The sequence below is a fragment of the Bradyrhizobium sp. CCH5-F6 genome (genome assembly GCF_001556045.1).
GTDB lineage: Bacteria > Pseudomonadota > Alphaproteobacteria > Rhizobiales > Xanthobacteraceae > Bradyrhizobium.
This window is the reverse complement of sequence record NZ_LSIC01000075.1, coordinates 1-44244: the sequence shown is the minus strand read 5'-3', so window position 1 is coordinate 44244 and position 44244 is coordinate 1. Positions and strand designations below refer to the sequence as shown.

Genomic DNA, 44244 nt, shown 5'->3' with positions numbered 1-44244 from the left:
GGATAGAACCCCTCATCCGGCGCTTCGCGCCACCTTCTCCCACAAGGGGAGAAGGGGACACCTACTTCTGCTGCTGCGGCAGGAAGGTCGGCCCGACCGAGCGGATCGGCTTGTTCTCGGAGCTCGCAGCGGGGCTCGGGTCCGTGGGCGGCGTTGCAGCCGGTGCATTCGCCGTCATCGGCGCGGGAGTTGCGCCCTTCTTGGCATTCGCAGGCGTGCCCCTGTTGAGCCGCTGCTGCTGCATCTTCTTGGCGCTCTCCTCGGTGACGATGATGTCGCCCTGCTGCTCGGCCGATGCCTTGTCGTCGGCCGATTTCAGCGCGTCCGCCCAGGTCTGGCCGGCTGCCTTGCAGGAGCAGGACGGGTTGAACTCGCTGCGGAATTTGAACGCGGTCGGCAAGGCCGTATAGGGCTGACCGCCGATGGAGACCGCGGAGTTCATGTCTTCGCCGGGATTACGATGGGTGTAGAGCACGGCCTCGGCAGCCGGACACAGATTCTTGCAGGTCTTCTCGTCGTCGGGGAAGCGCGCCGGCACCGTCGCGAACGAGATCGGGAAATAGGCGCCGTCGCAGGTACGCACGCAAACGGTGCGGAAAGTGCCGGATTGCGGGCCGAGATCGGCGGGCGGCATGGCTTGCGGATTGCCTGCGTTGTTGCCGCCGAACAGGTTGCTGAGGAAGTTGCCGCCGCCTTGCTGCTGCACGGCGTTGGCATATTGCGGGCCGCAATTGTTCTGGGCGAGCGCCAAAAGCACCGAGCGTCGCTGATTGTCGCGCTCAGGGCTGGCGCCGGAGCCGCCGCGCAGCCGCTCGAGATTGACGGTGATCTGGTCCAGATTGGCGCGCATCTGCTGGATCTGGGTGTTGACCGGGCCGCACTGCGCCGACTGTCCGTTGAACAGCGAGAAGAAGCCGGAGGAATCGCAGCCCATGCGCTTGGCCTGCATGGTGACGCGGTCGAGCTCGGCCTGCTGCTTGGCCTGGGAGTCCTGATAGCGGCGGATCTGCTCTTCGCGCGCGGGGTCGCCGCCGCCACGATCGAGCGCGGCGAGCTGGCCTTCCAGCCGCACGCACATCGGGTTCGGTCCAAGCCCGTTCTGGCCGGGCGGGGGCGGCGGCCCGGGCGGTCCGGCCTGCGCGAAGGCGCCGGTGACGAGCACGACCGTGCTCAAAAGCACGGTGCAGGCAAGGAGAATGCAAGCGCGGGAGGAAGACAGGAATTCAGGCATATCCGCCATTCTAGCGAGGTCACGGCCCAATGTGACTTGGGCGGCCGAAGCGCGCCCTCCCAATAGCCGCTTCCTGCGGCATCGTCACGTCGTTTCGGGGGCCAAATGACCGGCCTAAGCTGCGCCAGCTCCGAGTGAATTCAGCGCTGGCAGGTGATTGCGACATATTCGTCGCAATGGCCATGGGAGCAATTTGTGCCGGATTTGGGGACAGAGCCGGTAATTTCGTCGGGATCGACCCGGCGATAGGCCGACGCCTGGGCAAAATCTCGTGACTGACAATAGGTGCGTGCGACGGAGGCGCCGCATTTGTCGCCCTTGGCCAGGCAGTGGTCGACCCCCTGGTTGGCGATGATGAAGACGCGGGTCTCGGCGAACGCGCTGGATGCCGCAATGATGAGGGCGCCGGAAATGAGCGTGGGCAAGAATCGCATGAAAAAGCACCGGGGGCGAAAAGGGGAACTGCCGGTTCCAGAATGGGCTCAAATGGTTAAGGATGATGAACCATCAAGGCGAAACGCCGCGCTTTGTGGAGGTAAAATGGCCTTTTCGCGGCTCTCTTGACGCGGGGATGCCTCATAGCCCATATGTGGCGGGATGAACGGTCTCCTCGCCATTTGCGCCATTTGCCGCGAGATTACGAGCTAGCGATTCGCTGGCTGGAGCCGTCTTTTCTCAAAAAACATTGAGAGCACTGGACGCCCGGCCGCAAGGGATGGGTTGTCATGGAATTGCGTCTTTACGATACGCTGAGCCGCGAAAAGCGGACCTTTGTGCCGCTCGATGCGAACAACGTCCGCATGTATGTCTGCGGACCGACCGTCTATGACTTCGCCCATATCGGCAATGCCCGGCCGGTGATCGTGTTCGATGTGCTGTTTCGGCTGCTTCGCCATCTCTATGGCGAGGCGCACGTCAAATATGTCCGCAACATCACCGACGTCGACGACAAGATCAACGACCGCGCCGCGCGCGATTTTCCGGGACTGCCGCTGAACGAGGCGATCCGCAAGGTCACGGAGGAGACGGGGCGGCAGTTTCATGCCGACGTCGACGCGCTGGGCTGCTTGCGGCCGACTGTCGAGCCGCGCGCGACCGAGCATATCGGCGAGATGCGCGAGATCATCGAGAAGCTGGTTGCCGGCGGTTTTGCCTATGTCGCCAAGGACCACGTGCTGTTCTCGCCGCAGGCGATGAACGCGGCCGTTTCCGGCCTGCCGCGCTATGGCGCGCTGTCCAACCGCTCGCTGGACGAGATGATCGCCGGCGCCCGCGTCGATGTGGCGCCCTACAAGAAGGACAACACCGACTTCGTGCTCTGGAAGCCGTCCAAGCCCGGCGAGCCATCATGGCCGTCACCGGCCGGCATCGCCGCGCAGGGCCGCCCCGGCTGGCACATCGAGTGCTCGGCGATGGCCTGGAAGCATCTCGGCGAGCATTTCGACATTCATGGCGGCGGCATCGATCTCGTATTCCCGCATCACGAGAACGAGGTCGCGCAGACCTGCTGCGCCTTCCACCGGGAGCGCATGGCGAACTATTGGATGCACAACGGCTTCCTGCAGGTCGAGAGCGAGAAGATGTCGAAGAGCCTCGGCAACTTCATCACCATCCATGAGCTTCTGGCCGACTGGCCGGGCGAGGTGCTGCGCCTGAACATGCTGAAGACGCATTATCGCTCGCCGATCGACTGGACCATGAAGTCGCTGGAGGAGAGCGCTAGGACACTCGACGACTGGTATCGCGTCGCGGCCGATGTCGAGCCCGGCAAGCCCGCCGCGTCCGTGGTCGAGCCGCTGCTCGACGACCTCAACACGCCGCTGGCGATCGCGGCGCTGCATGGTCTGCGCGGCAACGACGTGGGCGCCCGGGCGGGCTCGTTGCGGCTGCTCGGATTCCTGTCCGAGAGCGCCGCGCAATGGGAAGGGCGCAAGCAGCAGGCGAGTGGCGTCGATGCGAAGGAGGTCGAGCGCCTCATCGCCGAACGGACGGCCGCCCGTAGCCGCAAGGACTTTGCAGAGTCCGATCGTATCCGCGATCTGCTCGCTGCGATGGGCGTTGCCATCAAGGACTCCAAGCAAGGCACGACCTGGGAGATCGCGCGATGAAACGGCCGGACACGCCTTTCCCGCGGCACTGGTTCTATTACATCGCGCTGAAGATCGCGCTGCTCGCCGGCGCCGTGGCGCTGGTGCTCAAGCTCTATGGGATGTGGTGAAGACGATGGGACAGAGTTTGCCAAAGCCCGGCTTGCGGCCTTTCCTGCCCGCAGACGTGCCGGTGCTCGCCGCGATCTTCACCGCCAGCATCGAGGAGCTGACCGGCGAGGACTACAGCGAGGCGCAGCAGGAAGCCTGGATGGCGGCGGCGGAAAGCGACGAGTTCGGCAAGCGGCTTGCGTCCGACCTGACGCTGATCGCGACGCTGGAGGGCTCACCCGTCGGCTTCGCCTCGCTGCGCGGCAACGATCACATCCACATGCTCTATGTCCATCCGGCAGTGGCCGGGCAGGGCATCGCGACCATGCTGGTCGACGCGCTTGAGAAGCTTGCGGGCGGCCGCGGTGCGGCGAGCCTGTCGGTCGATGCCAGCGACAACGCGCAAGGCTTCTTCGCCAAGCGCGGCTACACCGCCCAGCAGCGCAACAGCGTCACCATCAACGACGAATGGCTCGCCAACACGACCATGAAGAAGACGCTCGGAGCGCCGCAATGAGCAAGGAGCGCCTCTATCTCTTCGACACCACGCTGCGCGACGGTGCGCAGACCAATGGCGTCGACTTCACGCTGACGGACAAGCAGGTCATCGCGGCGATGCTCGATGATCTCGGCATCGACTATGTCGAGGGGGGCTATCCCGGCGCCAATCCGCTCGATAGCGAATTCTTCGCGGCCAAGCCGAAGCTCGCCCATGCCCGCTTCACCGCGTTTGGCATGACGCGCCGGGCGGGGCGCTCGGTCTCCAACGATCCTGGCGTCGCCGGGCTGCTGGAGGCGAAGGCGGACGCGATCTGCTTCGTAGCCAAATCGTCGGCCTATCAGGTGCGCGTCGCGCTGGAGACGACGAAGGAGGAGAACCTCGCCTCGATCCGTGACAGCGTCGCAGCCGCGAAGGCCGCCGGCCGCGAGGTCATGCTCGACTGCGAGCATTTCTTCGACGGCTACAAGGAAGACCCGAGCTTCGCGCTCGCCTGCGCCAAGGCCGCCTATGAGGCGGGTGCGCGCTGGGTGGTGCTGTGCGACACCAATGGCGGCACCATGCCCGATGAAATCGAGGCCATCGTCACCGAGGTGACGAAGCACATCCCCGGCGATCACGTCGGCATCCACGCCCATAACGACACCGAGCAGGCGGTCGCCAATTCGCTCGCTGCGGTGCGCGCCGGCGCCCGGCAGATTCAGGGCACGCTGAACGGTCTCGGCGAGCGCTGCGGCAACGCCAATCTCTGCTCGCTGATCCCGACGCTGAAACTGAAGAAAGGGTTTTCGGACGCTTTCGAGATCGGGGTCACCACGGAGAAGCTGGCGACTCTCGTCAAAGTCTCGCGCACGCTGGACGACATGCTCAACCGCGTGCCGAACCGGCATGCGGCTTACGTTGGCGAGAGCGCCTTCGTCACCAAGACCGGGATTCATGCCTCGGCCGTGCTGAAGGATCCGCACACCTATGAGCACGTGTCGCCGGAACTCGTCGGCAACCACCGCAAGGTGCTGGTGTCCGACCAGGCCGGCCGCTCCAACGTGATCGCCGAGCTCGACCGGGCCGGCATCCCGTATGAGAAAAGCGATCCGAAGCTGACGCGCCTCGTCGAGGAATTGAAGGAGCGCGAGGCGCAGGGCTACGCCTATGAGTCCGCCAACGCCTCGTTCGAGCTGCTGGCGCGCCGGACGCTCGGCAAGGTGCCGCATTATTTCGAGGTCGAGCAGTTCGACGTCAATGTCGAGCAGCGCTACAACGCTCTAGGGGAGCGGGTCACCGTGGCGCTCGCGGTGGTCAAGGTCGACGTCGCCGGCGAGCATCTGATCTCGGCGGCCGAAGGCAACGGTCCCGTCAACGCGCTCGACGTTGCCCTGCGCAAGGATCTCGGCAAGTACCAGAAGTACATCGAGGGGTTGACCCTGATCGACTATCGCGTCCGTATCCTCAATGGCGGTACCGGCGCCGTCACGCGCGTGCTGATCGAGAGCGAGGACGAGAATGGCGAGCGCTGGACCACGGTCGGCGTCTCCCCGAACATCATCGACGCCTCCTTCCAGGCGCTGATGGATTCGGTGATCTACAAGCTCGTGAGATCGGGCGCGCCGGCGTGAGAAAGATGTAGCCCGGATGAGCGAAGCGATATCCGGGATGGTATATGCCGCACCGATAGACTTTCCCGGATGTCGCTTCGCTCATCCGGGCTACGAGCGATAGGGGACGGGCGGGGCCATGATCGACCACATCTCCGTCGGCGTGAGCGATCTCGATCGCTCCGCTCGCTTCTACGAGGCGACGCTCTCGGCGCTCGGTCTCGCGCGTCTCGTCACCCGGCCGCGGACGGTGGGCTTCGGCAAGGCCTATCCGGAGTTCTGGATCAATTTGCGCGAAGCCATGCCGCCCGTAGCCCCCGAAAGCGGCGCGCATATCTGCCTGCGGGCAAAGACGACAAGCGAGGTCGATGCGTTTTACGCCGCAGCGCTGTCCGCCGGCGGCGCCTCGGACGGTGCGCCCGGCATCCGTCCGCACGATCGTGTGCGTTACTACGCGGCGTTCGTCACCGACCCCGACGGCAACCGCATCGAGGCGGTGACTTTTCCGGCAGAGTAGGGCGCTACAGCTTACGTGCCACTTCGGGCGCGAGATCCCGCTGGCTGTCCGAAATCTGCGCAGCCGCAGCGCGCAGCCGCGGGATGATCTCCTCGACCTTGTCCGCCTTCAGGATATCGACGGAAAGACCGGCGCGGATGAACTGGGTTTGGCGCATATGGGCCACCAGAGAGAACAGCGGCTCCCAGAAGCCGTCGACATTGGCGAGCAGCACGGGCTTGGCGTGACGGCCGAGTTGCTGCCAGGTCAGCTGCTCGACCAGCTCCTCGAGCGTGCCGAGCCCGCCGGGCAAGGCGACGAAGGCGTCGGAGCGCTCGAACATCAGTCGCTTGCGTTCGTGCATGTCGGGGGTGACGACCATCTCCTGTACGCGCGTCAGTGCGTTCTCGCGCATCCGGAGGAAGTCCGGGATGATGCCGGTGACGGTGCCGCCGTGATCCAGCACGGAGGTTGCGACCGCCCCCATCAGGCCGAGCGAGCCGCCGCCATAAACGAGGCGGATATTGCTTTCCGCCAGCGCTTTGCCGAGCGCCTTCGCCGCTTCGATGAAGTTGGGATTGGTTCCGGGGCCGGAGCCGCAATAGACACAGACGGTTTTGATCGTGCTCATTGGTGCCATGATGCATTGCAGCGAAGAGGCGTCAAGCCCAATCGGTGATTCGATACTCCCGCAAATCTACCGGTAAATGACGATAAACAATCGAAGATTCGCCATTTGGCGGGGTGCGTTGGCATCGGGAAGGCTCTATATGACGGACGAAAATCGTTAATTGCAGTTGCGCCCGCATCCGGCGGGCTTTCAGGCTTCTTGATGGACCAACCTCAATCGTTCGACGGCGCCGACGTTCCCGATCCTCCCGCCGGAGGACCGCCGGCCGGGGCCACGCTGATGGGCACGCTGGCCCATTTGTGGCCCTATATCTGGCCGGGCGATCGCGTCGATCTGAAGATGCGGGTGGTCTGGTCGCTGGTGTTGCTGCTCGCCGCCAAGCTGATCACGCTCACAGTGCCGTTCAGCTTCAAATGGGCGACCGATGCGCTGACGGGCGCCAACACCGCGCCGGTGCAAGCCGACAATTGGCATCTCTGGGTGATCGCCTCGCCGTTGCTGCTGACCGCGAGCTACGGCGTGATGCGCATCCTGATGGCGGTGCTGACGCAATGGCGCGACGGGATCTTCGCCCGTGTCGCCATGCATGCGGTGCGCAAGCTCGCGACCCTCACCTTCGTCCACATGCACGAGCTGTCGCTGCGCTTCCATCTCGAGCGCAAGACTGGCGGCCTGACGCGCGTGCTCGAGCGCGGACGCGAGGGCATCGAGGTCATCGTGCGCATGGTGATCCTGCAGCTGATCCCGACCATCGTCGAGGTCTCGCTGCTGCTGGCGGTGCTGCTCTGGCAGTTCGACTGGCGTTACGTGGTCGCCACCCTGATCACGGTCACGCTCTACATGTACTACACCTACATCGCGACCGAGTGGCGCATCGGCATCCGCCGCAAGATGAACGATTCCGACACCGAGGCGAACACCAAGGCGATCGACTCGCTGCTCAATTACGAGACCGTCAAATATTTCAGTGCCGAGGCGCGCGAGGCGCAGCGCTATGACAAGTCGGTGGAGCGCTACGAGGAGGCGAGCGTCCGCACCTATACCTCGCTCGCGGTGCTCAACACCGGCCAGGCCGTGATCTTCACGCTGGGCCTGACCGCGACCATGCTGATGTGCGCGATCGGCGTGCGCAACGGCACCAATACGGTCGGCGATTTCGTGCTGGTCAACGCCATGATGATACAGCTCTACCAGCCGCTGAACTTCATGGGCATGGTCTATCGCGAGATCAAGCAGGCGATCATCGACATTGAGAAGATGTTCGGCGTGCTCGGCCGCGAGGCCGAAATCAAGGATGCACCCGATGCGAAGCCGCTGGTCGTCTCCGCCGGCACCGTGCGCTTCGAGGACGTTCGCTTTGCCTATGAGCCCACGCGGCCAATCCTCAAGGGCATCAGCTTCGAGGTGCCGGCCGGCAAGACGGTCGCGATCGTCGGCCCGTCCGGTGCGGGCAAGTCGACGATCTCCCGCCTGTTGTTCCGCCTCTACGATGTTTCCGGCGGCAGGATCCTGATCGACGGCCAGGACATCCGCGAGGTCACGCAGGCCAGCTTGCGCGCCTCCATCGGCATGGTCCCGCAGGACACCGTGCTGTTCAACGACACCATCCGCTACAACATCCGCTACGGCCGCTGGGACGCCAGCGATGCCGAAGTCGAGGAGGCGGCGAGGCTGGCCCAGATCGATCATTTCATCCGGCTGGCGCCGAAGGGTTATGAGACCCAGGTCGGCGAGCGCGGCCTGAAGCTGTCCGGGGGCGAGAAGCAGCGCGTCGCGATCGCCCGCACCGTCCTGAAGGCGCCGCCGATCCTGGTGCTCGACGAGGCGACGTCGGCGCTCGACACCCACACCGAGCACGAGATCCAGGGCGCGCTCGAACGCGTGGCGAAGAACCGCACCTCGCTCGTGATCGCGCACCGGCTCTCGACCATCGTCGGGGCCGACGAGATCATCGTGCTGGACCAGGGCCGGATCGCCGAGCGCGGCACCCACGCCAGACTGCTCGCGCAGGGCGGCCTCTATGCCAGCATGTGGAACAGGCAGCGCGAGGCCGAGGCGGCGCGCGAGAAACTGGCCAGGATGGCCGACACCAGCGCGGCGCCCAACCGGGAGCCGCCGCCGGTCGATGACGTCCTGACGACGCCTGCCGCGGTGGACTGACCTTGTCTCCGGTCCCAACTCTGGCCTAAACAAGCGCGCGCGACGACCCGTGCCATTAACCCCGAGCGGCAGATAGCGATGTCCATTCTCGATTCGATCCAGCGCCAGATCCCGCCGATCCACAAGGAGGGCTATCCCTTCATCGGCGGCTTCGCGCTGGCAAGCCTGATCCTGTTCTGGCTGTGGTCGCCGCTGGGCTGGATCGGCACGATCCTCACGGTGTGGTGCGCGCTGTTCTTCCGCGATCCCGTCCGCGTGACTCCGGTGCGCGAGGGCCTCGTGGTGTCGCCGGCCGACGGCCGCGTCTCGATGATTACCATGGCGCTGCCGCCGGCCGAGCTCGGCCTCGGCGACCGACCGCTGCCGCGCATCTCGGTGTTCATGAGCGTGTTCAATTGCCACGTGAACCGCAGCCCGGTGGCGGGCAGGGTGGACCGCATCGCCTACCGCCCGGGTCTCTTCATCAATGCCGAACTCGACAAGGCGAGCGAGGACAATGAACGCAACTCGCTGGTGATCACGACGCCTGAGGCCCGGATCGGCGTGGTCCAGATCGCCGGCCTCGTCGCCAAGCGCATCGTCTGCTTCGTCAAGGAAGGGCAGGCGATCGGCGCCGGCGAGCGCTTCGGCCTGATCCGCTTCGGCTCGCGCCTCGACGTCTATCTGCCGGTCGGCACCAAGGCGCTGGTGTCGGAAGGGCAGACCGCGATCGCCGGAGAGACGATCCTGGCCGACCTTGCCGGCGACGACCCGAGCCGCGCCTACCGCGCCAATTAACCAATAGTCGGCCCTTCCGGGCGGTCCGCCACAATGGCGGAGGGGGATGCGGCTTGCTATATCTCGCCGTGAGGTGAGGACGAGCCATGACGCCCTATGATTTCAAGGACCCCGATACGCGCCGCCGGCGGTTCCGGCCGATTCCGGTGCGGATGCTGGTGCCCAACGTCATCACGCTGCTGGCGATCTGCGCCGGTCTGACCTCGATCCGGCTGTCGATCGAGGGGCGGATGACGCTCGCCGTCTACGCCATCGTGTTCGCGGCCGCGCTCGACGGCATCGACGGTCGCATCGCGCGCATGATCAAGGGCCAGTCCAAGTTCGGCGCCGAGCTCGACAGCCTCGCCGACTTCGTCAATTTCGGGGTGGCGCCGGGCCTGATGCTGTACTTCTGGCAGCTGCACGAACTCGGCAATGCCGGCTGGATCGCCGCGATGGTGTTCGCGATCTCCGGCGGCCTGCGGCTTGCGCGCTTCAACGCCACCATGGATGATCCGAACAAGCCGGCCTTCGCGGCCAATTTCTTCACCGGCGTGCCCGCGCCCGCCGGCGCCATCACGGTGCTGCTGCCGATCTACATCGCGTTCCTCGATCTCGGCCGCACCCCTGTGGCGGTGACGGCGGCCTATACGCTTCTGATCGCCTTTCTGATGGTATCGCGCCTGCCGGTGTTCTCCGGCAAGACCAAGCGCATGCGCGTGCCGCCGGAGCTGGTGCTGCCGGCTTTCGTCGCCGTGATCGTCTTCATCGCGCTCTTGATCGCCTATCCCTGGCACGTGCTCTCGATCGGCACGGTGCTCTATCTGCTCTGCCTGCCGCTCGGCTACAAATCCTATCGCGACCAGGCGCGCGCGATGGAAGCCAACGCACCGGCGGAAGGCGAGCTCTCCTCGCCGCCCTCGGCGCCGACTGTGGCGAATTTGTCGGAGCCGCCGCACGATGAGGACCGGACCGGACGGCTGCACTGAGCGGTCGGGCGCGGATATCTGCCATGAGACCTGTCTGAGTTGGGTCGAGGCCCGATCTCGGCTATATCGCCCTTGAGCCGGCGGCATCGCGCAATCAAGCCGCCGCTAATCTGGGAGAGAACGCCGTGACCAATTCCGCGACCGGGCCGCTGCCCGCTTCCGTCCTCGAGGCGCTGGGCCGCTACGATACGCCGACGATTTGCAACGCCATGGAGATCGTGGCGCCCGAGCGGCGGCTGATCGGCTACACCACCAAGCAGCTGGTCTGCCCGTTCCCCGACCTGCCGCCGATCGTCGGCTATGCCCGCACGGTGACGATCCGCTCGGTGCTGAAATCATCCCTCCCGGCTGAAGAGCAGTCCAGGCGCCGTATCGAATATTACGAGTATGTCGGCACCGGCCACGGTCCTCGCATCTCGGTGATCCAGGACATCGACGGCCCCGATGTCGGCTACGGCGCGTTCTGGGGCGAAGTGCAGAGCAACGTGCACAAGGCGCTCGGCTGTCTCGGCGTGATCACCGACGGCTCGATCCGCGACATCCCGCAATGGGCCCCAGGCTTCCAGGCGCTGGCCGGCTCGATCGGCCCGTCGCATGCCTGGGTGCATGCGGAAAGCTTTGGCGGGGAAGTGCGCGTCGCCGGCATGACCGTGAAGTCCGATGATCTCATCCACGCCGACCGGCACGGTGCCATCGTGATCCCGCTCGACGTCGCCGCAAAGCTGCCGGAGGCCGCTGAACTCTGCGGCCGCCGCGAAACGCCGATCCTGGAGATCGCCCGCAGCCCCGATTTCTCGCTGGAGAAGCTGAAGGCCGCGCTGAAGCGCTCGGCCGAAATCCACTAACGCGACCGACTTACGGAGGTGACGCCGGACGTGGGCCGCCTTGCTCTGCAAGAAACAGGGCGGCCTGATCCGGCTCGCCGAACATTGCGGCGGCACATCCGATCAGGGTGAAGCCGCCTGCGAGATCCCACAGGGTGATGCCGTTCGCATCATCGGGCACGTGAATCAAGCGCGCTGCGATTACGGCGAAGGCCGCCTCGATAAAGAGCAGAATACTGAACGCCGGCAGCACCAGCTCCGGCTCGAGCAGATGGAGCGCCAGTACGGCGGGCAACGCGGTGAGCAGACCGAACAGCGTCAACATGGCAATGCTCCGGGCCATGAGGATGCCCCACCCCCAGAAGATACCAAATGATCCTATTCCTCGATGCGGCGCAGGGACGCAGCACGAGTGTCGTTCCGGCGGCGCCGGTATGGTTAGCGAATGATTGAGTTTCCTGTCGCTGGACGGCAATCGCACCTCGCAGCCGCGGCCCGGGCGTTCTGTCCAGACTTAACCTTTACGCGGCTTTAAGATTCGATCCCAATTCGACATTGAAACCATTTGGCTTTTCGCTGCGTTAGGCAGTCTTGCCGTTTCTGTTAGGCAGTTTGTCCATGGCCTGGCGGGCCATTTTCTTCTGATTGGCAGCCTTCGTGTAGCGCTCGACTTCCTTCAACGTCTTGTGGCCGGAGACCGAGGCTATCTGGTTCGTTGTGCTGTCAGCCTCAGCAAGTCGTCTCATAGAGGCCTTGCGCAGGCCGTGAGATACGCAGCGGGATGAGAGGCCGGCCGACCTGATTGCCGATCGCATCAGGGCACTTAAGGCAGGGCGTTTTAGCGGTCGCCCATTGGCATCGCCCACCAGAGTTAGGCCCTTGGCAGGATATGCCTTCATTGCTCGCTGTAGTTCCGGATGGATAGGCACCCATAGGTCGGCTCCTGTCTTCTGCTGTACGACGTGGATCAGGCCGTCAGCGACGTCCGCCCGGCTCATCTTTGCCACATCACCGACGCGCTGGCTCGTGTAGAGCAACAGCGCATAGGCGAGCCTCTGGCGCGTTCCTAGGCGCCATTTGTCCTCGAACTGCTTCAGCTCGGCGTCGGTCCATGTGTGGTGCTCGCCGACCTTGAACGGATCAATCCCCACCATGGGGTTATCCTTGCGGCGCTTGGTCTTGATTGCGAACTGGAACAGCCGGCGCAGCACGGCGCGGGTCAGGTTCGCCATCCCCGGCTTTTCGGCGCCGATCTGGTTGATGATCTTCTCGGCTGCCTCAGTCGGCATGGTGCTCGCGGAACGGTGCCCGTGCGCCTTGGCGATCGGCTCCAGCGCGTATTTGTAGAGCTGTCGGCTCGACGGCTTCAGATCCGTATAGAAGCGGCTGCCGTAGAAATCGATGATCAGCTTGCCGAGCGAGTCCGCATGCTGGGTGACCTTGGCCGCCGCCGGCTTCTCCGCCAGATACGCGGCATAGGCCGCCATGAACTCTTCTGAGCCGGGCTCTCCGGTCAGCGGGCCGATCCGCTTCCCGCCCTTCCGGAAATACCGACGTAGCTTGCCCGTTCGGTCGATATACTCATCGACGTATCGCAGCTTGATCTTTGCCACCCGCGCCCCCATCAGACGTCATCCCATGACGCTGCGAGTGCTTTGGCCTGGTTGTCAACGGGAACCACTGACGCGTCTCCGCCGTCCACCACAATCGAACCATCCCGGCCGATCATCACCCGACGCACACGCAGGCCGGCGCTCTCCGCGGCTTGAACCGCTCGGCGTACTTGGGCTTTGGTGAAGCTGGGGTTGCGGCTCATATGCGTATTCTACGCTCGCTTTCGGGTTTCTGGAACGACTGACTTACTTGAAAAATGGTGACTGACTGGCGCGAGCAAATTCAATCGGTTGTCGCGTTTGGTTGGTGTGCCGGAGGCACAGGGCCAGCCTTCCCGCAGAAGCCGAGCAAGCCGCCATCTAGTGTGCGCTGATCAGTCCACCGCCAAGCCATGCACTGGCCCGCGATGCAGAACATCGGAGATGTGGCTTGCGCAAAGCAACTGCCGGCCATTACCATCATGCTAGCGCCACCGCTGTTCATAACCGGGGCGGACGCAAATCCTTCTTGGCAACGTTTAGTCGCGGCCTCTTTCGCCGTGATCAGCATGGCTCTTTCCCTCCTCCCACAGGATGGCGACTGCCCGGCCTGGATCGCCGCAACGACTTCAGCTTGCGCTCGCTCCAGACCTTTCGCGGGTTTCCGTTCCAGGAGACCAGGGCGCTTCGTGTCTCCTGGTCTACCTCGTAAACAACGACGCGCCACGAGCCCATCTGCGACATTCTGGTGTTGCCCATTTTCTGACGATGGCAATCCCAAAGCACGTCACCAGGCTTGATGGTCGAAAAAGCCACCATCTCACGCTCCTTTGACACGACTGAGTACGGCCCGGATGCGATCGGCCATGCCACGGCGATCCGTGAAGTTCGGGTGCCCATAGTCGGCAAGGCATTCGCGCAGCAGTGCCTCCATTTCGGAGCCTAACGAGCCTTCGGGCAGCGGCTCCGGAAACTCGCGCAAATGATGAACGGTTACGCCCTCGACACCCTTCTGGTATGCGATGGCGTCTTCGTAGGTCCATCGGCCAGCGTCGCGCACGTCGGCGCAATAGCCTTGCGCTTCCGGTCGGTAGAAGTATCCACGTTTGCGGATGACGTAGTCGCGCGACATCTCAGCCATTGGACGGCTCCGTGGTGTCCTGGGGGCAGTCGGGAGCCGGCTGCAAGATGATCATCGTGCTCTTGTCGTTCGGCTCGTCGCTGTAATACGGCGAATTGTACCGCTTCTTCTGCCGGGTCCATCCGCCGGCGCAGCCATAGAACTCGCCACGCTTGATCGACAACTGGCGCGACCCGTCGTGGATCTTCTCCAGGATCGCTTCCTCGGTGTCCGAGGTCGGCGTCAATACGATCTGCTCAAGTCCGTCTTCGATGTAGAGCGCGATTTTCATGGGGCCTTTCCTTGATGCGAAGGCAACTCTGTGCTCCCGGCCTCGAGCTGCGGGCGCGAAAGCGCGGACGCGTCAGGCATTGGCTGCCAGTGCGTCGGACGATTGTAGCCATCGGGTTCATGGTCAGTGTCGTCGAGCGTGCAGGTTTCCGCGCTCCAGCAGCCGACGCGCTCATTGTAGGTTACGGCTTCGACTTCCTTCCCGAGGCCGCCTCCAGTCGCCAAGATGCGCGTTCCGTCCTGCGGTGCCGTCTCGATGGGCTGCCACAATGACTGCGGTACTGCTCTGATGCCAGCGATCTCTTTCTGCCATGCGCGGAGCCAAAGGCGTGCTTCAGTCTTGACTGCTGCGGCCTCTGAGACCGTCAACAGGCCCATATCGTGCCGATACCACATGCAGGCAGAGCGGACCTGCTCGTCTGTCGGATTCCATGCTTCGCCGGTCCCGGCAGAGGAGCATTGAGCCGCCTCCTTGGCGTTCCAGCCAGCGACATATCCCTGGCTGAAGCTGTTGAAGTTCGGCTTCTCCTCAACGACAGTGACGGTCTTTCGAAACTCGTCGAACGCCGCCTTGATCGTGTTGTAGGTCATGTGCGCCGTCTCGACCGGAGCAGCCGGCGGCTGGGCGGCGAGGGAAAGGATCGCGCTGGCCTTTTCAAGCGCCTCCCGCTGCCGGATATCTCGGCGCATCACATGAATATCGTTCCATGCCCGTGGATCGGCTTCGTCGGAGGCATCCCAGCCGTTCTTGCCGATCTCCCATCGCTCTGAAAAATTACCGGCCCCTTGCGGCGTCCCGCTGGGTGAACCTGTCAATTCAGGTTTGGTGGTGCGGCCGTTTCCGGTCCCGTCCCCGGTTGTCTCTGTTGCGTTCCCTGCTGACCCGGTATTGGGCCAGTTGCTACCCGGCAACAGCCCGGCCAAGTGGGTTTTCTTGCGGAGGCAGAGATTGGCCGCACACGCGTCTGGCACAAAGCCGCATTCGCAGGTGTCAGACATCGGCCGGCCTCCGTGAAAACCATTCGGTTTGATCGGGGCCGATGACCGAATAGCTCTGCTGAAAAAGTTGATGCATCAGGCTCTCCGCGAGCGCTAATGCTCGTTCACGCAACGCCTCGTGCGTGGTCGGAAAGCGAGGGTAGTTGATCAGACCGATGCGGAAGCCAGCTTCCTCACCGCCTGTGTAGATGAAGGTGACGGGCTCTACGGTGACACACAGGCCAACGGAGAAGCAGAAATCACGGCATACCTGCTTGGCCTGCGCGATGTCGCCGGCCATGAAGATATCGAATCTGATGGTTTCAGCGGTCCTGTTGATCATTCTGCGGCCTCGGCGATCTCAAGTTCAGCGGTGTGGCACATCACGGAGCACTCGATATTCGGCTCCGTTCGGATGTCGCCGCGATCGGGATGCAAGCCATCAAGGCCGAACCGCGTCTCATCCTTTTCCCGAAAGAAGAATGATCCAGGCCCGAGGTGCCTCTGCAAAGCCGCCATGCGTTCAAATTGCTCCGGAAAGTGCTTCCGGATCATATTCCAGTAGCCCATGCCGCCTTTCGGGCAGCCAATGCAGTTGTTGTTCTGGAAGCCGAGTTTATACATTGCAGGCAGCTCAATGCCGGCGCGCGCGATCATGGCTAGACAATCGGCCTTCGTCAGGCTGGCGTCGATCAGGGGCGTCTCGATCGCTCTCTCGAAGTTCTGCTTCCGCAGATTAGCAGCGCGAACTTGGTCCGGTTTGTCGGCGGTGTAGCCGAAAACCATGATGTCGGTGGGGCGCTCGAACGCAAAATGAGGCTCGCGCTTGAGAGCACCAGTGCACGGCGCGCCACGCTTCGAGGTGATGAAGCGCTCCTTTTCCCAAACGTGCCATGTATCCTTGAACCTGTCCGACTTGAAAACCTGCACTTGTTTTCCGAACCAGCGCTCACAGTCTGCGCGGAAACGAAGATTGTCCGGATGCTCCGAGCCGGTGTCGGAATATGTGATCACAACGCGGTCGATGCCATATTTCGCGATTGCGAGCTTTGTAGCCACTGCGGAGGCCGCGCCGCATGAGAAGCGGCACACCACGCGCGGCTCACTTTCACTCTCAGCGGAGCCGTCGTGAACCCCCGTCATTGCCGCCACTCCGGCCGCGCGCCGATCTCATCTGGCGCCTCGTTCACGCAGAGATAGGCCGGCTCGTCCTGAAGGACGGCTGCAAACGTCAGAACCGATCCATTCGCTCCGTCCGTCGCGATGTAACAAACCTGGCTCATGTTGACGTAGACGTCGCGCTCCGCGTCGCCCTTGCCTTGCCTGAACTTCATAAAGAACGGCTTCATGCTTCACCCGTTGAATGGTTCGGAGAGGTGACTGGTTATGCCGCCGCTCGAAAGAGCGGCACGCCTTGGATTACGGGCGTGTAGTCACGGGCCATCCTAACGAAGTCGGTCGCCTGCTCATAAGGCGACTTATCCTCATCGGATCCGTCAATCGCGCGGAGCGCCAATTCGTTGAAGTGACGATTGATGTCCGGATAGTTGAACCCGCGCTCTCCGTTGATGCGGCCAAGCTCGCGATAGTAGAAATCGAACCATTCTCCGATCCGCTTGTTGCGGAGGGTGAGAGGGCGCAGCCTGTCACTGAGATACCCAAACGTGCTGCATACGCCGTCCGAAACCTCGATCGATCCGCTTTCGCGGATTTCTTTGATCTGGAAAATACCGCGGTCGAAAACGGCCCAATCTCCAACCTTCCAAGTTACTTCCGACATAGAAATTCCCCTTTGTTTGTAGTGGTTCAGAGCACTGGCGATGAGAGCGCGTACCTGGTCATGATCGCGCGTCCGATGATTTCTGGGATTTGCGGGAGAAGAGTGTTTCCGAAGGCGCCCAAAGCACTCTCAGCCAGTCCCTTCGGTAACCCATCATCCACTCGACTAAGGTCAGGAGGGCCGCCGTTCCAAGCTCGCCACTCGCTAAGTCGCGAAGCGATTTCCCCTCCTTGGACGGACGGTCTCCGCTCCGCGGCCCCTGGCTGCCCATTGATCGCGTCGGCGTCGGCAACAGCCAGCGCGTGATCTCGGTTTGGTTGATGCCGCGCGACCGGAGCCCACTGCACCGTCTTGGCGTTTGCGACAATCCAGACACGGTTTCGCCTGTGCGGCGCGCCGGCGTGCCAAGCACCCACCACGAGCGGCCTCGCGGTGTAGTCTGCCGCTTCCAAGTCATCGAGTACCCGGTCAGCTCCGAGAGTTCGGAGACCAGGAACATTCTCAGCGATGACCCAATCTGGTCGGAGTTCTCGAATGAGCCGAGCGAATTCGTGCCAGAGACCACTTCGTTCGCCGTCGAGACCGGCGCCGCGGCCCGCTTGCGAAACGTCTTGGCAGGGGAAGCCGCCGGCGATGAGATCGACGGCAATTCCATTGGCAGCAAGGCGCTGCGCGGTGAGAGATCGGACGTCATTGAAGATCGGAACCTCGGGCCAGTGATGGGCAAGGACGCGCCGGCAGAAATCGTTGGCCTCGCAGAACGCGACGGTTCGCATTCCGGCTCGTTCGAGCCCGAGGCTGAAGCCGCCAATTCCGCTGAAGAGGTCGAGGACATTCATCTTTTCTTTCAATGCATCAATGGTGTCGTAGCGGGACCATCAGGCCCCAAATCCCAGCGCATTCCCGATCCTGACGACGACATCGATCAAGATGAAGCCAACCGTGATTCCAACCACGATCAAGACCCCCCATGCGAATATGTACGCAGCAGCCATCATCCCGCCCATGGTCAAATCCTCCTAATGAGCCGCAGCACCAAGCAGCGGATAGCGTTCAATGCCGTCACGATGCCGAGCGAGAAGATGAACACGACGAGCCAGAATATCGTTTGGTTGATGACCGGCTGGCTGATCATCGCAGCACCGCAAGCACGGCGCCGATGATGATCAGCACGACGCCGACAAACCATGTCGGCGGGCCGAACAGAAGCATCACGCCGAGGAAGATGATGACGAGGGGCATAGCTACAACGTCGCCAGTACGATGAGTTCGTTGAAGATCAGCCACAGCATGAATGCTTCGTAGAGCGTCATGGCCGCGCCTCCTGTCTTCGCTTCTCGAATCCGCGCGAGCGCAACGGACGTCCGGCGGGGATCTTGGCGCGTTGGTCCTTCGGCTTGCGCGCCTTGATCTTCCGGGGGCGCGGCGCTGGCTTCGGCTCCAGGGCACGCGCGGCGCCTCCGGACTCGATCCAGAGCGAGGCGGCGATCTTCCACGGATCGACGCCGCGCATCTCCCACCACTCGCGTTCGTTGCTGTTGTGCTGGCAGTCGACGCCAATCCGGTGATGGTAGGGGCACAGCGGAACCGTATAGCGATCGTGAGGCTTCTCGCCTTTGCCGGTCAGCTCCTTGCCGATCGCGAGGTTATCCATGCGGAGATGCGCGGGCTCGGCCTGGCGCCGGCAGAACGGCAGGCAGCACGGCTGCTGGCGCACGAAGTCAAGATGCTTCTCGTCTCGCTGCCGGGGGTCGCGCTGCCGCAGGCCCATCACTGGACTCTCCGCGACCGCTGTTCGATGTCGTCGCGATACGAGTGCATCTCGGCGTAGCGTGGTCGGTCCGACATCAGCGCGAGCACGACCAAGCCGCCGAACGCCGCACCCATGATGAAAAGCGCAAGACCTAGAGCAAAGTCCATTACCCAACCTCCGACATGATGTGACCGACGTTTGCCAGGAGTTCTTCGAAGCGCGCAGCGTGCTCGTCGGCTCGCTGATGGGCGATCTCTGGCCTTGTGCCGAGGCGCCGTTCTGCGGCGTAGTAGTTCCGCCAAGCAATGTCGCGGAGCTCTGCGCGCGAAAGGCCGAGGTTTGTGCTCGACGTCGCCGCGGCGCCGTCGACATGCGGAAACGGAACGACGTTGGACATCAGGCATACTCTCCATAGGCAAGCTTGCCGGTTGGCTGGCGATTGCCGCCGCGGCGGATGCGGATGCTCACGGACATGCAGACCTGCCGGAGGCGGTCCCAGGTCGCGCGATCGTCGGCGGACCAAGACGCGTCCTCGTCATCCAGCGGGAAAGGACAGGTCGGGAAGCCGGCGCGATCGAGCAGCCATTTCGGCATCAGCGCGAGAACGAACGGCGTCCCCTCGCATTCCGGGAGGATGATCGCGTTCCGCGGTCCGAGGAATTGCGGGTCGCTGGTCAGGGTTTTACCGACGCGCACCGTTGTCGGGTTGTAGCGGCCGTCCGGCTGGCGCACGACAAGCGTGCAGACGTAGCCCATGGCTTGGTAGGACCGATAATCGAAGTCCGTGCGCGGATCCTCGTTGCGGCGAGGCTGGAGCGGCTTGCGGCGGCATAGCGCCACGAGGCGCGCGCGGTCGGCGTCAGCCTGCGTCGGGGCGCCAATGGCGCGCCGGCCCATGTCCGTAATGATCGGGCGCTCAAGGTCGAGGAATACGATCAGCTTCAGCCGCTCGGCTTCGCGGAGGACGGGCCAGAGCTTCCGGACCTGTCCGGGGCGGCAGACGCTGCCGATGTCATGGGCAGCGCCTGCGCGCAGCAGGTCGACCATCTCAGGGGCGAGATCAGTCATCATGACGACCTCGCGCGCGCGCAATCTCGATGCCGGCGATAAGGCCGAGTTCCTGTGAGATCATCCAGAGCATGAACGCGGTCCACATCACGCCGCTCCGGCAAAGAGGCCGCAGAGGACATAGACCGACCAGCAAAAGAAGCCGATCAAAGCCGCGTCTATAGTGGCGAGTGCGAGCTGCTTGACGCTCATCGGTCCTCTCCAATTCGATTGGGAGGACACTATAGGACTATTCCTATTCAGTCAATAGGAAAAATCCTATATAGAGGTTCTAAAAATGTTCCTGGGCAGGAAAGGTACTATTTTCAGGTTCGGTCGGGGCGGCGAGGGGCGCTGGCTGATGTGGGGCTATAACCAGCATTCAGCTCGGGGAAAGGCTCGTGCGGGTAGTCGCAGTAGCCGGTGGCGTCGGCCATAAGAACTGCCGGCGGCCGGCCGTCGTCGTAGAGCCCGATCAGCATGTCTCTTTCGCCGGTGTAGCCGCCAAAGCTGTTCTTCGCGTTTGCCCTGACGCAGACGTGCCACATGAAACCCATGTGCCTGCGGGGCGCCGTGATGCTGGCGTTCTTGATGCTGTCGGGATCCTTCCAAAGGCTGCCCTTGCTCGACAGGATCGCCGCGCGCGCGTCGGGTGGTGCCGCGTCGGCGACGGTGGAGGCGTTCGTCTGGCAGCCGATGAGCGGAGTGGATAGCGCGATCGCAATCAGCGGCGCGAATAGTTCCCGACCGTGACGTGACATTCTTGCCACTCCGAACGCTTCAACTTGAAAGACTTTTGAGGATTGTGCTGCATGACGTGCCAGGCGTCCTCGGTGATCCGCACGAGCTTCTTGATGCACATGTGAACGGTGCCATCGTCGCCATGCGCTCGGAAAACGCAGGTGTCGCCGGCGCGCGGCGGCAGATGCGGGTTAACCAAGGCGGTCGACCCCGACTCGTGCGCCGGTGACATCGAATCGCCGGTGATGATGATGCCGTAGCCGTCCCGGACCCGGAGGAGTGGCTCCGGCCGAACCACCCAGTCCACCGCCTGGTCTGTCACAATTAACGCCCCCTTGCCCCCCTCGGCCGTGCCAAAAACTGGCAAATCCGCGGCTCCAAATAGGTCTGCGGCCGGCCGGATCAGGTCTTTATCGCGGGTTAATTGTGACACCCGTGTAGCGTTTAAATCAACTAAATTGTCCCGTGGCGGTAGTCCTACGGCTGCGGTGTTAGAACCGTTCTTATGTTCCTTTAGAGACGGCGGTTTTAGTTCTGCTTCACCCACGCCGAGCGCCTCAGCAAGCGCAATTCTGGTCCTCTCCGGCAATTCCTGGTTAATGTTCCGATAAATGAACTGCTGCAAATAGGCATGGTTCTTCCCAATGCGCCGAGAGACCTCGGCCATGTTGGTCTCGCGCTCCGCGATCTTCTCCAGAATCAATTTCCGCACTGCATCCATAGCTTAAACTTGTAGGAACTATCCTATATCCCTGTCCAATAGGACTTTTCCTCTTGACGGATAGGAAAGTCCCTATATTCTGGTCAGCCATGACGCTGCACCCGTCCATTCAGGCCCTTGTCGTTGAGATCGATGCTTTCTGTCGCGAGGCGGGAATGAGCGCCAGCGCTTTTGGCTGGGAGGCCCTGAAGGATCGCAACTTCGTCGGCGACCTTGGCAAGGGTCGGCTGCCGAGCGTTGTCACGATCGATCGCGTCCGCAACTTCATCCGATCCCGGCAGGAGGCGAGCGCGGCATGATGTCAGCGCCTCCCGTCCATGGATGCGTACACGACGATGTAGCGCACCAGCATCCGGACAGCGCGAAACCATCGCGCCAGCTTCGCGGTGCGGCACCCGCAGACGGGGCACGGCGCCTTGATCGTGTGGTTGTTTGCCATCCTCAGATCCTCTTGGGTTTTTCAGTTCGCCATCCGGCGAAGCAGACGGCCGCCGCCGTGGTCCACCAGCCCGGCTCGCCGGCGGCGGCCGTCAACCTTTTCAGACCGACGCGCTCACCCCCCATGTTTCCTCCCGGCGCGTCGTCACTGGCGGAGGCGCCTCGACGAGGCGCCTCCGCATTTTCTTCTGAAATCCGGAGGGGAGTCCGGGTCCGTGAAGCGGTTGCCGCCGTTGGTTCTGCGTCGGTGGCGACCGCTGATCGCGTTCGCAAAAACTCTCGCACGTTCCGAGTCGCAGCCGCGAGCGTTATCGCGGAACAACAACCATCAATCTCGAAATCAGGGGTGTAAGTCATCATGGCGCCAGCTAAGGCCATATCGGATAATCGCGCAAATTACGTCACCGCAGATCGTTGCGGTCAGCGCCGCAGAGCTCTGCGGTTGACGGTCGAACTCATGCAGAGATCGCGGGCCGTTTTCCCTGTGAAGACCGCGCTGCATCTTGCTGACATCACGGGATATTCGCTGCGCAACTGCGAATACTGGCTCTCCGGAAAGGCGACAATTCCAGGTGACGCGCTTGCGGCGCTGCTTCAGAGCGAATGGGGCCGCGAATTCCTTGCAGCGGTGATGACGGACAACACGCCGCGCTGGTGGATGAAGCTCAAGGCGTGGATGGCGTCCGTTGATCTTGCCACCGCCGAACGCAAGCAGCGCCGCAAACTCCGGGAATTGCTCGATGACGCCAACCAATCGCCGAACGCGGCTGCCCTGCTTCTTCAGGATGAGGATTTCTATTCGGGCCAGCCTTACCCGGCTCGTCCGCTGGCTACGCGGCGGCGCTGAGCACTGATCTCGCGCATCACCTCGCGAGAGCGGGGCGGGATTCTTAACGAGGAAGGGCAGGGACCATGCAGGCAATGCAGGCGTTCACCGAGCTTGTGCAGGACGATCCGTACCTGAAGATGACACAAGAGCAGCGGCGCGAAGCGGTCCTTCGCCGCCGTGCTAAATTCTTTGGTGGCCGGCCGACAGAGGATGAGCCGGTTCGGGTGCCGCGCCCGCTTCTCGGCCTCTCGGTCCAGCCTCAGGCACAGGTGCCAAAGCCGCCGCTCGGGTCGTCCTTGAATCCGAATATGACGTTTGACCGTTTCGTGGTCGGAAAATCGAGCGCACTGGCGCACGCTGCCGCTTTGCAGGTCGCCGACAGCGAGCCATCCCAGACGTCGGCCTATAGCCCACTGTTCATCTTTAGCGACTCTGGACTCGGTAAGACGCACCTGATCCAGGCAATCGCGCACGCCAATCCGGATGCGATCTATCTAACCGCAGACCGCTTCATGCATGAATTTGCAGAAGCCATGAAATCGCAAAGGTCGGTATCCTTGCGGGAAACGCTGCGCGGCGCATCTGTTTTCCTTATCGATGACATCCAGGTGCTCGGAAACCGGAAGGCCACGGCCGAATATTTCCAGTTGATCCGGACGCTGATCGACTACGGACAGAAGGTAGTCATAACCGCCGATCGACCTCCGGCAGAGCTGGATGCGGATGACAGGACGAAATCACGCCTCGCAGGCGGCCTCGTCTTGGAGCTCGGCCGCCTCGGGTGTCCGGAGCGCCGGGCGGTGCTCGGCAACTGTGCCCCGCAGATATCTGCCGAGGTTCTCGATTTCGTTGCGGAGAACACCTCTGGCCGGAGCGGGCACGCGATGGTTGGCGTCGGCACGAGCTTGGTCGCTCACGCGATGCATCTCGTATCAGGACGGTTCGAAGTCCAGCAAGCGGAGCAGGTTCTGCATTCGGTGCTGTCTCCGATCGAACCGCGTCGGGTCAAGATCGAGGACATCCAGCGGGTCGTGGCGCGGAGCTACAACTGTTCGCGTGCTGACCTCATGTCGTCCCGACGCACCGCCAACATCGTCAGACCGCGGCAAGTCGCCATGTATTTGGCGAAGACCATGACGCTGCGCTCCCTGCCGGAAATCGGCCGGAGATTCGGCGGCCGAGACCACACCACGGTGCTGCATGCGGTACGAAAAATCACTGAGATGGTCGATCGAGATGCCATGATCGCTGCCGAAGTGCACGCGCTCAAGGTGGCAATCGAGGGCTGAGCATGGCGCAACAGCTCTCCTTTGACGATTACACATCTCGCCAGGCCGTGCAGGCGCGCGACGCGGGCATGATCGAGGCCGAGTTCGCGGAGGTTCTGTCCGGGTCGAGCTATTGCGATGCGCTGTACGCCGCGATCTGCTACGTAGCTCGACGCCAGTGCGAGGTCCACGCTGACGACGTCCTTCCGCTGGTCAAGGTGAAGCCGCTGCACCCAAATGCGGCAGGCAGTGTCTGGCGGCGCGCCATGAAAGACGGCGTCCTGCTCGGCGAGGTCGGGAGGCGTAGATGCGCCACCGACGTGGTCAAGAAGGCCCATGTCTATCCGGTCTATCGCAGCGGCGTCTTCCACGGGAGGCGCGCGTGAAGCATCGCCTCCAGCACGCTCCAGAGCCGCTTACCGACGTCGACGATGGCCTGATCGTGGCTCTATGGAAGCAGGGCCTCGACACCTACGCGATCGCGAAGCAGCTCCATGTCTTCGAATGGCAGGTCGCAAACCGGCTGTTCCATATTCGGGAGGCCAATCGTGGGAGCTGAAACGCTGTCCGATAACGTGCGGCTCTATTGCGCCGACTGCTTGGACGTCATTCCAACGCTTGGGCCTGTAGACCACGTCATCGGCGATCCGCCGTATGAGCAGCACATGCACGACGCCAAACAGAGGCGGTCGCGAAAGCTGCGCGCCGACGGCGCTGCCGAGCTGGAGGCGATCGATTTCAGCTCGGTGGAGGCCATCCGGGCTCCGGTGACAGCCGCGCTGGTGGAGCGGTGCTCGGGCTGGCTAATCGCGTTCTGCACGCCGGAGGGCGTCGCGCCGTGGCGTGACGCTATTGAGGCCGCTGGAGCTCGCTACAAGCGCGCCTGCATCTGGGTGAAGCCGGACAGCGCGCCGCAGTTCAACGGGCAGGGGCCAGCCATGGGAGCCGAGTGCTTCGTCACCGCATGGTGCGGGAAGGGCTTTTCAAGTTGGAACGAGGGCGGCGGGCGCAACGTCTTCACGCACCTGACAAACCAGGCCGATCGCCACGGCGAGCATCCGACCGAAAAGCCCATCTCGCTCATGTGCGAGATCGTCGAGAAGTTCACGAATCCGGGCGACATGGTCCTCGATCCGTTCATGGGCTCGGGCTCGACTGGCGTTGCCGCGGTGCGGCTTGGTCGGCGGTTCATCGGCATTGAGCGCGATCGCCGGTACTTCGACATCGCCGCGGAGCGCATCTCGGACGCCTTGGCGCGCCCTGACATGTTCGTGCCGCTGCCGGCGGCTCCAAAGCAAATCCAACTGTTCGAAGGGGCGTCAAAATGAAGATCTACGTGGCGGGGCCGATGCGCGGCATCGCAGAATTCAACTTCCCGGCTTTCCACACCGCGGCGGCTCGACTGCGCGCGGAAGGCCACACGGTATTCAACCCGGCGGAGCGGGACATCGAGCACCACGGCGTCGACATATCGAAGGGCAACGAAGCAGGCGACGAAGCGCTAGCGGCGGCCGTCCATGGCTTCAATCTTCGGGAGGCGCTCAAGGACGACCTGGAGTTCATCTGCCTCCACGCGGACGCCGTGGCCGTGCTGCCGGGCTGGGAAAAGAGCAAGGGTGCGCAAGCCGAGGTCGCGACCGCTTACGCTTTGGGGCTTCAGGTCTTCAAATACACTGCCGTGTAGGCGTTTCACGTGAAACAAAATGAGAACGGCCACATCCCGAAAGAGAAGCGTGACGACATGGCGCGCCTCGCTCTCGGTGTGAGCAAAAACCTGACGAACGCAGAGGCGCGCAAGGCGGTCGCGGGGATGTTTCAGGTGAGCGTGACGACGGCCAAGCGGCTCATATTGCGCGGTGCCTTCTTGGCTTTGCAGGAGCGGACGAAGATCGATGGCTAGGATTCGCACCATCAAGCCGGAGCTTCCGCAGTCTCAGTCGATCGGCCGGCTGAGCCGCGATGCGCGCCTACTTTTCATCCAGCTTTTTACCGTCGCTGACGATGCTGGGAGGGCTCGCGCGGCCTCGCGATTGCTCGCGAGCCTTCTTTACCCATACGACGACGATGCTCCAGGCCTCATTGATGGGTGGTTGGCCGAGTTGGAGCAGCAAAAGCAAATACGCCGATACGTGGTCGACGGGTCAGAGTATCTGGAAATCGTTAAGTGGTTGGAGCATCAGAAGATTGATCGCCCGTCTCCGTCTCGCTTGCCTGAATATCGCGACGCCTCGCAGCATCCTCGCGAAAGCTCGCGAGGCCTCGATGCTGACCTTGTACCTGTACCTGTACCTAGGAAGGGAGAGGGACCGCAACTCGCTCGCCCTGATTTGAAGGTGATTGAGGAAGGCAAGCCAACCAAGATCGACGAGACCTACCAGCCGTCAGATCGAGCTGTCGAATATGCTTACAGCCTCGGCATGAAAAAGGCCGACCTGAATGCCGAGCTGAGCAAGTTCATCGCCTTGAGCATGTCGACGGGCGCGAAGAGCTACAACCCCGACATGGCGTTTAAGCTGTTCTGTGACAGGTGGCTCGAATTCAAGCTGAAAAAGGATCCGGACTGGAGGCCGGCTGCCGAAAAGCCTGCTGAGCCAGTCGAGGATCGCAGCGAGTGGCAAATCGTCGTCGGCGGGACGTTGGAACACACCTGTTGGAACGTGGTGCGGCGCGAGCGCGGCGAGAGGCCGCTGTTCCTCTGCAAGCAGAAGCGCAATGACGGGACGATCGTCGACAACGCGGCGCTTTGCCCGACCCTGTTTCCGCCAGGCTTCAACGATTTCGGCGAGCGCATCGCTCCAGCATCGGAGGACGCAGCGTGAGGTTTAGTCCTAGCCAAGTGATGGAGATCAATTCGTTCTATTGGAGCCTCGACGTCCCAATTAACGAGATTATCGCGGCCTTTGGCTTTAAAAATCAGCATGAACTGCTGCGAGTAATTGGTCCTTGCAAGGTTGAGTGGCCATGCGCGTATTGCGATGGGGATATCGAGGCAAGGTCTAGATCTCAGCTAAAGGCGATCGTCGACAAGAAGCGGGATTTTGACAGGCGCGGCGTCTATTCGTTGGCGCAGTATGAGTTTGATTGTTGCGCATCGCGCCAGCGAGAGGAGCGCGATAGCAATCTCAGATTTTTGAATGGTATGCCGTACAGGCAATATCTGCAAACGGAGCATTGGCAGAATGTTCGTTCTTCAGCGTTGAAGAGGGCGCGCTTTAGGTGCCAAGTCTGCTGCTCGGGACAGCGGTTGCAAGTTCACCATCGTACATATGTGCGTAGGGGCGAGGAGCTACCGGAGGATCTGACAGTGCTTTGTTCGAAATGTCACGGTGTCTTTCATGAGACTTCAGAATTGGCAGAGCGGGGTAGAGCAGATGCACGATAGTGATGCTCTTGTTGAGGTCGGAAAGTTGATCGTCATTGCTCGACGCATTACTGACACACGGCAGATGCGCAATCTGCTCGATGGACTGAACACAATCGCAAAGGGCGAGACGGTAGACATTCAGCGCCGCGGTCAGCCGAACGAGCCTAGCGTCATGTCAGTTATTGAACACCGAGCGCCTCTCAAGCGGATCGAGATCGGCGCTACGCGGGGCGTCGACAGGCGCCGCGCGTCGGAGATCACCGAGGCGATGTCAGGCGTCGGGCCGACAGAGCGAGACCGGATTTGGAAGCTGGTAGTGCAGGCGTCCCAGGACGGCCTTGGAGCGGCGGAGAACGAGGCATGATGCAGAACGAGCGGCCGAACTGGTTCATCATCTTGGCCGAACCGAATCGCGAAGGACGCGCCGCGGAAGGGCTGCGGGAGCGCGGCATCGACGCCTACGCGCCGAAGGTGCTGAAGCGCATGGTCCGGCGGGGCCGCAAGGTCGAGGTCGAGCGACCGCTGTTTCCGGGCTACCTGTTCGCCAAGCTGGTCGAGGGCGTGGACGACTTCCGCATTCCAAAGCGGGTCGTTGGCGTGCGGGACTATCTGCGCTTCGAGGGCATCCCCTGCGCCATCCAGGAGGGCGCCATAAACGCGATCCGGCGCCGGGAAGGGATTGAGATGGAGCGGGCTCAGCGCGCCATCAGCGGCGTGCACAACTTCGCCGAAGGCGAGCCTACGCGTGTGGCTGAGGGGCCTTTCAGCGGATTCGCGGCGGAAGTATACTCGCTAGATCCCAAGGGGGCGATCACCGCGCTGGTCAACCTGTTCGGTCGGAAGACGAAGGTCGTGTTTGACGGGGCGCAATTGGAGAAGGTCTAATCAAGATGACGGTTGCAGAACTCATCGCGGAACTCGCTAAGTTCGATCCGTCGGCTCGTGTCGTTATTCCTGGCTATGAACTAGGCTTTGACGATGTAGCGGCGCTGAAAAAGATAGGTGCAGTTCTGGATTCAAATGTCAGTCCTCGCGATCCATCGGCAAAGGATCGTTGGTATTTCGGCCGCCACGCTGCTCCTGACGAGAATCAGCCGTTTACTGAAGTCGTGCTCATTGCTCCGCCAGATGAGCGCGAAGAGACGAGCGGCACGCGATTGGAGAAGGTCTGATGGTCAAGGGCATCGCCGGCGAGGATATGGACGCTGGTATGGCGATTTACAGCGGTCCTGACGGAAAGTGGTATCGAGCTGCAAAGCAGGGCTATAAAGGGGTGGCGGCGGCGCCGATCAAGGCCGGAGACAAGATCTCCGACGGCGATCGAGACGGCTACTTCAGTCCGGTTAAGGCGATCGATCAGAAGGGGTGAAAGCGAGGATCTGGTTGATTTGTTTCGCTTCATGGTTGTAGATAGCAACCTACCCAACGGGACGTGTGTAGGCAGGAGGTTCTTTTGAAGAGAAGCTTGTTTCTTTTGACCTTGTCGATTTTTCTTTTCGGCTTGTTCGTCTTTCTCCAGCCAGATCTTGATTATGCCGGGGATAGAGAGCGCCATTTTCAGCTTTCGAGGCATTAGCCTGTGGGATGCGTGTGGATAAGCAAAACAGCCATTGTTGCTTTTCCGCAAATCACATAGCGCTCGAATCTAGACAGAAGTCGCATGCTGGATACCCGGTTAGAGGCCGCGCCTTCGGGCGGTAAGTGGAACAGCAGCGCGCCGGAATAACCGGTAGTCCGCGCCTTTGTGCGCGGTGTTGGCTTGTCTGCTTGGAGCGTATCATGTGACCGGAAGCGATGCCTAAGCCTCTCGACCTACGCCAACGCAACCGAGAGCATGATGCTAGGCGCAAGGCTGACAACCCATGGCGCGCATGGTACGGCACAGCAAGGTGGCAGGCAGCTCGGTTAGGGCAGCTACGGAAGGAGCCCTTGTGTCAGCGCTGCAAGGACAGAGGTAAGGTGGTCGAGGCCACCATTGCGCACCACAAGCGAGCACATAAGGGTGACCAAAAACTATTTTGGGATCCTGACAATCTCGCCTCATCATGCAAGCCATGCCACGACACAGACGAGCAGCGCATCGAGCGCGGTGGCAGGGCAAGGCAGGTGGTAGGCAGTGATGGTTGGCCTATTGATGGTGCTTCGCAAAAATAAAAATAAAATGACGATTTCTTTTTTCAGAACACTCCCACCCCCGGTCTCGATGTCTACAAGGTTTGGTTTCTCGACCGGTGGCGACCAAAAATTCGCAGATTTGCAGATTGATGTCCCGGAATGGCTAATCTGCAACAGTTAGGAACCGGAAAGTGGCAAAGCGCGGCGCAAAGCCAAAGCCTGCGCACCTTCGCTTGGTCGACGGGACCACGAACGTAACCAGGCACGGATCAGAGGACGATCAGCGCGCTGGTGTCGAGGCGGCGCTCGCCAGCTTCGGCAAGCTGACGCGGCCGAAGGGCTTGAAGGGTCAGGCGCTCGAAGCGTGGAAGCGCTACATCGAGCCGGCTTCGTGGCTCGACGCATCCAGAGAGCCGGCGGCCATCGCGTTCTGCGAGCTGTGGTCCGAATTCCGGTACGGGCCCACCAGTTTTCCGGCAGCGAAGCACGGCCAGTTGCGCGCTTACATGAGCGAGCTCGGCCTTACCGACGAGCGGAATCGCGTGCTGGATGAAAGCAAAAAAGACAAGGACGAGTTCTTCGACGACTAAGCCGGTCGATCGCGCTACCGCCTATGCAAAGGCGGTGGTTGCTGGGAAGATCGTAGCCGGACCGCACGTTCGGAACGCATGTCGGCGCCATCTCGACGACCTGAAGCGCAAGGATCTGATCTACGACAAGGAGGCCGCAGCTAAGGCGCTGCGGTTCTTCGAGGAGCGGCTGAAGCTCAGCGAAGGCCAGTTCGATAACCAGCCGTTCAAGTCGGCGCCGCCGCAGGACTTCATCATCGGCTCGCTGTTCGGCTGGAAGAAGCTTGACGGCACCAGGCGCTTCCGGCGGGCCTACATTGAGCAGGGTAAGGGCAACGGCAAGTCGCCGCTAGCCGGCGGCATCGGGCTCTACGGCCTGACCGCGGACGGTGAGGCGGGAGCGCAGGTCTACTCGGCCGGCGCAACAAAGGAGCAGGCCAGCATCCTCTTCGCCGACGCGGTGAAGATGGTGAAGAAATCGCCGGCGCTGGAGCAGCGTCTGAAGTTCAGCGGCGGCGAAGGCAAGGAACATAACATCGCGTACCTGAAGACGAATTCGTTCTTCAGGCCGGTGTCGAGAGAGACGAAGAAGACCGGCTCTGGGCCGAGGCCTCATTTCGCTCTGGTCGACGAGCTCCACGAGCATCCAGACGGCGGCGTGCTGGAGATACTGGAGCGCGGCTTCAAGTTCCGTCGCCAGCCGATGCTGGTGATGATCACGAACAGCGGCAGTGACCGCAACTCGGTTTGCTACACTGAGCACGAGCACGCCATCCGCGTCGCGGCCGGCAATCGCGAAGCGAAAGACGATGATCCGTTCTACCTGGGCGAGGTCATTGACGACACGACTTTTAGCTATGTGTGTGCGCTTGATCCTGGTGATGATCCTCTGGAGGATCCTTCGTGCTGGGCAAAAGCGAACCCGCTGCTGAATGTTACGATCACCGAGGAATACCTCGCCGGAGTGGTGAAGCAGGGCAAGGACATCCCTGCGAAACTGAACAACATCCTCCGGCTTCACTTCTGTGTTTGGACTGAAGCCGACACGGCGTGGATGACCCGAGCGACGCTCGAACCGTGCCTCGCTCAGTTCGACGTGGTGCAGCACCACGGACGCGACGCTTGGATGGGCTGCGACCTGTCGCAGAACAAGGACATCACGGCGCTCGGCTTTGTTGTGAAGACCGGTGACGTTACAGTCGAGGTCGAGAAGGACGGCCAGAGCGTCACGGCGAAAAAGCCGACATTCGATGCGTGGATTGAGGCGTTCACACCTGGCGACACGGTGAAGACGCGGCAAGATCGCGACAAGGCGCCATACGATATCTGGGTGCGGGACGGCCACCTGAACGCGCCGCCGGGAAGCAGCATCAGCTATCTCCATGTGGCGCAGGCGATTGCGGAGGCCACGCACGAGTTCAACGTCCGCTGCCTTGCCTATGACCGATATGCGTTCAAGCGAGGGCTTGAACCGGAGTGCGACAAGCTCGGCCTAAGTGTCGAGTTCGTCGAGCATCCGCAGGGCGGAACGAAGAAGGGGCTACCGACTGATGCGATGAAGGAGGCCGCCAAGGCCGCCGATCGTGAGCCGGAAGGTCTCTGGATGCCGATGAGCATCCGTCAGCTTGAGGAGTTGCTTCTCGAAAAGAGGATCCGGATCAAGTCGAATCCGGTCCTAATCTCAGCGATGATGTCCGCGGTAACCGACAAGGACCGCTGGGGCAACTACTGGCTGACGAAAGAGAAGTCCACGCAAAAGATTGACTGCGCAATTGCGCTCGCAATGGCGGTGGGTGCGGCGCTCGCATACGACGGTGAGCCGCAGAAATCGTTTTGGGAAGCTGCATAGCGCCAAGAGGTATCGTCGCCCATGGGCTTCTGGGACAGGTTCATCGGGCGGAAGGCGGCGAACGATCAGGCGATCACTTCGTCTCTTGAGCTGTTCAAGCAAGTTTACGGGGCCCGGCTTTCTGAGGCAGGAGTTCCTGTCAACTGGAATACGGCGCTCACGGTGACCACGGTGCTGGCGTGCTGCCGCGTCCGCGCCGAAGGTCTCTCAGTTCCGTTCCGCCTCTACCAGGAGACCAAGGGCGGCCGGGTGATCGCAGTAGACCATCCGCTCCATATGCGGATCAGCCGTCGGCCGAATGATTGGCAGACGAGCTTGGAATTCCTGGAGACGATCAGCTTCCACCTGGACTTGACGTACAACGCCTATGTGTTCGTCAACCGGGTGGGGATCGCGCGTGAGATCCGCGAACTCATTCCGATTGAGCCGGGCCGCGTGCGCGTCGAGCAGAGGCCAGACTACAGCCTGCGCTACTTCGTGCGCGGCAAGACCGGCGAGGAGCAGGAGTTCGGCCAGGATGCGATTTGGCATCTGCGCGGTCCGTCGTGGAATTCGTGGATCGGGATGGATCCGATCGGGTTGGCGCGAAACGCCATCGGCCTGTCGTTGTCGCTGGAGCGCGGGCAGAGCGAAGGCCAGAAGAACGGATTGCAGACGTCGGCGGTGTATGCCGTCAAGGAGAAATTGACGCCTGAGAAGTTCGGCTTCCTCGCGGCGTGGATGGACAAGCATCTGCCTGGCGGCGAGCGCGCTGGCAAGCCGATGATCTTGGACATGGATGCCAAGCTGACGAACGAGATTATGTCCGCGGTCGATCAGCAGTTGATCGAGACGCGCAAGTTCCAGATCGAGGAAATCTGCCGCGCGCTGCGCGTGTGGCCTATCATGATCGGGCACGCCGGCGACCAGTCTCCGACGTTCGCGAGCGCGTCGGAGTTCTTCCAGGCGCACAAGACTTACACGCTCGATCCGATGTACCGGCGCATCTCACAGAGCGCCAACGTCAACCTGCTGTCGCCGGAAGAATTGAAGGCCGGCTACTACACCAAGTTCGTCGTCAACGCGCTCATGAGCACGGCGCCGAAGGACAAGGCCGAGTATTACCAGAAGGCCTTGGGATCTGGCAGCGCGAAGGGCTGGCTGACGCAGAACGAGGTCCGCGACCTCGAAGACCTCGACCGCTCGACCGAGCCGGAGGCCGACAAGCTTCCGCAACCTTCGGCCGCTACGGCCGCGCCGAAACCAGCCGCTGAACCTGCGGACGATGCCGGAGACGAATGATGGACCGCGCGCGATTCGACATGGAGGTCAAGTTCGCTTCCGATAAGACGGGGGTGTTCTCCGGCTATGGAGCGATCTTCGGCAACGTCGACTCGTATGGCGACGTGATCGAAAAGGGCGCCTTCAAGAGCACGCTGCGGGCATGGGAGGACAAAGGCAAGCTTCCGCCGATGCTGTTGCAGCACGGTGGCGGCATGTTCGGCGGCACCGCCGACGACCTCTTGCCGATCGGAAAGTGGACCTCCATGGAGGAGAACTCCAAGGGCCTGAAGGTCGAGGGCGAGCTCTTCGCGCTGAACACGGAGCGCGGCCAATATATCTACGAAGGCCTCAAGGCCGGCGCGCTCGACGGCATGTCGATTGGCTACAAGACCATCAAGTTTCGCAACGGCACGAAGGCTGGCGAGCCGCACCGATATCTCGAAAAGCTCGATCTGATGGAGCTTTCGATCGTGACGTTTCCGGCCAACGACAAGGCGCGCATCGGGGCCGTTAAGGCAATCGATCGCGATTTGCGAACGGCGGTCAAAGAACTCGGCGATGCTATCGATTTGCATCAGAAGCACATGGATGGCGACGAGCCGACAGATATGGCGTCGCAAAAGAAAATGATGCGCATGATGGAGCGCGCATACGAAGCGCTCACCTCGGCAAAACCGGGGGGCATGAAATCCATGAGCACCATTCGTGAATTCGAGGACTTCCTACGGGATGTAGGCGGTTACTCGCACGCTGCTGCCAAGGCAATCGCCGCCGGCGGCTTCAAGGCAACGGACCCTCGGGATGAGGACGGCGCCGATCTGGCGGCAATCATTCGCCGCAACATCGCAAAACTCTCAACCTGAAGGAATAGGCAACATGCCTGAGACCATTGAAGACCTGCTCAAGAAGCAGGGCGAAGCGTTCGACGCGTTCCAGAAGTCGCATGACGAGCAGATCAAGGAACTGAAGTCGAAGGGCGGCGCCAACGATCCGGTGCTCGTCGAGCGCCTCAGCAAGATCGAGAAGTCGCTTGATGCGGCAGTCGAGGCCAAGGCTGCGATCGAAGCGGCCGTGAAGGCTGAGAAGGCTGAGCGTGAAGCGCTCGAACTGAAGCTCAACCGCGTTGGCCTGAAGAACGACGAGAACGGAAAGCTTCAGCTCGAGTTGAAGGAATTCAACCATGTGCTGAACGCTGTCGCCATCGATCGGCGCCGGCCCTTCACTCCGCTCGATGCTAAGGGCTACGAGGACTACAAGTCGGCCTTCGACAGCTTCGCGCGCGGTGGCCGCGAGATGCTGACTGCCGATGAGGTAAAGACGCTCTCGGTCGGCTCGGACCCGGATGGCGGTGTGTGGGTGACTCCCGACACCACCGGTGGGATCGTGAAGAAGGTCTACGAGACCAGCCCGGTTCGCCAGTATGCCAGCGTGCGGACGATCTCGACGGATGCCCTTGAAGGCATCGAAGACCTTGGCGAGGCTGGCGTCGGCTATGCCGGCGAGCATGGGACTTCGGGCGATACCACAACGCCGCAGGTCGGCGAGTGGAAGATTCCGGTGTTCAACCTCGATACCGAGCCGAAGGCCACCCAGAACCTCCTGGATGATGCCTCGATCGATATCGAAGGCTGGCTGATGGAAAAGGTCGGCGCGAAATTCGGCCGCTTCGAGAATTCGGAGTTCATCACCGGTGCCGCGAACAAGATCCGCGGCTTCGTCAACGGCTATACGGTGGCGGCGGATTCCGGCTCCGGCGTGACCTGGGGCACCATCGGCTACCTCGCCACTGGCGTTTCGGGTGACTTTGCCGCGTCGGCGAAGGGTGACAAGCTGTACGACCTGATGGGCTTGCTCAAGAACGAGTACCTCATCAACGCCGCATGGTTCACCCGCCGATCGGTGATCACCGCCATCCGCAAGTTCAAGGACGGTCAGGGCAACTATCTCTGGCAGCCTTCGTTCATCGCCGGCCAGCCTGAGACGATCATGGGATATCCCGTGGTTCGGATGGAAGACATGCCGGCGCTTGGTGCCGACAGCCTCTCGCTCGCGTTCGGTGACCTCAAGCAGGCTTACCAGGTCGTCGATCGGCAGGGCATCCGAGTGCTGCGCGACAACCTGACTTCGAAGCCGTACACGAAGTTCTACACCACCAAGCGCACCGGTGGCGGCGTCGTTAACTTCGAAGCCATCAAGCTGATGAAGTTCGGTACTTCCTGATCCTGACGCATTGACCGGCGGTTAAACGCCGCCGGTCGCCTTCCTGTTTCCCATTCACCACCATCGAAAGGAACGCTTCAATGCGTGACATCATGAACGGGCTCGACCTGAAGCGGGCTGTGTCCCCTCAGGCAGCGCGCACCGACAATACCGCCATCGTGTCCACGGTTGCGGATCTCAAGGGTTACGACGGCGCCATGCTGGCGATCAATATCGGCGCCAACACCGACGCCAACGCGACCTTCGCTGTTCTGATCGAAGACAGCGACGATAACTCGACCTATGCTGCGGTCGCCGATGAATATCTCAACGGCACCGAGGCTCTGGCCGGGTTCGCGTTCGACGACGACAACGAGCTGCGCAAGATCGGATATGTCGGCATCAAGCGCTATCTGCGCGCGACCATCACGCCGACCGGCAACGACTCCGGCAATATCTTCGTGTCGGCGGAGTGGGTGCTGCGCCCGCTGCGCATGCCGGCGGCAAATCCTCCGGCCTGATGACATGACGCCCTGGGGTTAGCCCTGGGGCGTCCACTCTTGTGGCGGGTTGCTCGTATGTATCGTCCTGTGCTCGTCACGCCGCCGGCCATCAAGCCGATCACGCGCACCGAGGCAAAGGCTCAACTCGACATCAGCTATTCCGAAAAGGATCCGCTGATCGACGGGCTGATTGCCGCCGCAACGGCGCATCTCGATGGTTGGACTGGCATTCTCGGCCGGGCGCTCTGCGAGCAGACGTGGCGGCAGGACTATGATGCGTTCTGCAACAGGCTGCGGTTGCCGCTGTTCCCGGTGATCTCGGTGTCGAGCGTGAAGTACACCGACACGGAGAATGTCGAACAGACGGTGTCGAGCGCGAATTACAACGTCCTGACCGATGATCTCGGGACGTATGTTGAGTTCGTCTACAATTACGCGTATCCGAATACTCGGCAGTTTATGCCGGCAGCGGTACGGGTGGAGTACAAGGCCGGCTATGCGGATTTAGCCGGTGATCCGCCGACTAGCAGCGTCCCGGATGCGATCAAGCAGGCGATGCTTCTGCTGGTGCGGCATTGGTTCGACAACCCGACCGCGGTCATCGTCGGGCAAACCGTCGCGCCGCTTCCGTTTGCTGTTGACGCGCTGCTAAGCCCATATCGCCGCACGAGGTTCTGATGCAGCGGCGCTACGATCGGCAGATCATCATTCAGCGCAAGACGCTGACGCAGTCGAGCTCTGGTGAGCCTATCGAGACATGGGCGGACATGGCCTATAAGTGCTTCGCCTTCGTGGCGCCGACGAAGGGTGCCGAGAAGTTCGCGGATCCAGAGAAGGTGGCGAGCCAAGAGACGACGTTCACGATCCGGTTTCACGAAATCGCCTCTGCATCCCGGCCTCTCGCGCCTGGTGATCGCATCATCTATCCGGTCGACGGCATCGCGGCGAATACGCAGAGCCCGGCTTGGTATCTCGTCTACGACATCATTTCTGCGGACGAGGTCGGTCGTCAGGTTGATCTTTCGATCAAGACGCTCCGACGCGCCGACGTGACTACGACGTAAATCATCTCACCATCGAAAGGACTCTGAGCCATGGTCGACATCTCCGTAACTCCCGCAAGCGTGCTGCCTGGCGCTGGCGCGATCACCGAAGACGGTACCGCCGGCGAGACCATCACCGCAGGGCAGGCGCTATACAAGGCGGCCGATGGCTTCTGGTACAAGGCCGATGCCGACTCCGCGACCGCGCTGGCGCGCGACGCCAAGGCAATTTCGCTGAACGGCGCGTCTGCAAGCCAGCCGATCAAGGTTCAGAAGTCCGGCGAGATCACTTTCAACGCCGCGTTCACCGCCGGCGTCACCTACTATCTCAGCGGCACGGCCGGCGGTATCTGCCCGATCGCCGACGTCGGCACCGGCGAATATTACGACGTGATCGGCATCGCCAAGTCGACCACGAGCATGAAACTGCTGTTCGGCTATTCGGGCGTCTCCGCCTGATGAAGGATATTCGCCCAGCGCTTCAGTCCCTTCTGCTGGGCGATGCCGGCGTTGCGGCGCTGGTCGGAACGCGCGTTTACCCGATCCGGATGCCGCAGGGCGTGAAGGTCGCGAGCGTGGTCTACACGCGCATTTCCGGCGACACCGACTACAAGATGGAAGGCGCCTCCGGATACGCGCGCTCGCGCATGCAGATCGTGGCCTGGGCGCCGACGGCGGACGCCGCCACCGTGCTGGCGAACAAGGTCAAGGACTGCCTGAGCGGCTTCACCGGCGCGGTAGGCAATCCATCGGTGTTCATCCAGGGCGCCTTCTGCACCGACGAGCGTGAGCTATACGACGATGTCGTGCAACTCTATGGCGTGATGCGGGACTATTTCGTGCACCACGAGGAATTGTGATGGCTGGACCCGTCGAATCGATGCTCACGGTTACCCTTTCGGTGAAGCTGCCGTTCTGGTGGCGCGCATATGTCGGCGCGCTCAAGTTCTTCAGCGATTTGGGGTGGCTTAGCGTCGATCCGCAGGCGGCTGCGGACTTCGTCTGTCGCCACACTACCGTCCGGTGCGGGAAATGGCGCGGCAAACTTTCAAAATAGAGGGCCTGGCCGAGCTCGACGAGGCTCTGTCAGAGCTTCCCAAGGCGACCGCGCGCAACGTGCTGCTGCGGACCTTGAAGGAGCAGGGCGAGCCCATCAGGGCGGACGGCGAGCGCAACGCGCCGCGGGACGAGGGCGGGCTTAAGGCTTCCTACACGGTCGGCACGAAGCTTTCGCGCCGGCAGAAAAGCATGAACCGCAAAGAGAGCGACGTCGAGGTCTACATCGGGCCGGGCCCGGCGGCGAAGGGCGTCCAGACCGAATTCGGCAACGCGCACCAGGCGGCGCAACCGCATCTCCGGCCAGCCTTCGACGCTAACGTGATGAAGGTGCTGAACGGCATCAAGGATTCGCTCGCGGGACAGATCGATAAGGCGCGCCAGCGTCTGGCGAGGAAGGCCGAGCGGCTCGCGGCCAAGATTGCAGCCGGGAAATAACCCTTTCTGACAATGGAGAAATCGCGATGACCACCCAGGCGCGCATCGGCTACGGCACGGTTTTCAAGTCCGGCAACGGCGCCTCCCCGGAGGTGTTCACGACGCTTGCGGAGGTGACCGCGATCACGCCGCCGGCGATGGCGCGCGACACCGTCGACGCCACCCACGAGGAAAGCCCCGGCGCGTGGCGCGAGTTCATCGCCGGCCTGAAGGATGGTGGCGAGGTCTCGCTCGAGCTGAACTTCGTGCCTGGCGGCTCCGCGGCGCTGGCGCTGACCGCCGAGCTCGACCTCGACGGCTCCAGCGCGAGCAAGAACCGTCAGATCGTGTTCCCGGATGGCTCCTACTTCTCGTTCGCCGGCATCCTGACCGCCTTCGAGCCGGACGCGCCGATCGACGACAAGATGGCCGCCTCGGTCACCTTCAAGGTCACCGGCAAGCCTTCCTTGGTGCAGGCGTAACCCATGGCGAACCAGCATAAGGGCGAAGTCGAGCTTCAGGCCGGCGAGAAGACCTATACGCTCAGGTACTCCATTGACGCGATCTGCTCGATGGAAGCGGCGTTGGGCAAGGGCTTCCCGGCCATCGCCGCGGAAATGTCGGATATCAACAAGATGTCCGTCTCCGTGGTGCGTCAGGTGCTGCACAGCGGCCTCCAGGAGGGCCATCCTGAGCTGACGCTCAAGGAGGCGGGCGAACTCATCCTATCCGCCGGCGGCGCGCTGAAGGTCATGGCGAAGGTCACCGAGGCGCTCGGCGCCGCCTTCCCGGACGCCAAGAAGGACGCCAAGCCGGGCCCTCAGCAGGGGCCGCGCCGGGCTGGGACTGGCCGGCCCTCCTGATGGATTGGGTGGCGTGCGGGCTCGATCCGGACGCCTTCTGGTCCAAGACGCCGCGGCAGGTCGCCCTGATCTTCGCAGGCAAGCAAGCGCAGTTCACGCGCGAGCACAATGAGCGGGCTTGGCTCGCCTACCACACCGCGGCCCTCCCGCGGCTGAAGAAGTTCCCAAAGCTACGAGCGCTGCTGACGCGCGATCGCAAGCCGCAATCCCCCGACCAAATGCTGGCGATCGCCAAACAATGGACCTTGCTGCTCGGCGGCGAGGTCAAGGGCAAGCCGAACTGAGGGCCGTAAATGGCTGGTGGCGCAATCATCGGTGCACTCCGGGTCGTGTTGGGAGCGGATACCGCCGCTCTCGACAAGGGCCTGAAGGACTCGCAGTCCGGCTTGGCCGCGTTCGGCTCAGCCGTCGCCACCGGTATGGCCGCGGCCGCGGCCGCCGTTGTCGCCGCCGGCGTGGCGATCGGCATCGCGCTACAGCACACCATCGACGACGCCGACAAGCTCTCGAAGGCGTCGGCAAAGCTCGGCGTGCCGATCGAGCAGCTTTCCGCGCTCGCCTATGCCGCGGACCTCTCCGACGTCTCCTTCGAGGCGCTCAGCAAGTCCGTCGGCAAGCTTTCCAAGAACATGACCGAGGCGGCGGCGAAGCCGACCGGAGACGCGGCCAACGCCTTCCGCGCGCTCGGGATCTCAGTCACGGACGCCAATGGCAGGCTGAAATCGTCCGACGAAGTTCTCGGCGAAGTAGCGGATAGGTTCTCCGGCCTGAAGGATGGTGCCGGCAAGACCGCCGTCGCCATGGCGCTGTTCGGCAAGACCGGCGCCGACCTAATCCCCATGCTCAATGACGGCCGCGATGGCCTCACGGAGATGAAGGACGAGGCTGAAAAGTTCGGCCTGATCCTAGACGCGAAGACCGGCAAGGCCGCTGAAGCCTTCAACGACAACATCACCAGGCTGAAAGCCGCATGGACCGGCCTTGTCACACAGTCGATGTCCCAGGTGCTGCCGTCGATGGTCGCGATCACGAACGCGATGGTCGAATCCGTCAAGAATTCCGGGTTCCTGAGCGCCGCGCTCACCGCGGTTTCGACCGCAATGAAGGCGCTTGTCACCAGCGGTGTGATCGTCGGAGCCGTTTTCAAGTCGCTGGCCGAATACATCTCGACCGTGTCGAGTGCGATATCGCTGGTGCTGAAGGGCGAATTCACCGCTGCCTTTGAGAAGGTGAAGGGCGGTGTCGCCGGAATCCAGGAGACCGCGACCGCGACATTCGGCATCGTCGACAACTTGTGGAAGGGCGCACAGACCGGGGCAGATGCCGCCGCGGCGTCGACCGAAAAAGCGTCGACTGCACAGAAGGATTTCAATTTTTCGGCTCTCGGCGGAAAGAATGCCGTCGATCAGTTCATTGCCTCGCAAAGCAAGTCGCTTGAGGGGATGAAGGCTGAAGTCGCGACTTATGGCCTACTTCCTGGCGCCATGGAAGCGATGAAGCTGCAATTGCAAGCGGAGTCGATCGCGCGCTCGAACAACACGGCGATCACCGCCGCGCAGCAGGTGCAGCTCGACCTTCTGAAGCAGAAGACGTCCGACTACGCCTTGACGCTGGCCGGCCTTCAAATGACGCAATCGAACTTGACGCCGACCCAGCTCTATCAGGTCGAATTGCAGAAGATCCAGGCGCTATTCGACGCTGGCAAGATCAGCGCCGAGACCTATGAGCAGGCCATGCAGGGCGCTGCCGAGCGCGCCGGCACCGCTTGGAACGTCGCCGGAGCCTCCATGGCGGGGAGCTTTGCGACGATCGCGGCTTCGTTCGGAAAAGAGAGCTCCGCCATGGCGAAGGCGGCGCAGATTTTCGGCGCGATCCAGGCGACGATATCGATGTTCACCGGTGCAGCAAAGGCGCTGGAGCTGCCGTTTCCGGCCAACATAGCCGCCATGGCGGCCGTGCTCGCCCAAGGCGCGCGGCTGGTCTCGCAGATCAAGAGCCAGTCCGTTCCGACAGGGTTCAAGGATGGCTTGTCCATGACCGTTCCTGGCGGCGTCGGCGGTGGGGATAGCAAGCTGTTCCAGGCCATGGTCGAGCCGGGCGAGCAGATCGACATCACGCCTAACCGCGGTGGCGGTCAGGGTCAGCGCAGCAGCGTCGGTGCACAAAACATCGTCAACATGTCGGTGCCGATCGTGACCACGCGTGACGCGCTGAGCGCGCTGATCGATGGCCTGAACGGCATGTTCTCGGACGGCTATCGCCTGAACGTGGTGCCGGCCTGATGTCTCTCGTGATCTCGCAAAATTTCGTCCTGACCGACTCGACGCCGGAGTTTCCGGTCACGCTCGATCATCCCGTAATCGGCTGGCACAACATTGTCACCACGGCAAACATCGTGGCCGATAACGAGGATCCGGACTTTCCAGCCTCGAACCTTGCCAACCCGGCCACGCATGAGGAGTGGCGATCGGACGCTGATGGAGAGCAGTTTCTGACAGTGACGACGGGATATGTCGACGAGATCGACTATGTCGGCATTGCACGGCACAACTTCGGCAGCGAGCAGATTCCCGTCACGATCGAAGACGGCTCCGGCAACGCCTTGGTCGAGGAAGTTATGCTGCCAGACGACAGCCCGGCGCTGTTTCGCTTCACGGCGCAGTCGTTGGCGACGGTCGACATCAAGTTGGCTGCCGGAACGGGCAAGTTGCCGCGCGCGGCCGTGGTCTACGTCGGCAAGCTTCTGGTGCTTGAGCGCAAGATCTATGTCGGGCACACGCCGCTGAAACACGCGCGGAAGATGAATGTCCAGAACGGCCGCAGCGAGACCGGAAACTTCCTTGGCCGCATCGTACTCGGCGCTTGGCGCGAAACGACTATTCCGCTCTCGCTGCTATCGCCGTCCTGGTACCGCGATCATGGCGGCGACGAATTCATGGCAGTGGCGGCAGAGACGCCATTCTTCTTCGGCTGGCGGCCGGCCACTTATCCGTATGAAATCGGCTACTGCTGGACGATCGATGATCCGATGCCGGTGCCGCAGTCACCGTCAAATCGCATCGCGTTCGATCTCAAAGTGAGCGGGATCGTCTGATGACGCAGTCCGTTACCTATGTCGAGATCGATATTCCGTTCTGCTCTCTGACTTACGGCGTTGCGCCGTGCACGGCTTCGATCCCGACGACCGGCGCCGCAAAGTGCTTCAATTCGATCAAGACATGTCAGGACCGCGACAACTTCACCGAGTCCGAGGTAACGCTGCGCTTCGCCAAGCCGACGGAGTATCTGCCGCGCGAGATCGATTGCATCCCTTCAGTCATCTCCGTGGACTTCTCGCCGGCTACAGTCTCGCTCGGCAAGGATCTTGGCCAGCGGGCCTCGCTCACCGTCACGTTTCAGGATCATCCGCATTCCGACACCGGGCAGGGTTACGATAAATACCGCACCGAGCGGGCCTATGATCCGTATTCTCAGGGGACGTATTGGGGGAAGTTTCGGGCGCGCCAACCATTCCTGCGCGGTCGCAGCCTGCGCTGGATCAATGGCATCGTCGGCGATGATCTCGCCGAGATGGAAACGTGGCATTTCGTCATCGAAAGCTTTACAGGTCCGGATCCCGACGGCAAGTTTCAGATCATTGCCAAGGATCTGCTTAAGCTCGCCGACGGTGATCGCGCGCAGGCGCCTGGGCTGTCTAACGGGTTTCTTGCGGCCGACATCACCAGCAGTGCCACCAGCGCGTCGTTGCTGCCGTCCGGCATCGGCAACGCCGAGTATCCGACGTCTGGTTATCTCTGCATCGGCGGCAACGAGGTGGTGTCGTTCACGCGCTCGGGTGATTCGCTGACGATCTCGCGCGGCGCATTCGCGGTCGCTCACAGGGCGCAGGACCGGGTTCAGTTGGCCGTGTACTATAGCGCGCAGGATGCCGCCGACATCATTCATCATCTCCTGACCAATTATGCCGGCGTCGACCCGGCCAGGATCGATCTTGCGGATTGGCAGGCCGAGACGGCGGCGTTTCTCGGCAACGTCTATACCGCAGTCATCTGCGAGCCGACGTCGGTGGCGACACTGGTCTCGGAGCTGGTTGAGCAGGCGGCGCTGGTGATCTGGGATGATGTCGCCGCCCAGAAGCTCCGCCTCCAGGTGCTGCGCGCGGTCGTGACCGATGCCGACACCTTCACGCCGGACAATTTCGTCGAGAAGTCGCTGAAGATCAAGGAGCAGCCAGACAAGCGCGTGTCGCGCGTGCAGGTCTATTTCGCCCGGATTGATCCGACCAAGCCGCTGTCGAACCTCGATAATTATCGCTCCAGCTCGCTGTCGATCGACGAGGATGCAGAGGCCGATTACGGCACGCCGGCGATCAGGACCATCACGTCGCGATGGATTCCAGACGGCGGCCGTGCGGTCGCCGATCGCGTCGGTGCCGTGATCCTCGGACGCTACCGTGACCCGCCGCGCAATGTGCAATTTCGATTGCAGCGCTACGCCGGCACGGACGTCACGCTGGGTATCGGGTATCGCGTCGAACATGGAACCGTGCAGGACGCAACGGGCGCGCAGTCCAATATCCCGATCCATGTCACGCGCTACAATCCGTGGATGGACGGGACATCGTCAATCGAGGCGGAGGAGGTGCTCTGGTCCGTGCCATCGGTGGATACGGGCACGCGAAACATCGTTCTCGACGCGCCCTTGAACAATGTGAACCTGCGCGTCATCCACGACTCTCTCTATCCGGCTCCAGTATCCAGCGATGTCGTGAATTGCACCATCAACGCGGGTGTGACGATCGGATCGAGTTCTCCGGCGGCTCCAAGCTTCGACGTTGGCTCTTGGCCGGTGGGTGTGACCGTAAATGTCATCGTCAACGGCCTGATCCAGGGTGCTGGCGGCTACGGCGGCGCCGGAGGAAGCGGTGCCGCGAACCCGAGCAACCCCACCAATGGGTCTAGTGGCAGCGCTGGCGGCGCCGCCTTCTACACGCGTCGGGCGGTAACGGTCGACACGTCGAGCGGCGGGAAGATTTGGGGCGGCGGCGGTGGCGGCGGTGGAGCCGGAGC

The 44244-nt window shown here is 62.1% G+C and carries 60 protein-coding genes; 40 read left to right on the top strand and 20 right to left on the bottom strand.

Features of this window, described 5'->3' with window-relative positions; genetic code table 11:
- Nucleotides 1-61: 61 nt before the first annotated feature.
- Nucleotides 62-1240 (bottom strand): DUF2865 domain-containing protein, encoded by a 1179-nt coding sequence (locus tag AX729_RS14090; protein ID WP_061023989.1) that lies wholly within the window; start codon nucleotides 1238-1240, stop codon nucleotides 62-64.
- 131 nt (nucleotides 1241-1371) lie between these two features.
- Nucleotides 1372-1665 carry a hypothetical protein gene (locus AX729_RS14085; RefSeq protein ID WP_061023987.1) on the bottom strand — a complete coding sequence of 98 codons (294 nt, stop codon included), beginning with the start codon at nucleotides 1663-1665 and terminating at the stop codon, nucleotides 1372-1374.
- Nucleotides 1666-1956: 291 nt separating this feature from the next.
- Between AX729_RS14085 and cysS the strand changes: the two genes are divergently transcribed.
- The 4 genes from cysS (at nucleotide 1957) to AX729_RS14065 (ending at nucleotide 6037) form a co-directional block, all read left to right on the top strand.
- Entirely contained in the window at nucleotides 1957-3339 is a 1383-nt protein-coding gene (gene cysS, locus AX729_RS14080) for a cysteine--tRNA ligase (protein ID WP_061023985.1), read from the top strand.
- A gap of 115 nt (nucleotides 3340-3454) precedes the next feature.
- Nucleotides 3455-3946, top strand: a complete 492-nt coding sequence (locus tag AX729_RS14075) for a GNAT family N-acetyltransferase (RefSeq protein WP_061023993.1) — start codon at nucleotides 3455-3457, stop codon at nucleotides 3944-3946.
- Nucleotides 3943-5541: a citramalate synthase gene (gene cimA, locus AX729_RS14070; protein WP_061023983.1), complete on the top strand. Its 1599-nt coding sequence runs from the start codon at nucleotides 3943-3945 to the stop codon at nucleotides 5539-5541. Before AX729_RS14075 ends, cimA begins: the two co-directional genes overlap by 4 nt.
- Nucleotides 5542-5659: 118 nt before the next feature.
- Nucleotides 5660-6037: a VOC family protein gene (locus tag AX729_RS14065; RefSeq protein ID WP_061023981.1), complete on the top strand. Its 378-nt coding sequence runs from the start codon at nucleotides 5660-5662 to the stop codon at nucleotides 6035-6037.
- 4 nt (nucleotides 6038-6041) lie between these two features.
- Here AX729_RS14065 and AX729_RS14060 read toward each other — a convergent pair whose 3' ends face one another.
- Nucleotides 6042-6647 (bottom strand): LOG family protein, encoded by a 606-nt coding sequence (locus AX729_RS14060; RefSeq protein WP_061023979.1) that lies wholly within the window; start codon nucleotides 6645-6647, stop codon nucleotides 6042-6044.
- 201 nt (nucleotides 6648-6848) lie between these two features.
- On the opposite strand from AX729_RS14060, the gene AX729_RS14055 reads away from it, so the two are divergent.
- The 4 genes from AX729_RS14055 (at nucleotide 6849) to AX729_RS14040 (ending at nucleotide 11397) form a co-directional block, all read left to right on the top strand.
- Entirely contained in the window at nucleotides 6849-8807 is a 1959-nt protein-coding gene (locus AX729_RS14055; protein WP_061023977.1) for an ABCB family ABC transporter ATP-binding protein/permease, read from the top strand.
- 54 nt (nucleotides 8808-8861) lie between these two features.
- On the top strand, nucleotides 8862-9584 hold the full coding sequence (locus AX729_RS14050) for a phosphatidylserine decarboxylase (protein ID WP_283807799.1): 723 nt from the start codon (nucleotides 8862-8864) through the stop codon (nucleotides 9582-9584).
- An 86-nt stretch (nucleotides 9585-9670) separates the two neighbouring features.
- Entirely contained in the window at nucleotides 9671-10552 is an 882-nt protein-coding gene (locus AX729_RS14045) for a CDP-alcohol phosphatidyltransferase family protein (protein WP_061023972.1), read from the top strand.
- A 125-nt stretch (nucleotides 10553-10677) separates the two neighbouring features.
- Entirely contained in the window at nucleotides 10678-11397 is a 720-nt protein-coding gene (locus AX729_RS14040; RefSeq protein WP_061023970.1) for an RraA family protein, read from the top strand.
- A gap of 10 nt (nucleotides 11398-11407) precedes the next feature.
- On the opposite strand, the gene AX729_RS14035 is transcribed toward AX729_RS14040, so the two are convergent.
- The 16 genes from AX729_RS14035 to AX729_RS13960 form a co-directional block, all read right to left on the bottom strand.
- Nucleotides 11408-11701: a hypothetical protein gene (locus AX729_RS14035; RefSeq protein WP_061023991.1), complete on the bottom strand. Its 294-nt coding sequence runs from the start codon at nucleotides 11699-11701 to the stop codon at nucleotides 11408-11410.
- A 256-nt stretch (nucleotides 11702-11957) separates the two neighbouring features.
- On the bottom strand, nucleotides 11958-12989 hold the full coding sequence (locus tag AX729_RS14030; RefSeq protein ID WP_197433599.1) for a tyrosine-type recombinase/integrase: 1032 nt from the start codon (nucleotides 12987-12989) through the stop codon (nucleotides 11958-11960).
- 799 nt (nucleotides 12990-13788) lie between these two features.
- Entirely contained in the window at nucleotides 13789-14109 is a 321-nt protein-coding gene (locus AX729_RS14020; RefSeq protein WP_156456948.1) for a hypothetical protein, read from the bottom strand.
- Nucleotides 14102-14380: a hypothetical protein gene (locus AX729_RS14015; RefSeq protein ID WP_061023962.1), complete on the bottom strand. Its 279-nt coding sequence runs from the start codon at nucleotides 14378-14380 to the stop codon at nucleotides 14102-14104. The genes AX729_RS14020 and AX729_RS14015 overlap by 8 nt, the downstream gene beginning before the upstream one ends.
- Nucleotides 14377-15378: a hypothetical protein gene (locus AX729_RS14010; protein ID WP_156456947.1), complete on the bottom strand. Its 1002-nt coding sequence runs from the start codon at nucleotides 15376-15378 to the stop codon at nucleotides 14377-14379. The genes AX729_RS14015 and AX729_RS14010 overlap by 4 nt, the downstream gene beginning before the upstream one ends.
- Nucleotides 15371-15700 (bottom strand): hypothetical protein, encoded by a 330-nt coding sequence (locus tag AX729_RS14005; RefSeq protein ID WP_061023958.1) that lies wholly within the window; start codon nucleotides 15698-15700, stop codon nucleotides 15371-15373. Before AX729_RS14005 ends, AX729_RS14010 begins: the two co-directional genes overlap by 8 nt.
- Nucleotides 15697-16500, bottom strand: coding sequence for a phosphoadenosine phosphosulfate reductase domain-containing protein (locus AX729_RS14000; RefSeq protein WP_061023957.1), 804 nt, complete (start codon nucleotides 16498-16500; stop codon nucleotides 15697-15699). The genes AX729_RS14005 and AX729_RS14000 overlap by 4 nt, the downstream gene beginning before the upstream one ends.
- Entirely contained in the window at nucleotides 16497-16706 is a 210-nt protein-coding gene (locus tag AX729_RS13995; RefSeq protein WP_061023954.1) for a hypothetical protein, read from the bottom strand. The genes AX729_RS14000 and AX729_RS13995 overlap by 4 nt, the downstream gene beginning before the upstream one ends.
- 35 nt (nucleotides 16707-16741) lie before the next feature.
- A complete protein-coding gene (locus tag AX729_RS13990) occupies nucleotides 16742-17137 on the bottom strand; it encodes a hypothetical protein (RefSeq protein ID WP_061023952.1) in 396 nt (131 codons plus the stop codon).
- Nucleotides 17138-17163: 26 nt separating this feature from the next.
- The gene (locus tag AX729_RS13985; protein WP_061023951.1) at nucleotides 17164-17976 is read right to left on the bottom strand and encodes a DNA cytosine methyltransferase; all 813 of its coding nucleotides are present in this window, start codon (nucleotides 17974-17976) and stop codon (nucleotides 17164-17166) included.
- A gap of 470 nt (nucleotides 17977-18446) precedes the next feature.
- On the bottom strand, nucleotides 18447-18908 hold the full coding sequence (locus AX729_RS40480; protein ID WP_061023949.1) for a DUF968 domain-containing protein: 462 nt from the start codon (nucleotides 18906-18908) through the stop codon (nucleotides 18447-18449).
- On the bottom strand, nucleotides 18908-19057 hold the full coding sequence (locus AX729_RS40475; protein ID WP_197433598.1) for a hypothetical protein: 150 nt from the start codon (nucleotides 19055-19057) through the stop codon (nucleotides 18908-18910). The genes AX729_RS40480 and AX729_RS40475 overlap by 1 nt, the downstream gene beginning before the upstream one ends.
- Nucleotides 19057-19287 (bottom strand): hypothetical protein, encoded by a 231-nt coding sequence (locus AX729_RS40470; protein ID WP_061023947.1) that lies wholly within the window; start codon nucleotides 19285-19287, stop codon nucleotides 19057-19059. The genes AX729_RS40475 and AX729_RS40470 overlap by 1 nt, the downstream gene beginning before the upstream one ends.
- The gene (locus tag AX729_RS13970) at nucleotides 19287-19961 is read right to left on the bottom strand and encodes a hypothetical protein (RefSeq protein ID WP_156456946.1); all 675 of its coding nucleotides are present in this window, start codon (nucleotides 19959-19961) and stop codon (nucleotides 19287-19289) included. Before AX729_RS13970 ends, AX729_RS40470 begins: the two co-directional genes overlap by 1 nt.
- A 302-nt stretch (nucleotides 19962-20263) precedes the next feature.
- Nucleotides 20264-20698, bottom strand: a complete 435-nt coding sequence (locus AX729_RS13965; RefSeq protein ID WP_061023943.1) for a hypothetical protein — start codon at nucleotides 20696-20698, stop codon at nucleotides 20264-20266.
- Complete coding sequence (locus AX729_RS13960) at nucleotides 20662-21399, bottom strand: S24 family peptidase (protein ID WP_061023942.1); 738 nt, start codon at nucleotides 21397-21399, stop codon at nucleotides 20662-20664. The genes AX729_RS13965 and AX729_RS13960 overlap by 37 nt, the downstream gene beginning before the upstream one ends.
- An 89-nt stretch (nucleotides 21400-21488) precedes the next feature.
- Between AX729_RS13960 and AX729_RS13955 the strand changes: the two genes are divergently transcribed.
- A complete protein-coding gene (locus AX729_RS13955; protein WP_061023940.1) occupies nucleotides 21489-21698 on the top strand; it encodes a hypothetical protein in 210 nt (69 codons plus the stop codon).
- Nucleotides 21699-21700: 2 nt separating this feature from the next.
- Here the strand turns inward: AX729_RS13955 and AX729_RS40910 are convergent, their stop codons facing one another.
- Nucleotides 21701-21838, bottom strand: coding sequence for a hypothetical protein (locus AX729_RS40910; RefSeq protein WP_210183194.1), 138 nt, complete (start codon nucleotides 21836-21838; stop codon nucleotides 21701-21703).
- 483 nt (nucleotides 21839-22321) lie between these two features.
- Here AX729_RS40910 and AX729_RS13950 point away from each other — a divergent pair, with 483 nt between their 5' ends.
- From AX729_RS13950 to AX729_RS13810, 31 genes are all read left to right on the top strand, one after another.
- A complete protein-coding gene (locus AX729_RS13950) occupies nucleotides 22322-22684 on the top strand; it encodes a hypothetical protein (RefSeq protein WP_061023939.1) in 363 nt (120 codons plus the stop codon).
- Nucleotides 22685-22749: 65 nt separating this feature from the next.
- Nucleotides 22750-23955 carry a DnaA ATPase domain-containing protein gene (locus tag AX729_RS13945; protein WP_061023937.1) on the top strand — a complete coding sequence of 402 codons (1206 nt, stop codon included), beginning with the start codon at nucleotides 22750-22752 and terminating at the stop codon, nucleotides 23953-23955.
- A gap of 2 nt (nucleotides 23956-23957) precedes the next feature.
- On the top strand, nucleotides 23958-24320 hold the full coding sequence (locus AX729_RS13940) for a hypothetical protein (RefSeq protein ID WP_061023935.1): 363 nt from the start codon (nucleotides 23958-23960) through the stop codon (nucleotides 24318-24320).
- A complete protein-coding gene (locus AX729_RS40465) occupies nucleotides 24317-24493 on the top strand; it encodes a hypothetical protein (RefSeq protein ID WP_197433597.1) in 177 nt (58 codons plus the stop codon). Before AX729_RS13940 ends, AX729_RS40465 begins: the two co-directional genes overlap by 4 nt.
- The gene (locus tag AX729_RS13935; RefSeq protein WP_197433596.1) at nucleotides 24483-25262 is read left to right on the top strand and encodes a DNA-methyltransferase; all 780 of its coding nucleotides are present in this window, start codon (nucleotides 24483-24485) and stop codon (nucleotides 25260-25262) included. The genes AX729_RS40465 and AX729_RS13935 overlap by 11 nt, the downstream gene beginning before the upstream one ends.
- The gene (locus tag AX729_RS13930) at nucleotides 25259-25618 is read left to right on the top strand and encodes a DUF4406 domain-containing protein (RefSeq protein ID WP_061023930.1); all 360 of its coding nucleotides are present in this window, start codon (nucleotides 25259-25261) and stop codon (nucleotides 25616-25618) included. The genes AX729_RS13935 and AX729_RS13930 overlap by 4 nt, the downstream gene beginning before the upstream one ends.
- Before the next feature lie 9 nt (nucleotides 25619-25627).
- The gene (locus tag AX729_RS13925) at nucleotides 25628-25834 is read left to right on the top strand and encodes a hypothetical protein (RefSeq protein ID WP_061023929.1); all 207 of its coding nucleotides are present in this window, start codon (nucleotides 25628-25630) and stop codon (nucleotides 25832-25834) included.
- Entirely contained in the window at nucleotides 25827-26753 is a 927-nt protein-coding gene (locus tag AX729_RS39625) for a hypothetical protein (protein ID WP_156456945.1), read from the top strand. Before AX729_RS13925 ends, AX729_RS39625 begins: the two co-directional genes overlap by 8 nt.
- A gap of 516 nt (nucleotides 26754-27269) precedes the next feature.
- A complete protein-coding gene (locus AX729_RS13910; protein WP_061023923.1) occupies nucleotides 27270-27662 on the top strand; it encodes a hypothetical protein in 393 nt (130 codons plus the stop codon).
- A complete protein-coding gene (gene nusG, locus AX729_RS13905) occupies nucleotides 27659-28183 on the top strand; it encodes a transcription termination/antitermination protein NusG (RefSeq protein WP_061023922.1) in 525 nt (174 codons plus the stop codon). The genes AX729_RS13910 and nusG overlap by 4 nt, the downstream gene beginning before the upstream one ends.
- 5 nt (nucleotides 28184-28188) lie before the next feature.
- Complete coding sequence (locus tag AX729_RS13900; RefSeq protein WP_061023919.1) at nucleotides 28189-28470, top strand: hypothetical protein; 282 nt, start codon at nucleotides 28189-28191, stop codon at nucleotides 28468-28470.
- Nucleotides 28470-28667, top strand: coding sequence for a hypothetical protein (locus AX729_RS13895; protein WP_061023917.1), 198 nt, complete (start codon nucleotides 28470-28472; stop codon nucleotides 28665-28667). The genes AX729_RS13900 and AX729_RS13895 overlap by 1 nt, the downstream gene beginning before the upstream one ends.
- A 425-nt stretch (nucleotides 28668-29092) precedes the next feature.
- A complete protein-coding gene (locus tag AX729_RS38605; protein ID WP_082770430.1) occupies nucleotides 29093-29452 on the top strand; it encodes an HNH endonuclease in 360 nt (119 codons plus the stop codon).
- A 194-nt stretch (nucleotides 29453-29646) separates the two neighbouring features.
- On the top strand, nucleotides 29647-30003 hold the full coding sequence (locus tag AX729_RS13890; RefSeq protein WP_156456944.1) for a hypothetical protein: 357 nt from the start codon (nucleotides 29647-29649) through the stop codon (nucleotides 30001-30003).
- Nucleotides 29963-31831 carry a terminase large subunit gene (locus tag AX729_RS13885; RefSeq protein WP_082770429.1) on the top strand — a complete coding sequence of 623 codons (1869 nt, stop codon included), beginning with the start codon at nucleotides 29963-29965 and terminating at the stop codon, nucleotides 31829-31831. Before AX729_RS13890 ends, AX729_RS13885 begins: the two co-directional genes overlap by 41 nt.
- Nucleotides 31832-31852: 21 nt before the next feature.
- Nucleotides 31853-33112: a phage portal protein gene (locus tag AX729_RS13880; protein WP_061023911.1), complete on the top strand. Its 1260-nt coding sequence runs from the start codon at nucleotides 31853-31855 to the stop codon at nucleotides 33110-33112.
- A complete protein-coding gene (locus tag AX729_RS13875; protein ID WP_082770428.1) occupies nucleotides 33109-33957 on the top strand; it encodes an HK97 family phage prohead protease in 849 nt (282 codons plus the stop codon). The genes AX729_RS13880 and AX729_RS13875 overlap by 4 nt, the downstream gene beginning before the upstream one ends.
- A gap of 13 nt (nucleotides 33958-33970) precedes the next feature.
- Complete coding sequence (locus tag AX729_RS13870) at nucleotides 33971-35314, top strand: phage major capsid protein (RefSeq protein WP_061023907.1); 1344 nt, start codon at nucleotides 33971-33973, stop codon at nucleotides 35312-35314.
- Nucleotides 35315-35394: 80 nt separating this feature from the next.
- A complete protein-coding gene (locus AX729_RS13865; RefSeq protein WP_061023905.1) occupies nucleotides 35395-35814 on the top strand; it encodes a hypothetical protein in 420 nt (139 codons plus the stop codon).
- A 57-nt stretch (nucleotides 35815-35871) separates the two neighbouring features.
- On the top strand, nucleotides 35872-36474 hold the full coding sequence (locus tag AX729_RS13860) for a head-tail connector protein (RefSeq protein ID WP_061023903.1): 603 nt from the start codon (nucleotides 35872-35874) through the stop codon (nucleotides 36472-36474).
- The gene (locus AX729_RS13855) at nucleotides 36474-36860 is read left to right on the top strand and encodes a head-tail adaptor protein (protein ID WP_061023901.1); all 387 of its coding nucleotides are present in this window, start codon (nucleotides 36474-36476) and stop codon (nucleotides 36858-36860) included. The genes AX729_RS13860 and AX729_RS13855 overlap by 1 nt, the downstream gene beginning before the upstream one ends.
- 30 nt (nucleotides 36861-36890) lie before the next feature.
- Entirely contained in the window at nucleotides 36891-37298 is a 408-nt protein-coding gene (locus AX729_RS13850; protein WP_061023899.1) for a hypothetical protein, read from the top strand.
- The gene (gp17, locus tag AX729_RS13845) at nucleotides 37298-37699 is read left to right on the top strand and encodes a tail completion protein gp17 (RefSeq protein ID WP_061023897.1); all 402 of its coding nucleotides are present in this window, start codon (nucleotides 37298-37300) and stop codon (nucleotides 37697-37699) included. The genes AX729_RS13850 and gp17 overlap by 1 nt, the downstream gene beginning before the upstream one ends.
- Nucleotides 37699-37896: a hypothetical protein gene (locus AX729_RS39620; protein ID WP_156456943.1), complete on the top strand. Its 198-nt coding sequence runs from the start codon at nucleotides 37699-37701 to the stop codon at nucleotides 37894-37896. Before gp17 ends, AX729_RS39620 begins: the two co-directional genes overlap by 1 nt.
- Nucleotides 37872-38333, top strand: a complete 462-nt coding sequence (locus AX729_RS13840; RefSeq protein WP_061023895.1) for an HK97-gp10 family putative phage morphogenesis protein — start codon at nucleotides 37872-37874, stop codon at nucleotides 38331-38333. The genes AX729_RS39620 and AX729_RS13840 overlap by 25 nt, the downstream gene beginning before the upstream one ends.
- Before the next feature lie 26 nt (nucleotides 38334-38359).
- Entirely contained in the window at nucleotides 38360-38794 is a 435-nt protein-coding gene (locus tag AX729_RS13835; RefSeq protein ID WP_061023893.1) for a phage tail tube protein, read from the top strand.
- A gap of 3 nt (nucleotides 38795-38797) precedes the next feature.
- Nucleotides 38798-39175, top strand: a complete 378-nt coding sequence (locus AX729_RS13830; RefSeq protein WP_061023890.1) for a GTA-gp10 family protein — start codon at nucleotides 38798-38800, stop codon at nucleotides 39173-39175.
- Nucleotides 39175-39459 (top strand): hypothetical protein, encoded by a 285-nt coding sequence (locus tag AX729_RS13825; RefSeq protein WP_061023889.1) that lies wholly within the window; start codon nucleotides 39175-39177, stop codon nucleotides 39457-39459. Before AX729_RS13830 ends, AX729_RS13825 begins: the two co-directional genes overlap by 1 nt.
- Before the next feature lie 9 nt (nucleotides 39460-39468).
- Nucleotides 39469-41457: a phage tail tape measure protein gene (locus AX729_RS13820; protein ID WP_156456942.1), complete on the top strand. Its 1989-nt coding sequence runs from the start codon at nucleotides 39469-39471 to the stop codon at nucleotides 41455-41457.
- Entirely contained in the window at nucleotides 41457-42269 is an 813-nt protein-coding gene (locus AX729_RS13815) for a hypothetical protein (RefSeq protein WP_061023885.1), read from the top strand. Before AX729_RS13820 ends, AX729_RS13815 begins: the two co-directional genes overlap by 1 nt.
- Nucleotides 42269-44244 (top strand): hypothetical protein (locus AX729_RS13810; protein WP_061023884.1); only part of this gene is annotated, 1976 nt, incomplete at its 3' end. The genes AX729_RS13815 and AX729_RS13810, both read left to right, overlap by 1 nt.

Bases quoted from the DNA above. Each gene is read 5' to 3' on its own strand.
- AX729_RS14090 (WP_061023989.1), bottom strand. From the start codon at position 1,240: ATGGCGGATATGCCTGAATTCCTGTCTTCCTCCCGCGCTTGCATTCTC.
- AX729_RS14085 (WP_061023987.1), bottom strand. From the start codon at position 1,665: ATGCGATTCTTGCCCACGCTCATTTCCGGCGCCCTCATCATTGCGGCA.
- cysS (WP_061023985.1), top strand. From the start codon at position 1,957: ATGGAATTGCGTCTTTACGATACGCTGAGCCGCGAAAAGCGGACCTTT.
- AX729_RS14075 (WP_061023993.1), top strand. From the start codon at position 3,455: ATGGGACAGAGTTTGCCAAAGCCCGGCTTGCGGCCTTTCCTGCCCGCA.
- cimA (WP_061023983.1), top strand. From the start codon at position 3,943: ATGAGCAAGGAGCGCCTCTATCTCTTCGACACCACGCTGCGCGACGGT.
- AX729_RS14065 (WP_061023981.1), top strand. From the start codon at position 5,660: ATGATCGACCACATCTCCGTCGGCGTGAGCGATCTCGATCGCTCCGCT.
- AX729_RS14060 (WP_061023979.1), bottom strand. From the start codon at position 6,647: ATGAGCACGATCAAAACCGTCTGTGTCTATTGCGGCTCCGGCCCCGGA.
- AX729_RS14055 (WP_061023977.1), top strand. From the start codon at position 6,849: ATGGACCAACCTCAATCGTTCGACGGCGCCGACGTTCCCGATCCTCCC.
- AX729_RS14045 (WP_061023972.1), top strand. From the start codon at position 9,671: ATGACGCCCTATGATTTCAAGGACCCCGATACGCGCCGCCGGCGGTTC.
- AX729_RS14035 (WP_061023991.1), bottom strand. From the start codon at position 11,701: ATGTTGACGCTGTTCGGTCTGCTCACCGCGTTGCCCGCCGTACTGGCG.
- AX729_RS14020 (WP_156456948.1), bottom strand. From the start codon at position 14,109: ATGGCTGAGATGTCGCGCGACTACGTCATCCGCAAACGTGGATACTTC.
- AX729_RS14015 (WP_061023962.1), bottom strand. From the start codon at position 14,380: ATGAAAATCGCGCTCTACATCGAAGACGGACTTGAGCAGATCGTATTG.
- AX729_RS14010 (WP_156456947.1), bottom strand. From the start codon at position 15,378: ATGTCTGACACCTGCGAATGCGGCTTTGTGCCAGACGCGTGTGCGGCC.
- AX729_RS14005 (WP_061023958.1), bottom strand. From the start codon at position 15,700: ATGATCAACAGGACCGCTGAAACCATCAGATTCGATATCTTCATGGCC.
- AX729_RS14000 (WP_061023957.1), bottom strand. From the start codon at position 16,500: ATGACGGGGGTTCACGACGGCTCCGCTGAGAGTGAAAGTGAGCCGCGC.
- AX729_RS13995 (WP_061023954.1), bottom strand. From the start codon at position 16,706: ATGAAGCCGTTCTTTATGAAGTTCAGGCAAGGCAAGGGCGACGCGGAG.
- AX729_RS13990 (WP_061023952.1), bottom strand. From the start codon at position 17,137: ATGTCGGAAGTAACTTGGAAGGTTGGAGATTGGGCCGTTTTCGACCGC.
- AX729_RS13985 (WP_061023951.1), bottom strand. From the start codon at position 17,976: ATGAATGTCCTCGACCTCTTCAGCGGAATTGGCGGCTTCAGCCTCGGG.
- AX729_RS40480 (WP_061023949.1), bottom strand. From the start codon at position 18,908: ATGGGCCTGCGGCAGCGCGACCCCCGGCAGCGAGACGAGAAGCATCTT.
- AX729_RS40475 (WP_197433598.1), bottom strand. From the start codon at position 19,057: ATGGACTTTGCTCTAGGTCTTGCGCTTTTCATCATGGGTGCGGCGTTC.
- AX729_RS40470 (WP_061023947.1), bottom strand. From the start codon at position 19,287: ATGTCCAACGTCGTTCCGTTTCCGCATGTCGACGGCGCCGCGGCGACG.
- AX729_RS13970 (WP_156456946.1), bottom strand. From the start codon at position 19,961: ATGATGACTGATCTCGCCCCTGAGATGGTCGACCTGCTGCGCGCAGGC.
- AX729_RS13965 (WP_061023943.1), bottom strand. From the start codon at position 20,698: ATGTCACGTCACGGTCGGGAACTATTCGCGCCGCTGATTGCGATCGCG.
- AX729_RS13960 (WP_061023942.1), bottom strand. From the start codon at position 21,399: ATGGATGCAGTGCGGAAATTGATTCTGGAGAAGATCGCGGAGCGCGAG.
- AX729_RS13955 (WP_061023940.1), top strand. From the start codon at position 21,489: ATGACGCTGCACCCGTCCATTCAGGCCCTTGTCGTTGAGATCGATGCT.
- AX729_RS40910 (WP_210183194.1), bottom strand. From the start codon at position 21,838: ATGGCAAACAACCACACGATCAAGGCGCCGTGCCCCGTCTGCGGGTGC.
- AX729_RS13945 (WP_061023937.1), top strand. From the start codon at position 22,750: ATGCAGGCAATGCAGGCGTTCACCGAGCTTGTGCAGGACGATCCGTAC.
- AX729_RS13940 (WP_061023935.1), top strand. From the start codon at position 23,958: ATGGCGCAACAGCTCTCCTTTGACGATTACACATCTCGCCAGGCCGTG.
- AX729_RS13930 (WP_061023930.1), top strand. From the start codon at position 25,259: ATGAAGATCTACGTGGCGGGGCCGATGCGCGGCATCGCAGAATTCAAC.
- AX729_RS39625 (WP_156456945.1), top strand. From the start codon at position 25,827: ATGGCTAGGATTCGCACCATCAAGCCGGAGCTTCCGCAGTCTCAGTCG.
- AX729_RS13910 (WP_061023923.1), top strand. From the start codon at position 27,270: ATGAGACTTCAGAATTGGCAGAGCGGGGTAGAGCAGATGCACGATAGT.
- nusG (WP_061023922.1), top strand. From the start codon at position 27,659: ATGATGCAGAACGAGCGGCCGAACTGGTTCATCATCTTGGCCGAACCG.
- AX729_RS13900 (WP_061023919.1), top strand. From the start codon at position 28,189: ATGACGGTTGCAGAACTCATCGCGGAACTCGCTAAGTTCGATCCGTCG.
- AX729_RS13895 (WP_061023917.1), top strand. From the start codon at position 28,470: ATGGTCAAGGGCATCGCCGGCGAGGATATGGACGCTGGTATGGCGATT.
- AX729_RS38605 (WP_082770430.1), top strand. From the start codon at position 29,093: ATGCCTAAGCCTCTCGACCTACGCCAACGCAACCGAGAGCATGATGCT.
- AX729_RS13885 (WP_082770429.1), top strand. From the start codon at position 29,963: ATGAAAGCAAAAAAGACAAGGACGAGTTCTTCGACGACTAAGCCGGTC.
- AX729_RS13880 (WP_061023911.1), top strand. From the start codon at position 31,853: ATGGGCTTCTGGGACAGGTTCATCGGGCGGAAGGCGGCGAACGATCAG.
- AX729_RS13875 (WP_082770428.1), top strand. From the start codon at position 33,109: ATGATGGACCGCGCGCGATTCGACATGGAGGTCAAGTTCGCTTCCGAT.
- AX729_RS13870 (WP_061023907.1), top strand. From the start codon at position 33,971: ATGCCTGAGACCATTGAAGACCTGCTCAAGAAGCAGGGCGAAGCGTTC.
- AX729_RS13865 (WP_061023905.1), top strand. From the start codon at position 35,395: ATGCGTGACATCATGAACGGGCTCGACCTGAAGCGGGCTGTGTCCCCT.
- AX729_RS13860 (WP_061023903.1), top strand. From the start codon at position 35,872: ATGTATCGTCCTGTGCTCGTCACGCCGCCGGCCATCAAGCCGATCACG.
- AX729_RS13855 (WP_061023901.1), top strand. From the start codon at position 36,474: ATGCAGCGGCGCTACGATCGGCAGATCATCATTCAGCGCAAGACGCTG.
- AX729_RS13850 (WP_061023899.1), top strand. From the start codon at position 36,891: ATGGTCGACATCTCCGTAACTCCCGCAAGCGTGCTGCCTGGCGCTGGC.
- gp17 (WP_061023897.1), top strand. From the start codon at position 37,298: ATGAAGGATATTCGCCCAGCGCTTCAGTCCCTTCTGCTGGGCGATGCC.
- AX729_RS39620 (WP_156456943.1), top strand. From the start codon at position 37,699: ATGGCTGGACCCGTCGAATCGATGCTCACGGTTACCCTTTCGGTGAAG.
- AX729_RS13840 (WP_061023895.1), top strand. From the start codon at position 37,872: ATGGCGCGGCAAACTTTCAAAATAGAGGGCCTGGCCGAGCTCGACGAG.
- AX729_RS13835 (WP_061023893.1), top strand. From the start codon at position 38,360: ATGACCACCCAGGCGCGCATCGGCTACGGCACGGTTTTCAAGTCCGGC.
- AX729_RS13830 (WP_061023890.1), top strand. From the start codon at position 38,798: ATGGCGAACCAGCATAAGGGCGAAGTCGAGCTTCAGGCCGGCGAGAAG.
- AX729_RS13825 (WP_061023889.1), top strand. From the start codon at position 39,175: ATGGATTGGGTGGCGTGCGGGCTCGATCCGGACGCCTTCTGGTCCAAG.
- AX729_RS13820 (WP_156456942.1), top strand. From the start codon at position 39,469: ATGGCTGGTGGCGCAATCATCGGTGCACTCCGGGTCGTGTTGGGAGCG.
- AX729_RS13815 (WP_061023885.1), top strand. From the start codon at position 41,457: ATGTCTCTCGTGATCTCGCAAAATTTCGTCCTGACCGACTCGACGCCG.